Below are 57,671 nucleotides of genomic sequence, written 5' to 3' on the forward strand. Positions count from 1 at the left end.
CCTGTCACGCCGCTGCGCATCGCGCTTTGCCGTGTCAGTGGGAGCGCATTATAGGGAGTTAATTTTTTCTGACAAGGGTTTATTTGAAATTAATTTCCAACCGTTGCTTTTTTATCCACTTTAGCCATCAGCGCGCTTTTCTGTCTGAAAAACAGCCAAAAACTGCGGTTTTTTTCCCAGATTTATCGCGTTTTTTCTGTCATTACTGATGTTCCCCAGTAACGCCTTTGTATTTCATCGTTCCAAAAGATAATAGAGAAGGATATTTCATGGTTCGTTCTGCACGGAGTATGTCCGGTCTGCCCTGGATTGCGGCAATGGCGTTTTTTATGCAAGCTCTGGATGCCACCATACTGAATACCGCACTGCCCGCCATTGCACAGAGCCTTGACCGGCCGCCAGTCGCCATGCAGTCAGCAGTGATTAGCTATACCTTAACCGTTGCCATGCTGATCCCGGTCAGCGGCTGGCTAGCAGACCGTTTTGGCACGCGCAGGGTCTTTATCGCAGCTGTCACACTCTTTGCCCTCGGTTCATTATTCTGCGCGCTATCAGGAAGCCTATCGGCGCTAGTTATCTCACGAATTATTCAAGGTATCGGCGGTGCCATGATGATGCCCGTCGCGAGATTGGCATTATTACGCGCCTATCCACGCAGCGAACTGTTACCGGTGCTCAACTTTGTAACCATGCCCGGCTTGGTCGGCCCGGTTCTAGGTCCAGTTTTAGGGGGAGTGATGGTGACCTATGCCTCGTGGCACTGGATTTTCCTGATTAATATCCCTATCGCCCTGACCGGCATCTTTTTCGCCCGTAAATATATGCCGGACTTCACCACCCCGAAACACAGCTTCGATTTCTTCGGCTTTCTCTTGTTCGGTCTTGGACTGGTGCTGATCTCGGTGGGAATAGAATTACTCGGTGAACAATTGGTCTCTGCTTGGCTCGCATCGGTGGCACTGGTAGGCGGTATAGTGTTACTGCTTATCTATATAAAGCATGCCCACCATCACCGTGCGCCATTAATCGGTCTACCGATGTTCAAGACCCATACTTTCTCTATAGGGATAGCTGGGAATATTGCTACCCGTTTGGGAACCGGCTCAGTCCCTTTTCTTATGCCACTAATGCTACAGGTAGGATTCGGCTATTCGGCACTGCTGGCTGGCTGCATTATGGTGCCCACCGCCATCGGATCCATTCTGGCTAAATCCCTTGTGACCCGTGTCCTGCGTCAGTGTGGTTACCGACGGACCTTGGTGGGCGTGACGTTACTGATCGGCCTATTTGTCGCCAGTTTTGCCTTACAGACCCCGTCTCTACCCTTTATTCTGCTGCTGGTCCCCTTATTTATCATGGGAATGTGTATGTCGATGCAGTTTACCGCTATGAATACCCTCACCCTTGGTGACTTAACCGATGACAATGCCAGTGCCGGCAACAGTGTCCTGGCAGTCACTCAGCAGCTTGCCATTAGCTTTGGTGTCGCAGTCAGTGCGGCAGTGTTACGGCTGTGGCAGAACTTCACGGTAACTCCCCTCAGTGATTTCCATATGACGTTTCTGAGTATGGGAATAATAACACTGCTGTCTGCCGTGATTTTTCTGTTATTACACATCAGCGATGGAAAAAAACTGATTAAACCTGCGCCGAAGAAAGGATAACGGGTAGAAAGAATAGAAAGAAGAAGGGGGCTACTGCCCCCTTCTCTATTAGAACTCGACTTGAGTACCTAATTCGATCACACGGTTGGGTGGAATTTCAAACTGGTCCGGCGCACGCTGAGCATTGCGCTGTAAGGCCATAAACAGTTTTCCACGTAAACGGAGATACCACGGGCGCTTGCCAAGGATCAGTGATTCTCTCGACATAAAGAAAGACGTATCCATCATCCGACAGTTCAGCCCTTCTAGCCCACAACGGTGGAAGATCTCCTCGACATTCGGCGTTTCCCGCCAGCCATAGCTGGCAACCACCCGCCAGAAGGTCGGTGAGAGCTGCTCAATGGTGACACGACGAACATTATGTACATAAGGCACATCTTCGGTGCGCAGGGTCAGTAATACCACCCGTTCATGCAACACTTTATTGTGCTTAAGGTTATGCAGCATCGCGAAGGGGATCACATTCAGCACCCGCGACATAAACACCGCGGTCCCTGTTACTCTGACTGGTGGGTTCTTCTCCAGAGAGGCGATCATGGCTTCCAGGGAATTACCATGTTCATGCATTCGTCGCAGCACCCGGAAGCGCTCACTCTTCCAAGTGGTCATAATGATAAACATCACCAGCGCCAGACACAGTGGCAGCCAGCCACCAGAAAGAATTTTCACTAAGTTAGCACTGAACAGTGGTACATCAATACACAGCAGCACCACAAAAATCAGTCCCACCAGCAGGGTATTCCAGTGCCAGTTCTGTCTAGCCACCGTACAGGAGAGGATCGTCGTCAGTATCATGGTACCGGTTACGGCAATCCCATAGGCTGCCGCTAGGTTACTGGAATGTTTGAAACTGACGATTACTATTAGCACGGCAGCGTACAGCAGCCAGTTAATCACCGGAATATAAATCTGCCCAGACTCATTCTCTGAGGTATGGATAATACGGATCGGCGGTAAATATCCGAGACGTACTGCCTGTCGAGTCAAAGAAAAGACACCGGAAATAACAGCCTGAGAGGCAATGACCGTCGCCAAAGTGGCCAGGATGAGCATCGGGATTAATGCCCAGTCCGGTGCCAGCAGGAAGAAGGGGTTTTTAATGGCCTGTGGGTCAGTGAGTAACAGAGCCCCTTGGCCAAAATAGTTAAGCACCAGCGAAGGCAGTACTACGGTAAACCAAGCTATGCGGATCGGCAGTTTGCCGAAATGGCCCATATCCGCATACAGTGCTTCTACCCCGGTAATTGCCAGTACCACCGCCCCTAACGCAAAGAACGACACGGTTTTATAATGAATAAAGAACTCAATAGCATGCCAAGGGTTCAGCGCCTGCAAGACTGCTGGGTTTTTAAGGATACCGCTCACCCCAAGAACTCCCAGTACCACAAACCAAGCCAGCATTATCGGGGCAAACAGCTTACCCACCAGCCCAGTGCCGTGTTTCTGGATCATAAACAGCAGAGTCAGCACAGCAATCGACAGGGGGATGATATAGCGGTCCAATGACGGTGCTGCAATCTCCAGCCCTTCCATCGCTGACATCACCGACATCGCAGGGGTGATCACCACTTCGCCGTAAAAGAAGCTGCCACCTACCAGTCCGAGGATCAGTAGTACTGCGGTGGCCCTGGCACCGGTATTGCGCCCCGCTAACGACATAAGGGTCAGTATCCCCCCTTCGCCGGCGTTATCAGCCCGCATAACGTAGCTGATGTATTTCAGGGAGACGACCAGGATCAATAACCAGAAAATTAATGACAGAAAACCAAATACGGACTCCTGCTCGATGCCAAAACCAAATTGCCCCGAAAGGCACTCTCGCAAGGTATACAGTGGGCTGGTTCCGATATCTCCATAAACCACACCGATAGCTGCTAGCGTCAATGCGCTGGTCGATTGTTTGTTATTTGAGCTCATATCATTTTATCTTGTAGTTAACCAATCCCATAAAAAGAGTGTCGCTAAAGACAGTGGGGGCCACAGTATGCACTTATTCCTCAAAAAACCTACCCGGAGACCAATAAAAGACCATTAAAATTCATCAATAACAGCGCAGAGAACCCTACACTGTAGCGTTAATCTCAGAGAAAATAGCAGCCAGTTTTCCGTATTTACGGACTATGCCGTTACACTGACCGCAGAGTGATACGGATAGAATAAAAAGGACACCAATAATATTATGGCACTGACACCTCTTTTAGCTGACAGAATTACCCGTCTCAGTGACATGCTGGAGAAAGGCCTGTATGAAAGGCACCATGTGATCCGCCTCTGTCTGCTAGCAGCGTTGGCTGGGGAGAGTGTTTTTTTAATGGGACCGCCGGGGATTGCCAAAAGCCTGATTGCTCGGCGCTTGAAATATGCCTTTCGTGATGCCAGTGCTTTTGAGTACCTGATGACACGTTTTTCTACCCCAGAGGAAGTCTTCGGCCCGCTCTCTATCCAAGCCCTGAAAGATGAAGGTCGCTACCAGCGGCTAACCAAAGGTTATCTACCCGAGGCGGAAATCGTTTTCCTCGATGAGATATGGAAGGCTGGTCCGGCTATCCTGAACACCTTGCTGACTGCCATCAATGAACGCCGTTTCCGTAACGGTGATAACGAATCGCCTATTCCGATGCGCCTGTTGATTGCAGCGTCCAATGAACTGCCAGAAGCTGATAGTGGACTGACTGCCCTGTATGACCGGATGCTGATCCGTTTATGTATTGATAATGTCACCAATAAGCAGAATTTCCGCAATATGCTGACCCCGGCACGGGAGGCAACCTTTACGCCTGCTGAAGAGTCACTGCGTATCAGCCATGATGAATATCAACAATGGCAACGAGAAATTATCAAAGTCAGCTTACCAGATAATGTGTTTGAACTGATTTTCCGGTTACGCCGCCAACTGGAAAACCAACCAGAAGCCCCTTATGTCTCAGACCGCCGCTGGAAAAAGGCAGTACATCTCTTACAGGCCAGCGCGTTCTTCAGTGGCCGCCAGGCAATAGCCCCTATTGACCTTATCCTACTCAAAGACTGCTTGTGGCATGACCACAGTACCCGTGAACAGGTGGAGCGGGAGATAAGGGAACTGATGACCGGTCATGGCTGGCAGCAGCAATCGCTGCAGCTAAAACTGCGCCAGCTTCAGAGCCACCAGATGACCTTACAACAGCAGCGTCACCGGGATCACGCCTTCCGTCTTGAGAAGCAGAACACCTTGTTCAGCCGTAAGCCCCACTATCAGTTACCAGCTAGCGATAACCAAGGGACATTAACCCTGATGCTGCAACAGCCGCTGACTCTGCATGACCACAAAGTGACGTACCTGACGCTACACGCTGAAGCACTGAGCCAATGGTTACAGAAAGGCGGTGAGATCAAAGGCCAACTCAACGGTATCGGCTTTGCTCAATCGCTGGATCTGCATATAGATGAACAGGACTGCTTGGCGCTGCGAGATATCAGCCTGCAGTCCTCACGTCTCAGTACCCTCGATACCGCTCAGGACGATGAGATCCCACCGGAAATTATCAGCGAACTGCACGATCTGCATGAGCAGTTACAAACCCAACGTCAGTTATTCCGTCAGCATCAGCAGTGCCTATTTATTGATCCGGAGTGGCTAGCGTTGATCGAAAATAGCCTGCAGGAAGTGGCTGATCAGATTGAACAGGCCCTACCATGATGTCGGTTGACACGCTGCTCAGTCTGCTTACCTTTGATAATTATGATTCGGTCAGCGAATTTCTGAGCACCCTGTTAGCGGCCCCACAGCTGGTCATGTTTCTTGAAAGAAGCCCCGCCTTAAAACAGGCACTGCTACGCGACCTGCCGAATATTCGTGAAGCCATTTACCAGCAACAGCGTAATACGTCTGTCCCAGGCAGCCTTCGCCGCGAATTTGATCTTTATCGCCAGCAGCAAAACTTGAGCCTGTATCAGTTTAGCCTTGGACTCAATGAGACCTTGAGCACACTGGATGAGCTAGACTCTCCCTTCGCGCCGGATGCTCAGCAACTGGCCTCACAGGTAGAAGATGAAATACTGACAACGGCCCAACACTGCCTGTTCTTTCAACGCTGGAAACTCAGCCTCACCCTGCAGAGTTTGACCCTGAATGAGAGCATCCTCGAACAGCAGCGGGAAAAACTGATCGCTGAATTACAGCAACGCATTACTCTCAGTGATCAGTTGTCCCCGTTACTCAGAGAAGATGAGGAGTCTGCCGCCGGAACGCTATGGGATATGGGACGGGCACCGTTACAAAAGGGCGATGCTGCGTTGATTAAAGAGTACAGTGAGTTCCTACAACATACCCCCGCACTGACAGCCTTGGCGGCACAACTGGGGCGCAGCCGTGAGTCAAAATCTCAACCCACAGACAATGCGCCGCCAGGCATACAGAAGATACAGGTCCGTCAGCCAGACAGCGCGCCGGAAGAAGTCAGTGGCATTCACCAGAGTGACGATATACTACGGTTATTGCCATCGGAACTGGCAGCCCTTAGCCTGTCAGAGACCGAGCTAGAGTTTTACCGGCGGCTGGTGGAGAAGCGGCTGCTTACCTATCAGTTAGCCGGAGGATCGCTACATGATGAGTACCGCCCACGTCCGGTCAGCGAAAAGCACCAGGATCCTCAACCTAAAGGTCCGTTTATTGTCTGTGTCGACACGTCAGGATCGATGGGCGGCTTCAATGAACGTTGTGCAAAAGCGTTCTGTCTGGCGCTATTTAGAATTGCCCTGCAGGAGCAGCGGCGCTGCTATATCATGCTGTTTGCCAGTGAGGTGATCCGCTATGAACTGACCGCTGATAACGGTCTACAGCAGGCAACCCGCTTTTTAAGTCAGCGCTTTCGTGGCGGTACCGACTTGGCATACTGTATGAATGAAGTCTGTAACCTGCTGGAAGGCCCCGCTTGGCATGAAGCGGATGCCGTCATTATCTCTGACTTCATCGCCCAGCGTCTGCCCGTCGAGCTTATCCGCCGTATCGAACAACTGCGCCAGAAGAGTGGACAACGTTACCATGCCGTCACCCTCTCTCAGCACGGTAAACCGGCGATCTTGAAAATCTTCGACCATATATGGAAATTTGATACCCGGCTACGCAGTCGCTTGTTGCAACGCTTTCGAAAGTGACCGTCAGGAAACTCCTTCAATAACTGTACAAGCTGTCTTGCCAGCCATAGGCTGCGGGATTACTGTCACAGTATGGCTTGAGTCAGCAGAAAGGAAAAAATATGGCTGATACCTTACAACTTGATCAACTCGACCGCGATATCCTCAATGCATTACTCAGTAATGCCCGCACCTCTTATGCCGAACTGGCCAAACAGTTCGCCGTCAGTGCCGGAACTATCCACGTCAGGGTAGAGAAAATGCGCCAAGCAGGAATTATTCTCGGGACCCGCATAGAGGTTGATCCCAAAAAGCTCGGCTTTGATGTCTGTTGTTTTATCGGCATTATTTTGAAAAGCGCCCGTGATTACCCCGCAGCGTTGAGCAAACTGGAGGCCTTGGAAGAAGTCGTCGAAGCTTGGTATACCACCGGTCATTACAGTATTTTCATTAAAGTGATGTGTCGATCGATTGATGCGCTGCAACTGGTGCTGATCAATAAGATACAAACCATCGATGAAATACAGTCCACCGAAACACTGATCTCCCTACAGAACCCGATAATGCGCACTATCACGCCCTGATCCTTCAGGGCATTGTGGATAACCTTATTCCTACCGTCACGCCTTTAACCACGGTAATCCTGTCGTAAAAGAAAAATGAATAACCCTGTTGTCCACAGGTGGATCACTGCTTGATCACAGCGTACAATGCTTGCCTTTAATCGAAGGAAGAATAATGGCGGATATTACCTTTATCACCGGCAGTACCCTCGGCAGTGCTGAGTATGTCGCTGAAGATCTGGCTGAGATATCAGAAGAAAACGGTTTATCTGCAGAAGTCCTGCACGGACCGGAATACACTGAAGTGACTCCACAGGGTATCTGGCTGCTGGTCAGTTCTACCCACGGTGCCGGTGAGATCCCTGATAACCTTTTAGCTTTCAGTGAAACCCTGGCCGCTGAAAAACCGGATCTTTCAGAGGTTCGCTACGGTGCTATTGGGCTGGGTAACCACGAATATGATCTGTTCTGTGGTGCGATCCGCACTTTGGATCAACAGCTAGCAGCGTTAGGAGCTAAAAGGATCGGCGACCGTCTAGAAATTGATGTTTTGGTCCACGATGTGCCTGAGGATCCGGCCACTGAATGGTTCCGCCAGTGGATCACCCTGATTTGAGATCCTTTTATACCGGTCATTGATCGCTTATTTCAGTTGATCCGCAGTGAATAGTCCTGTTTTACGATCTTTCTTTTCCGTGGATCTGTGTATAACTACCCCTTAAACATGCGAATAAGTGGTAGTTATCCAATGAATAACCCTTGATGCTTTTTTGTCCTGTGCATAAGTACCCTTTTTGATCTCAGCTTATACGTGGCAGGATCACCGATCATTCACAACAAACGATCCTTTCTATCTAGATGTTTAATAAGACGAAATATCCCTTATCCACAGAAAGGCTCGATCCTAATAAGAGATCTAACAGAAAGATCATACATAAAATAAAGATCTTTCTTTTAAACCCTAATGATCCTGCCACTTTCACCGGTCAGGGAATTTAAGTAGAATCCTTCTCCGGGTTACACCCCCAATCGTTAATCTACCGAGGTATCACTTCATGTTTTATCCAGATCCTTTTGACGTCATCATCATTGGTGGCGGTCATGCGGGGACCGAAGCGGCAATGGCTGCTGCCCGTATGGGTCAGCAAACCCTGCTACTGACCCACAATATCGATACACTGGGACAAATGTCTTGTAACCCGGCGATCGGCGGGATCGGTAAGGGACATCTGGTGAAAGAAGTCGATGCCATGGGCGGTCTGATGGCTCAAGCTATCGATAAAGCCGGCATTCAGTTTAGAATATTAAACAGCAGTAAAGGTCCGGCAGTAAGGGCGACTCGAGCACAGGCAGACCGTGTGCTTTACCGCCAAGCTGTGCGTACGGCGCTAGAAAACCAGCCGAACCTGATGATCTTTCAACAAGCCGTGGATGATTTGATTGTTGAAAACGATCAAGTGGTCGGTGCTGTCACCCAAATGGGATTGAAGTTCCGAGCGAAAGCAGTAGTGTTAACCGTCGGGACTTTCCTGGACGGTAAAATCCATATTGGTATGGATAACTACAGCGGTGGCCGAGCTGGCGATCCCCCTTCTGTACCCTTGGCCCGTCGTTTGCGTGAATTACCGTTACGTGTCAATCGCCTAAAAACGGGTACACCGCCGCGTATTGATGCCAGAACCATCGATTTCTCTGTGCTGACACCGCAACACGGTGACAACCCAGCACCGGTCTTCTCGTTTATGGGTAAAGCGAGTGATCATCCGGCACAGATGGCCTGTTACATGACCTACACCAATGAGAACACTCATGAGGTGATCCGTAATAACTTGGATCGTAGCCCGATGTATGCCGGTGTGATCGAAGGGATCGGTCCACGCTATTGTCCATCGATCGAAGATAAGGTGATGCGTTTTGCGGATCGTAATGCTCATCAGATCTTCCTCGAACCGGAAGGACTGACCAGTAATGAAATTTATCCGAACGGGATCTCTACCAGTCTGCCGTTTGATGTGCAGATGCAGATCGTCCGCTCGATGCAGGGACTCGAAAACGCGAAAATTATCCGTCCGGGTTATGCCATTGAATATGATTTCTTTGATCCTCGGGATCTGAAACCGAGCCTTGAAAGCAAACATATCCGTGGTCTGTTCTTTGCAGGCCAGATCAACGGAACCACGGGCTACGAAGAAGCCGCTGCCCAGGGGATGTTAGCCGGCCTGAATGCTGGGCGTATGGCGAGTGAAAAAGACGCGTGGATCCCACGCCGTGATAACTCCTATCTCGGTGTGCTGGTGGACGACCTCTGTACGCTCGGGACAAAAGAGCCGTACCGCATGTTCACCTCCCGTGCTGAATACCGACTGATGCTGCGTGAAGATAACGCGGATTTACGTCTTACCGCTATCGGTCGTGAGATGGGACTGGTGGATGATGAGCGTTGGGCACACTTTAATCGTAAGTTGGAATCGGTGGAGCGTGAGCGTCAACGTTTGCAGGATATCTGGGTCCATCCAAAATCAGAACACGTGGCGGCCATCAACGCCGAATTGAATGCTGACCTCACCAAAGAAGCCAGCGGTGAAGATCTGCTACGTCGTCCTGAATTGACTTACGCAAAACTTATGACCTTGCCAGGCTTTGGTCCAGCGCTAGAAGATCCTTCTGCTGCCGATCAAGTAGAAGTCCAGGTGAAATACGAAGGCTATATTGCCCGTCAGCGTGAAGAGATTGAACGCCATCAGCGTAATGAGAATACCTTGTTACCGGCAGATATTGATTACCGCAACGTCAGCGGCCTCTCAAATGAAGTGATCGCTAAGCTGAACGACCATAAGCCGTCGTCTATCGGTCAGGCATCTCGGATTTCCGGAGTTACCCCAGCAGCAATTTCAATCCTGCTTATCTATCTAAAAAAACAAGGTCTGCTGCGTAAAAGCGCCTGAGTTTGCTATCACTAAAGGGGAAACCATAGGGATTCCCCCCGACTGGGATTTTTTCGTGATTAATACATTGTCCGTCCTGCTTAACCGTGCCGGTATTTCGCTCTCCGATCAGCAAAAACATCAGTTGGTCAGCTATGTGGGAATGCTGGATAAATGGAATAAAGCCTACAATCTGACCTCTGTCCGTGACCCTCAGCAGATGTTGATCCGTCATATCATGGACAGCATTGTGGTTGCTCCGTATCTGCAAGGCCAAAAGTTTATTGATGTCGGCACTGGACCGGGATTACCTGGCATTCCGTTATCGATTGTCTGCCCCGATGCGCATTTCACTCTGCTGGACAGCCTAGGCAAGCGGGTACGTTTTTTACGCCAAGTTCAGCATGAACTGAAACTGGACAATATTACGCCAGTGCAAAGCCGTGTTGAAACGTTCAGCGACGGTGCTCCGTTCGACGGCGTGATCAGTCGTGCATTCGCCTCACTCCAAGATATGGTCAGTTGGTGTCACCATTTGCCGGCTGCCGGTGAAGGCCGTTTTTATGCACTGAAAGGTCAAGTGCCTGAAGATGAATTGGCGTCATTGCCGGAAAATCTGTCTCTCGAGTCAGTGATTGCGCTGCAGGTGCCGGAGTTGGAAGGGGAGCGCCATTTGGTGGTGCTGCGTCAGAATGCATGTGACTGACCGGTTTTCCCGCTAGACGGAAAATGTTATTCTGCCTCTGTAAAATGAAAGTAAGTACTAACATTACTTCGGTTCCCGGGCTGGGGACGCTTCTCTAAGGGGAGAAGGGCTGGTTTATCGCCTTGGCGCTATTCCGCTGGCATAACCGCTTATTTTTGACATATTCCCCGACAGCTTGAGTTTGGGGAAATATAAAAATAGCGGTAATTTTTTATCATTTATTCTTTTTTTTTAATTCTCACGGAAAAAATACACCTTACGCCGACGGTAGGGATGTAAAATAAATGATAATAAAATGAAATAATAAAAGCAGTAGTAACATCACCAATAGTGAGGGTATCCGTTTTTTTTCACCGCTGATTTTTTTGAGCTGGAGAAAAAGCCGAACTCAGGGGGAAAAAACCAATGGTCGGACGGGAAGAAATGCCAATATTCTGCGATTTTCGGGGAAGATTATTGTCCAAAATTCCTTTTCAGAAAGAATTTTAAATAATTGTTCACCTTTTCACTACTTACAGATTGAAATCGTAGGAGTGCCCCGTATAATTTGCACGGCTTTTGCTGTTCACTCCTTCGGAGTGGTAGCAGCGGTTTGTGTAACACACGATATACCCAACATAAGTAAGGGAGAGTAAGCCGGTCATGTCTCTGTCTCTTTACAGTATGAGATTAGCGCGGACAGTGCTGCTTATTCAACTGGTGACAGTTCTGGTCATCAGTTTTTTCTTTGCTTTGAAAAGCATTCACTGGGGAGCTTCTGCTCTGGCAGGGGGGCTAGCGGCCTGGTTGCCGGCTGTCCTGTTTACGTTTCTGGCCTGGCGCCTGCAAGGGCAACTACCGGCTAAAGGGCGTGTTGCCTGGAGTTTTGCCATTGGTGAGGTCTCTAAGGTCCTTACCACCATCGTATTGCTTGTTGTGGCGTTGGGTGTGTTCGGGGCGGTGTTTTTGCCTCTTGGACTGAGCTGGTTATCGGTGCTGGTGGTGCAAATCATTGCACCGATTGTAATTAACAAAAAAGGGTAAGATGCATCATGGCCGCAGGAGAAATCTCAACCCCACAGGAATACATAAGTCATCACCTGCAACACCTGCAGCTTGATTTACGTACCTTCCAGTTGGTGAATGCGCACGACGCTCCGGCAACTTTCTGGACGTTAAACCTGGATTCCATGTTTTTCTCTGTCGTACTGGGTCTGGTCTTTCTGGTACTGTTCCGCAAAGTGGCAAAACACGTCACCAGCGGTGTGCCGGGGAAACTGCAGGCGGCTATTGAACTGGTTGTTGGTTTCGTCGATAGCAATGTGCGTGATATGTATCACGGCAAAAGCAAACTTATCGCCCCGCTGGCACTGACGATTTTCGTCTGGGTCTTTTTAATGAACCTCATGGATCTGTTACCTATCGATCTGCTCCCTTACTTGGGTGAGCATGTCCTGGGTCTGCCGGCATTGCGTGTTGTGCCGTCTGCTGACGTGAACGTGACATTATCTATGGCGCTGGGCGTATTTATTTTGATTCTGTTCTACAGCATCAAAATGAAAGGCGTAGGTGGTTTTACTAAAGAACTGACTTTACAGCCTTTCAATCACCCGATCTTCATCCCTATCAACCTGATCCTTGAAGGTGTTAGCTTACTGTCCAAACCTGTTTCACTGGGTCTGCGACTGTTCGGTAACATGTATGCGGGTGAACTGATCTTTATCCTGATTGCGGGACTGTTACCGTGGTGGTCACAGTGGGTTCTGAATGTGCCATGGGCCATTTTCCACATCCTGATCATCTCGTTACAGGCTTTCATTTTCATGGTCCTCACGATTGTCTATCTCTCGATGGCATCTGAAGAACATTGATATTTTTATCTCAACACTACTGATTTAATTGAAACAAACTGGAGACTGTCATGGAAAACGTGAGTGTGGATCTGCTGTACATGGCTGCCGCTGTGATGATGGGCCTGGCGGCAATCGGTGCTGCGATCGGTATCGGCATCCTCGGGGGTAAATTTTTGGAAGGTGCTGCACGTCAGCCTGACCTGATCCCTCTGCTGCGCACACAGTTCTTTGTTGTTATGGGTCTGGTGGATGCAATCCCTATGATCGCTGTAGGTCTGGGTCTCTACGTGATGTTTGCTGTCGCCTAGTAATGCCTGGTAATACGGTTGTTTGTTCGGCGAACTTAGGCGAATAAACGAAGTCTGCCGTTTATCTCTCCGGTGATGACGGCAGAAAAAGCTAACTTAATTAGAGGCATTGTGCTGTGAATATTAATGCAACAATCCTCGGCCAGGCCATCGCGTTCATTCTCTTTGTCGCGTTTTGTATGAAGTATGTATGGCCGCCGATTATGGCTGCTATCGAGAAACGTCAGAAAGAAGTTGCTGACAGTCTCGCTTCTGCAGAGCTTGCTAAAAAAGAGCTGGATATCGCCCAGGCTAATGCGTCCGACGAGCTGAAAAAAGCCAAAGAAAGTGCTCAGGCTATCATCGAGCAGGCCAATAAGCGTCGTACACAGATTCTGGAAGAAGCGAAGGCTGAAGCTGAAACTGAACGTGACAAGATCATTGCACAGGGTTACTCCGAAGTTGACGCCGAGCGTCAGCGTGCACGCGAAGATCTGCGTAAGCAGGTTGCGCTGCTGGCAGTTGCGGGTGCCGAGAAGATCATTGAGCGTTCCGTGGATGAAGCTGCTAATAGCGACATCGTTGATAAACTGGTCGCTGAACTGTAAGGAGGGAGGGGCCGATGTCTGAATTTACTACTGTAGCTCGCCCCTACGCCAAAGCAGCTTTTGACTTTGCTGTTGAGCATCAAAGTATTGATCGCTGGCAGAATATGCTGGCATTTACCGCAGACGTTGCCCGCGATAAGCAGGTAGCTCAGATCCTTTCAGGTGCACAGGCTCCGGAAACGGCGGCTGCTGCATTTATTGCACTCTGTGGTGATCAACTGGATGAAAACGGTCAGAACCTGATTAAGGTAATGGCAGGATATAAACGTCTGAAAGCGCTTCCGGCTGTGCTGGAACAGTTCATTCAGTTACGCGACGCGCATGATGCGATCGCTGAGGTAGAAGTCACTTCTGCCACTGAACTGAACCAGGAGCAACTGACTAAAATCAGTGCTGCGATGGAAAAACGTTTATCACGCAAAGTTAAGCTGAATTGCAAAATTGATAAGTCTGTCATTGCAGGCGTAGTCATCCAGGCGGGTGACATGGTGATTGACGGTAGCGTACGCGGCCGTCTTGAGCGTCTGGCAGACGACTTGCAGTCTTAAGGGGACTGGAGCATATGCAACTGAATTCCACCGAAATCAGCGAACTGATCAAGCAGCGCATTGCTCAGTTCAATGTCGTGAGCGAAGCTCACAATGAAGGTACTATTGTTTCTGTAAGTGACGGTATCATCCGCGTAAACGGCCTGGCCGATGTTATGCAGGGTGAGATGATTGCCCTGCCGGGTAACCGTTACGCTATCGCACTGAACCTGGAGCGCGACTCTGTCGGTGCTGTCGTTATGGGCCCATACATGGATCTTGCCGAAGGCATGAAAGTGAAATGTACTGGCCGTATCCTGGAAGTACCAGTTGGTCGTGGTTTACTGGGTCGTGTTGTTAACACCCTGGGTGAGCCTATCGACGGTAAAGGTCCAGTTGAAAACGACGGCTTCTCTCCTGTAGAAGTTATCGCACCGGGTGTTATCGATCGTCAGTCCGTTGACCAGCCTCTGCAGACTGGTTACAAAGCGGTTGATGCGATGATCCCAGTGGGCCGTGGTCAGCGTGAGCTGATTATCGGTGACCGTCAGACCGGTAAAACCGCAATGGCGATTGATGCGATCATCAACCAGCGCGATTCTGGTATCAAGTGTGTCTACGTAGCGATTGGTCAGAAAGCTTCTACCATCTCTAACGTGGTCCGCAAACTGGAAGAGCACGGTGCTCTGGCAAACACCATTGTTGTGGTGGCTTCTGCCTCTGAATCTGCTGCCCTGCAATACCTGGCGCCATATGCCGGTTGTGCAATGGGTGAGTACTTCCGTGACCGTGGTGAAGATGCACTGATCGTATACGATGACCTGTCTAAGCAGGCTGTTGCTTACCGTCAGATTTCACTGCTGCTGCGTCGTCCGCCAGGCCGTGAAGCATTCCCTGGTGATGTGTTCTACCTCCACTCCCGTCTGCTGGAGCGTGCATCTCGCGTAAACGCTGAGTACGTTGAAGCATTCACCAAAGGTGAAGTGAAAGGTAAAACCGGTTCTCTGACAGCGCTGCCTATCATTGAAACTCAGGCAGGTGACGTTTCTGCGTTCGTTCCGACTAACGTAATCTCGATTACCGATGGTCAGATCTTCCTGGAATCTAACCTGTTCAACTCCGGTATCCGTCCTGCCGTTAACCCAGGGATCTCTGTATCTCGTGTGGGTGGTGCAGCACAGACTAAAATCATCAAGAAACTGTCTGGGGGTATTCGTACCGCTCTGGCACAGTACCGTGAACTGGCAGCGTTCTCTCAGTTCGCCTCTGATCTTGATGAAGTGACCCGTAAGCAACTGGACCACGGCCAGAAAGTAACTGAACTGCTGAAGCAGAAACAGTACGCGCCGATGTCTGTTGCACAGCAGGGCCTGGTCCTGTTTGCGGTTGAACGCGGTTACCTGAGTGATGTTGAGGTCGCTAAGATCCTCAGCTTTGAGTCCTCTCTGCTGGCGTTCGCTGATCGCGAACACGCTGAACTGATGCAGGAAATCAACCAAGCGGGTAACTTCAATGGCGAAATCGAAGCGAAGTTAAAAGCTCTGCTCGATTCGTTCAAAGCAACCCAGTCCTGGTAATGTCTAGCGGCTTGCCTGACATGGCAAGCCGTCTGACTTTGAGGAGAAGCTCATGGCCGGCGCAAAAGAAATACGTAGTAAGATTGGAAGCGTAAAAAATACGCAGAAAATCACCAAAGCGATGGAAATGGTTGCCGCCTCCAAAATGCGTAAAACGCAGGAACGCATGGCGGCCAGCCGTCCGTATGCAGATGCTATTCGTAAAGTGATTGGTCACTTAGCGTTAGGCAATCTGGAATACAAGCACCCTTACCTGGAAGAGCGTGACGTTAAGCGCGTCGGCTATCTGGTCGTTTCTACCGACCGCGGGCTTTGTGGTGGTTTGAACATTAACCTGTTCAAAAAATTGCTGGCAGATATGAAAGCATGGTCCGATAAAGGCGTTCAGAGTGATCTGGCAATTATCGGTTCAAAAGGTCTGTCTTTCTTCGGCGCTGCTAAGGCAAATATCGTGGCCCAGGCCAGCGGTTTAGGTGATAAACCTGCCCTGTCTGATCTGATCGGTCCGGTAAAAGTCATGCTGCAAGCGTTCGATGAAGGTCGTATCGACAAGCTGTATGTGGTCAGCAACAAATTTAACAACACCATGTCCCAGACTCCGGTACTCACTCAACTGTTACCCTTACCGGCATCAGAAGAGAATGAAGAGCTGAAGGCAAAAACATGGGATTACCTGTACGAACCCGATCCGAAAGCGCTGCTGGATACTCTGCTGCGTCGTTACGTCGAGTCTCAGGTTTATCAGGGTGTTGTAGAGAACCTGGCCAGCGAGCAGGCAGCACGTATGGTGGCGATGAAAGCGGCAACCGACAACGGTGGCGAGCTTATCAAAGAGCTTCAGTTGGTTTACAACAAAGCCCGCCAGGCCAGCATCACCCAGGAACTTACCGAGATCGTCTCGGGGGCCTCCGCGGTTTAACCAGGTAACGAATTAGGTAGAGGATTCAAGATGGCAGCTGGAAAGATTGTCCAGATTATCGGCGCCGTAGTTGACGTCGAGTTCCCTCAGGACGCTGTACCACAGGTGTACAACGCTCTTGAGGTTGAAAATGGTGATACCCGTCTGGTGCTGGAAGTTCAGCAGCAGTTGGGCGGTGGTGTCGTTCGTGCGATTGCAATGGGTTCTTCTGACGGTCTGAAACGTGGCCTTAAGGTGAACGATCTGCAAAAACCAATTCAGGTACCCGTCGGTAAAGCGACCCTGGGCCGTATCATGAACGTCTTGGGTCAGCCAATCGATATGAAAGGCGACCTGCAGAACGAAGATGGTAGCACTGTTGAGGTGAACTCTATTCACCGTGCAGCGCCAAGCTATGAAGAACTGGCGAGCTCTACTGAACTGCTGGAAACTGGCATCAAGGTTATTGACCTGATCTGTCCGTTTGCGAAAGGTGGTAAAGTAGGTCTGTTCGGTGGTGCGGGTGTTGGTAAGACCGTTAACATGATGGAGCTTATCCGTAACATCGCTATCGAACACTCTGGTTACTCAGTATTCGCCGGTGTAGGTGAGCGTACCCGTGAAGGTAACGACTTCTACCACGAAATGACCGAATCTAACGTTCTGGATAAAGTTGCACTGGTTTATGGCCAGATGAACGAGCCACCAGGGAACCGTCTGCGTGTTGCGCTGACCGGTCTGACCATGGCTGAAAAATTCCGTGACGAAGGTCGTGACGTATTGCTGTTCGTCGATAACATTTACCGTTATACCCTGGCAGGTACTGAAGTTTCAGCACTGTTAGGCCGTATGCCTTCTGCGGTAGGTTATCAGCCAACACTGGCTGAAGAGATGGGTGTCCTGCAGGAACGTATCACTTCAACCAAAACCGGTTCTATCACTTCCGTACAGGCCGTTTACGTCCCTGCGGATGACTTGACTGACCCGTCTCCGGCAACCACCTTTGCTCACTTGGATTCCACGGTGACTCTGAGCCGTCAGATCGCCTCTCTGGGTATCTACCCAGCCGTTGACCCGCTGGATTCCACCAGCCGTCAGCTGGATCCAATGATCGTGGGTCAGGAGCACTATGATGTGGCTCGTGGCGTTCAGTCCCTGTTACAGCGTTACCAGGAACTGAAAGACATCATCGCGATCCTGGGTATGGACGAACTGTCTGAGGAAGACAAACTGCTGGTATCACGTGCGCGTAAAATCCAGCGTTTCTTGTCTCAGCCATTCTTCGTGGCAGAGATCTTTACCGGTGCACCAGGTAAATACGTTTCTCTGAAAGAAACCATCCGAGGCTTCAAAGGTATTATGGAAGGTGAATTCGACCATATGCCAGAGCAGGCGTTCTACATGGTAGGTACCATCGACGAAGCGGTTGAAAAGGCGAAGAAACTGTAATTTCAGTTTCCCTGGAGGATTGATATGGCTAAGAGTTATCACCTGGATGTTGTCAGCGCTGAACAGCAGATGTTCACCGGTAACGTACAGCATGTCCAGGTGTCAGGTAGTGAAGGTGAGCTGGGTATTTTTCCTGGCCACGCCCCGCTTCTGACTGCCATCAAACCTGGTATGGTTCGTATCGTCAAAGAGAATAACAGCGAAGAGTATATTTATCTCTCCGGTGGCATTCTGGAAGTTCAGCCAACCGCAGTCACTGTGATGGCAGATACTGCTATCCGTGGTGAGGATCTGGACGAAGCGCGTGCTCTGGAAGCAAAACGCAAAGCAGAAGATCACATGAACAAAAGCCATGGCGACGTGGACTATGCTCAGGCTTCTGCAGAGCTGGCGAAAGCCATTGCTAAACTGCGCGTTATCGAACTGACCAGGAAAGCGATGTAAGCAGTGTCAGTGTAACCACTACAGTGCTAAAAAGCCGGTAAGTGAAAACTTACCGGCTTTTTTACGTTCAGAGTCTGGGGACATACCGCTTTGGGATTCGCCCTGTATCCGTCAGCCTGCCTGAGTCGCTAAGCTCTTTTATGCGTTTATCCGCAAACTTACCCGCCGTGAAGATCGCAGCGGCAAATCAGCCGTTGTCAGGATCACAATTGGCGAGATTACCGGTAAATTAGCGCCCTGTGACGGTGGATAATGACGTCTCCTATGATTATCCTATTGCGGTATACTGTGTGTTTCCTAGAATTCAAGAAAAGCGATGGCTGATGATGGCAGAGAATGAAATGAGTGTGGTGATCCTAGCGGCCGGTAAGGGCACCCGTATGTATTCGGATCTTCCGAAGGTCCTTCATCAGCTGGCCGGAAAGCCTATGGTGCAGCATGTGATCGATGCGGCCAATACCCTCGGTGCCGGCAAGATTCATCTGGTCTATGGCCACGGTGGCGATACGTTGAAATCAGTACTGACTGACCCGTCATTGCATTGGGTCGAGCAGGCGCAGCAACTGGGGACCGGCCACGCGATGCAGCAGGCCGCGCCGTGGTTCGGCGATGATGAAGCCATTCTGATGCTGTATGGTGATGTTCCGCTGATTTCGGCGAGCACCCTGCAGCAGTTACGTCAGCAAACACCGGAAGGTGGGATCGGTTTACTGACTGTGGTGCTGGACAATCCTTTCGGCTACGGTCGTATTGCCCGTGAGCAGGGAGAGATTACAGGTATCATTGAGCAAAAAGATGCCAGCCCAGAGCAGTTGGCTATTCAGGAAGTGAACACTGGCATTCTGATGGCCACTGGCCGTGATCTGAAACGCTGGTTAGCACTGCTTGATAACAATAATGCGCAAAAAGAGTATTACATCACTGATATCATTGGGATGGCGCACCGTGAGGGACGTCCCATTGTCGCCGTACATCCCAAGCACAGCAGTGAGACCGAAGGGGTGAATAACCGCCAGCAACTGGCAACCCTGGAACGTGTTTATCAGCGTAACGCGGCGGAAAGATTGCTACTGGCGGGTGTTAGCCTGCGGGATCCACAGCGCTTTGATCTGCGCGGTGAACTTGAGCATGGCCGTGATGTGGATATCGATATCAATGTGATTATCGAAGGGAAAGTCTCCCTCGGTAACGGCGTTCGTATCGGTGCCGGTTGTGTGATTAAAGACAGTGTTATTGGTGACGGCTGTGAGATCAGCCCTTATTCAGTGATTGAAAATGCCCGTCTGGAAAGCTCCTGTACGGTTGGACCTTTTGCTAGACTGCGTCCCGGCTCCCTCCTTGGTGAGGCTGTGCATGTCGGTAACTTTGTCGAAGTGAAAAAAGCGACGCTGGGCCAAGGTACCAAAGCGGGTCATCTCAGCTATCTCGGCGATGCTACCATTGGAGCAGGCGTCAATATCGGTGCCGGGACAATTACCTGTAATTACGATGGTAAAAATAAATCGCAGACAGTGATCGGAGATAACGTGTTTGTGGGATCTGATACTCAATTTATTGCCCCAGTCAGCGTGGCTGATAACACGACCATCGCGGCAGGCACTACTGTGATGAAAGACGTCGCTCAGGAAGCTTTGGTGTATAACCCGAAGCAACAGACTGAAAAAACCGGCTGGTCACGCCCAGTAAAAAAATAACATCTTTGTCCGGATGATGGCGAATGGCCGTCATCCGCTACTAAGCCTGATCGCTTCCCAAACTTTGGCAGGGGCTTCCTGCGGTGGAACATCAGGTCAGAAACCATTTCTTCTGTGGCTTGCGGGCCATAATGTCAGGAAAAAAATATGTGTGGAATAGTGGGTGCAGTTGCACAACGTGATATTGCGGAAATTCTACTGGAAGGCTTACGTCGTCTTGAATACCGTGGTTATGACTCTGCTGGATTGGCCGTGGTTGATAATCAGGGACAGATGATCCGGCTGCGCCGGGTTGGTAAAGTTCAAGCGCTGGTGGATGCTGCAGAACAACAGCCACTGCCGGGCGGTACTGGTATCGCTCATACCCGTTGGGCAACCCACGGTGAACCTTCAGAAGCGAATGCGCATCCCCATGTCTCCGGTAACATTGTTCTGGTGCATAACGGCATCATTGAGAATCATGAAGAATTACGGGTGTTTGTCCGTGAGTTGGGTTACACCTTTACCTCAGAAACCGATACCGAAGTGGTTGCTCACTTAATCAACCATGAGCAGAAACAGGGCGGCTCCCTGCGCGAAGTCGTGCAGCGTGTCATTAAACAACTGCGCGGTGCCTACGGTATGGTCATCATGGACAGCAGTGATCCTTCGGTACTGGTTGCGGCGCGGTCCGGTAGCCCACTGGTGATTGGCTGCGGTGTCGGCGAGAATTTTATTGCCTCTGATCAGCTGGCACTGCTGCCGGTGACCCGTCGCTTTATCTACTTAGAAGAAGGGGATGTGGCAGAAGTCACTCGTCGTTCGGTCTCGGTATTTGCTGACGGTGAACTGGTGATCCGTCCGGAAATTGAATCCTCTGCCCGCTATGATGCTGGCGATAAAGGCACTTATCGTCACTATATGCAGAAAGAGATTTACGAACAGCCGATGGCGGTCAAAAGCACCTTACAGGGGCGCTTCCATGATGGGATCATTGACCTAAAGGAACTGGGACCGGAAGCGGAAGGACTACTCAGCCGTGCAGAACATATCCAGATTGTGGCCTGTGGAACCTCCTATAACTCGGGACTGGTATCTCGCTACTGGTTTGAGTCTCTGGCCGGCATTCCCTGTGATGTCGAAATTGCTTCCGAATTCCGCTACCGTAAATCGGTGGTCCGTAAAAACAGCCTGCTGATCACCTTGTCACAGTCCGGTGAAACGGCTGATACGCTGGGAGCCTTACGTCTGTCAAAACAACTCGGCTATTTGGGGTCACTGGCAATCTGTAACGTTGCAGGTTCATCACTGGTACGCGAATCTGATCTCGCGCTGATGACTAAAGCGGGTGTTGAAATTGGCGTAGCGTCTACCAAAGCCTTTACCACCCAGCTGACAGTGCTGTTAATGCTGGTGGCGCAGATGGCACGACTGAAAGGGCAGCCGGAACAGGTTGAGCATGACATTGTCCACGCCCTACAGGCGCTGCCAAGCCGTATTGAGCAGATCCTCGCGCAAGATAAGCAGATTGAAGCCCTGGCGGAAGGATTCTCTGATAAGCATCATGCACTGTTCCTTGGCCGTGGTGATCAGTACCCGATCGCCATGGAAGGGGCACTGAAGCTAAAAGAGATCTCCTATATTCATGCCGAAGCCTATGCCGCGGGTGAACTTAAACACGGTCCACTGGCACTGATTGATGCGGATATGCCGGTCATCATTATTGCGCCGAATAATGAGTTACTGGAAAAGCTGAAATCAAACATTGAGGAAGTCCGTGCCCGTGGCGGTCAGTTGTATGTCTTTGCGGATCAGGATGCCGGTTTCCGCGATAGCGAAAATATGAAAATCATTCCCTTGCCGCATGTTGAAGAGGTGCTGGCACCGATTTTCTACACCATTCCGTTACAGCTGCTCTCCTACCATATCGCCCTGATCAAAGGGACCGATGTCGACCAGCCACGTAATTTGGCGAAATCGGTCACTGTTGAGTAATACACGCTGACCCCAAGGTCAGTAGGTCATATTTAATCCGGTCCTCCTTTGCGGGAGGTACCGGATTTTTTATTTAGGCTTAGTGAACCGTAACCGGCCCTGACACCGAGCCCAATATTCCGACATTTCGACTGACTGCGACGTACACGTGGCAGCCCGCTTGAACGCGTTATTTTCCTGCTATTATTCTGTACAGTCTCTATTTTTGCTGATCAGGAGCAAACTATGTTTACCGGCCTCAGTGCTTTCCCCCTTACCCCTGTCAGTGCTGACAAAATTGATGAACGGGGATTTATCCGTCTGCTTGAACGTTTGACAGAAGCCGAGGTCGACAGTATCGGCGTATTAGGCTCTACGGGGTGTTATGCGTACCTCTCCATGGAACAGCGCAAAAAAGTGACCGCTCTGGCCTGCTCCCATGCCAGTCATATTCCCGTTATGGCCTGCGTTGGTGCAATGAGTACCCATGATGTCCTCCAATTAGCTGAGGATGCTCAAACGGTAGGGGCTAGCGCATTGTTGATGCCTGTACTTCGTTATCAACCATTGCGGGATGATGAAATATTCGGCCTATTCGAGACATTAACTCAGAATAGCGATCTGCCCGTGTGTATTTATGATAATCCGCGGACCACGAGCTCCTCGTTTTCTGATGATCTGCTGGCGAGCCTTGGCAGACTCACTGGCATTGCGTCGATTAAAATTCCTGGCCTAGGGATCTCTACGCAACAGTTAACGGCACGTATCGAACATCTTCGTAAGTTGTTACCCACCAGCATGACCATCGGTATCAGTGGTGATGAACGTGGGGTAGCAGGTTTACAGGCGGGTTGTGATCTCTGGTACTCCGCCCTGGCGGGCCTGTTTCCCCATGCTGCTAAACAGCTTACTGCCGCTGTTGCTACTGGTGAACCTGCCTGCGGGGCATTTCTGGAGCCTGTCTGGGAGCTGTTTCGCCGTTATGGTGGCAGTGTCCGAGTATTGGCGGCAGCCGCCGGTATCCTCGGGATCACACAAACAGACTGTCTGCCTCGACCATTACGCCCACTGGTCCGCGATGAGATTGAGAAGGTGTCGAGGGTGATAAAACTCCTTGGACTTGAGTGAAAAAAGGTGTTCAGGTTTTTTGCTCAACGGATAAAGATGTGGAGATTATTAGGCTAAGCAAACCAAAATGCCCGCTGAAGATTCAGCGGGCGTTTTACTCTCAATGACTCATTATTTGAGATGAGTACCATCCGTAATCACCGGCGGTGGCTGCTGTAACCACTGGGATAATTCTGTCATCTGATTTTCAAGACCAGAATGATGTGCAGATAACCAGTTATAGGGGCGTTGTACTAGTAAGTCATCCGGTGTTTCCATTCCAGTCATTAAGTAAGACCGACAACGACATAAATCCGGCGGAAGGGGTCGTAGCCGCAGCCATGGGTAGACGTTGTCTAGCCTCGGTAACAAACCAAAAACCGGTGAGTGAAGCGGATAGGTTGATAGTATTAGTTAAACCATCGTGGACAATAAAGAGGACTCTCATAACAGCGAGCAGGGATAGTATTAAGAAGTAACCTACTATGTAGAAGTTTGTAACCATTCATCCCCAACGGTAACTATACCGGAGTCGGAATAATGATTGGTCTTGCTTAATATAAGGGGGAGAAACTGTCTGTAGCGGGTAGCTGGCGACCATTAAGGATGAGAGGGACAAGATGAGGCGATTACTCAGAGGATTAGGCAATCCGACACTGATCATTGTTTGTCTAGTATTGCTGGTGGCCCATAACGGCTATCTGATGTTAAGCCCCGTATTGTTCCGAATCTTGCATCATGCTCCTCAGCAGATAGATAATTTCCATTCTTGGCAAGGCGCACTCAGTTTTCTTGAGGCAATGGATATCCCACGCTTTATGGTGGGTATCGCGCTCATCTGTATGGCGCTGACGTTATTGATGCGTTCCCGCCTCGCTTGGTTCAGTTCGGTTATGCTGTTGCTGTGTATTGTTTTAGTTAATCTGTTTCTGGTTAAAGGTCATCAGTCTCAGGTGATCTATGCCCTCATCACGCTAGCAGCCTTATTGTATCACCGTCGGCACTTCTACAAGCACAGTCTGGGCAGCACCAGTTTATTTGCCATTATCAGTATTGTGTCGTTAATCGCCTATGGCATGCTGGGGACACTGTACCTCGGGGATCAGTTTACGCCGCCGGTGAAAGATTTACCGACGGCCTTCTATTTTGTGATGGTCTGTATGTCAACGGTCGGCTTCGGGGATATTTCGCCTCATACCACCGTGGCCAGGATGTTCACCTTGACGGTGATTTCACTCGGTATCACTATTTTTGCTGCCTCAGTAGCCTCTATCGCCGGCTCGCTAATTAGCCATAATCTTCAGAGTCTGATCAAAGGAAGGTTTTCACACGTGACACGTAAAAATCACTATATTATTGCTGGCTCATCGGCACTGGCACAGAGCGTCACTCAGGGACTGACCAGTACGGGGGGAATTGTGACCGTAGTCTGTAAGGTTGGTAATGCCGGTCTCTATCCTTCAGCCCAAGATGTGATCGAAGGAGATCCGTCCTCGACATCAACATTGGAAGCAGCCGGAGCTGGTGATGCCCGCTACATCGTTGCACTGATGGACAATGATGCCGACAATGCCTTTGTGGTATTGGCTGCGAAAGAAGTTGGCGGTAAAGACACCAAAACTATCGCCCTAGTGAATGACAGCCAGAATATGAGTAAGATCAAGCGGGTTCACCCAGATGGCGTGCTTTCCTTGCAACAACTGGGCAGTGACATCTTAGTACGCACCCTGAATGGTGATTCTGTTGATTGCAGTCTGAGCCCGGAGATCTTTTTTAACCATGTCCAGCCGCCGTCAGGGAATAATGCCTGACCCCGCCCATCGATGATGATCCGTTCCGAGAGAGGTATCCTGAAACTACGGGTATCTCTTGGTCAAGCTTGCTACTGACCTGCCAGTAGGGCCTCTTTCCCCATTTTCAGAACTGAGGACTTTCCTCATCATACGGACCATGGCAGGGTAGCCCCCTGTATGCCGGGATCACCGGAACTTTTTGATGCCTGATAGGAAATACCCGTTTAATGAAAATGATGTTATGGCCGTTGGCCATCGCCCTTAGCAGTCCGTTATTGGCACATGCCACCCTACCCCAGATTGAAAGTGGGTTCTCCCCAGAAGGGAGTGCCAGAACCTTAGTACTCAAAACCATTAATAATGCGCATCACAGTATCCGTATGCTTTCATACTCCTTTACCGCCCCGGATATAATGAAAGCTCTGGTAGACGCACACCGTCGCGGGGTGGATGTTCGTATTGTGGTAGATGAAAGGGGGAATCGTAATAAGTCCAGCTTAGCGGCTATGAACTATATCGTTAATAACGGTATCGCGCTGAGAACCGATCACCATTACCCGATCCAGCATGATAAAAGCATGATTATTGACGGAGAAACCGTTGAAACAGGGTCATTCAACTACACCGCCAGCGCTGAGCGGCGTAATTCGGAAAATGTGGTGGTGATCCATAATGCTCCAGCACTGGCCGCTGACTACCTAGGTCACTGGCAGACACGTTGGGAGTATGGTGAGGATTATTGTTCGGCGTATTGACGCGTTAGAATTAGGTAAATACTGGTGATAGGAGGCATGGAGTATCGGTATTTCTGCTGTTTGACGTACTCTACACGGTGGCAAATAGATTAAGTTCCAATACAACATATAGGTTATTGCTATCGTATTTGATATTTTAATTGGTAATAACGATTGAAAGCATTCATATATTTAATCATTTGATTTTATCAATATGCTTTTTCACCCTTATTTTCTATTGATTTTGATTTTTATTGAGTCTATACCTATCAAAAAAAATAGTGCTTTAAGCTTATTTAGCAATACCGATTTGTTTTTTTTATCGAAAATGCCTGTTTAAAGGCTTTTTTTATGATATTTCCCAATGGAAATGAAAAATTTTTATCAATCTTTCCTGGAGGGTGGGGTAGAGTAAATTCATAAGATACCTTTAATTATTAAGTTGGTCTTTGGTTGAGAATTGTCCTATGATTAAAACCGTCCGGGAGTGCAGAGATAAATACTGGTGTCCTAGACAGGTGGTCACAGATGAGCGTCTGATGTTATTGCAGAAAGTTAAATACAGACCGCCAATATTTTTGTAATCCCAACCAAATAACTTCGGATAAAAAGGCATATATTATGAAAATCAAAGCACTTGTAATTGGCGTTGTTTCTGCTCTGTCTCTGACGGCATCTTTTGCGCATGCTGCTACAACTGTTGTCAACGGTGGTACTGTTCACTTTAAGGGTGAAGTTGTTGATGCGGCATGCGCCGTAGACGCTGGTTCAGTAGACCAGACTGTACAGTTGGGTCAGGTCAGAGAAGCTACACTGAATACTAATAAATACAGCAGTGCTGTTGGTTTCAATATCCAGTTAGATGATTGTTCTACTACTGTCGCGCAAACTGCAGCGATCTCATTCACTGGTGTTGCTGCGTCTTTTGCTGGTACTGGTTCCACTTCTACCGCCACTACTGATAATACTGCACTGGCTCTTCAGAGCTCTTCAGCTGGTGCGGCTACCAATGTTGGTATCCAGATCCTGGACGTTAGTGGTGCTGCACTGGCACTGGATGGTTCAACATTCAGCACTGCAACAACCTTAAGCAATGGGACTAACTCGCTGCCATTCCAGGCACGTTACTACTCTCCTAACGGCAATGCTACTGCAGGTACTGCCGATGCAGATGCTACTTTTAAAGTTGAATACCAGTAATTACTGATAGGGAATGTTCACCTAAGCCCAAGGACGGGCTATTTTCACCCTAAAGAGTAGAGTATATGTGGAAAAAAGGGGCACTCTTATTTCTTCTGTTGATCAATTACTCTTACGCGCAACTTGCTTTTCCGGTCATTCTGCCGGGAGGGCTAACGAAGTTTAGAGGGCAAGTTGTTGCGGGTACCTGTACTATAGATAGTGGCGATCGTTTCCTGACAGTGGATATGGGAAGGATTAGCAGCAATCGTCTTCTACAAGTCGGTGAATACGCTGACCCTATTCCTTTCACTTTACATTTCAGAAACTGTAACTCTGAGACGGGTCATCATCTCAGCCTTGTTTTTCGAGGTGTAGCTGATGATCAGGATAAAGATTTGTTAGCAATCACTCAGGAGCTTAACAGTGCTCGTGGTGTCGGCATTGCTCTTTTTGATTCTCAAGGTAGTATTATCCCGCTCAATAGTGTCTTCATTCCTATCAGTGATGGTACCTCTGTGGGAATCTCTGGACCGTTAGCCCTAAAGCTAATCGCAAAATACCGTGCGACATCAGAGAACATCAGTGGTGGTAAAGTCGATGCACAGGCATGGTTCCTGATAACCTATCAATAGGCCACTATAATTTATAAGAATAATTGATTAATCTAATTGTGGTCTTTTAATGGAGGTAACGATTGTGATTCAGTTTCGAGCTAAGAAGTATTTTTCCGCCGCATTGTTAGTTTTTGCTGCACTGGGCGTGGTGAAACACGCTGAAGCCGGGGTTGCGCTAGGCGCTACCAGGGTTATCTACCCTTCAGACCAAAAGCAGGTCACATTGGGTGTGAGCAACAATGATGCTCAAAGCACTTTTCTGATTCAGTCATGGATCGATAATGCAGCAGGCACTAAAGAAAATCGTTTTGTGATCACTCCTCCGCTATTTGTAATGCAAGGGAAAAAAGAAAATAGCCTGCGAATTATTGATGGTACCAATCAATCTTTACCTAAAGATCGTGAAACCCTGTTTTGGGTAAATGTAAAAGCGATTCCGTCGATGAAAAAACAGCAGGAATCACAAAATACCTTACAGTTTGCGATTATCAGCCGGATCAAGTTGTTCTATCGTCCTGTTGGTCTAAGTATGCCCCCTGAAGATGCTCCTAAACATCTGCGTTTCCATAAAGAGGGTAGCAATTTAGAGCTGATCAACCCGACTCCCTATTTTTTGACAATAACTTCTTTGAAAGCTGGCGCTAAAGCATTGAGTAATGTGATGGTTCCGCCGATGGGGAATGCCTCAGTACCAATGAATGGTGGTTCAGAAAATGATATTACCTACCAAACTATTAATGACTTTGGTGCACTAACACCAGTCACTAAAGGTATTTTCCAGTAAGTATATTTACACATCTAATGTGCCCGATGATAGCATCATTGTTATCGTCGGGATATTATAGGCAGACGTTATAGGGTTGACTGATGGTACTTTCAGGTAAAAATATGATACCAAGGAGATTATTAATTAGTCCCCTTGCGGCTTTCCTGACACTTATCTGCCAGTCTCCAGCCCATGCTGAGGTCTACTTCAACCCTCGATTTTTATCTGATGACCCGGGGGCTGTTGCTGATTTATCACAATTTGAAAATGGCCTTGAGGCACCTCCGGGTAAATACCGTGTCGATATTTATCTGAATAACGGATTTATGGCAACCCGAGAAGTCGATCTCCGTTTAAATCAAAATAAAACATCACTCGATCCCTGCATGAGTTTGTCTCAATTGTCAGAGATGGGCGTCAATATTCTTTCTTTTCCTGGTGCGGCTGCGCAGCTCCGCGAACAATGCGTACCGTTCAGTTCGTTGAGCAAACAGGTATCCAGCCATTTTGATGCTGGTAAACAGCGATTGGATTTAACGGTACCTCAGGCCATGATGCGTAATAGCGCACAAGGTTATATTCCCCCTGAACTTTGGGATAATGGTATTACTGCTGGTTTACTGAACTATTCGTTATCCGGTAGCCGTGCGAGGTTATCGCAAGGGGGCACTAGTAACTATGCATATTTAAGCCTGCAGAGTGGGTTTAACTTAGGTGCTTGGCGTTTTCGGGATAATAGCAATTGGAGCTACAGCGAAAGTCAGAACTACCATCAAAATCAATGGAAGCACACAAATACCTATCTTGAGAGAAGCATCATTCCTCTGCGCAGCCGCCTGACCCTCGGTGATGGATATACGACCGGCGATGTATTTGACAGCCTGAATTTCCGAGGAGCACAACTGGCGTCAGATGATACTATGTTGCCTGACAGCCTGCGGGGTTTTGCGCCGGTCATTCATGGTATTGCGCGTAGTTCGGCGAAAATCAGTGTCCGCCAGAATGGCTATACTATTTATCAGACTACTGTCCCTCCGGGACCTTTCACAATCAATGATATAAATGCTAACGGTAATAGTGGTGATTTGCATGTCACCATCACTGAAGCCGATGGTTCTACCCGCACTTCAGTTATTCCTTATGCCACCGTCCCTGTATTACAGCGTGAGGGGCACCTGAAATATGCCGTGACTGCTGGTGAATATCGCAGTGGTACCGCAGGACGGGATAGTCCCAAATTTGCGCAGGGTACAATGCTGTGGGGATTATCGGATGGTATTACGGCTTATGGTGGCACCCAGCAATCAGATAACTACCATGCCTATGATCTCGGGATGGGCAAAAACCTGGGAGATTTCGGGGCAGTTTCATTTGATGTCATGAATGCGAACTCGGTACTGACTGATGGCAGTAGCCATCAAGGGCAATCGTACCGTTTCCAGTATAATAAATCCCTGCCTTTTACTGGCACTAACTTTCAGTTAGTCGGATATCGTTATTCGACAAAAGGGTTCTACTCTTTTGCTGATACGACTTGGCAAAGGATGAGTGGTTATAGCGTTCTGACTCAGGATGGCGTATTACAGGTAAAACCAACCTATACCGACTTCTATAATTTAGAGTATACGAAACGTGGTCAAATACAGGCGTCGGTGACTCAGCAAATTGCCAAGTCATCAACACTCTACTTTACTGGAAGTCAGCAAAGCTACTGGGGAACCTCTCGTAAAGATACGACTCTACAGGCAGGATATTCCAGCAACTACAAAGATATCAGCTACAGCTTTAACTACAGCTTAAATAAGAGTGCTTGGCAGCAGGGTAACGATCAGATCTTGTCTTTTGATGTCAGCATTCCGTTCAGTCACTGGATGAAGTCGAATGATCAAAATGCGCTGCAACAGGCAAATATCTCTTACAGCTCTTCAAGTAATCTGAAAGGTGAAAGCACTAATCAGGTCGGTGTTTATGGCACACTGCTGAAAGATAATAATCTCAGTTATAGCGCGCAGACTGGTTATACCGCAGGTAGCCAAGGTGATAATGGTGCTGCAAACAATGCCTCACTTTATTACCGTGGCGGTTATGGTAATGCCAATATTGGTTACAGTAACAGCGATGGCTATAACCAAGTTTACTATGGCACAAGTGGCGGTATTGTCGCCCATGCCAATGGCATCACGCTTAGTCAGCCATTGTCAGATACCTCAGTATTGATAAAAGCACCAGGCGCGGGCAATGTGTCACTACAAAACCAGACCGGTGTTCATACTGACTGGCGGGGATACGCGGTACAGCCTTATGCTATGAGCTATCGTGAGAACAGAATAGCCTTAGATCCTAATACCTTAGGAAATAATGTTGATGTTGATGACTCTGTAGTCACTGTCATCCCTACTTATGGGGCAATTGTACGTGCTGATTTCCACACTCATGTGGGGCTTAAGGTATTAATGACATTAACACACAACGGTAAACCAGTACCTTTTGGTGCCACAGCTACTTTAGCGGGTTCAGCTTCACATAATATTGTCGGAGACAGTGGGCAGGTCTATATGACGGGTCTACCACTGGAAGGGAAAATTAACGTGAACTGGGGTGACGATGCCTCCGAGCAATGTTCAGTCAGCTATCACCTACCGGCGTCAGCTAAAAATGCGGTGCTCAGCTATGCCTCTGCGGACTGTCAGTAGACATGGGAGTTGAAGTATGAAAATAACCGAATCTCTGTTACTTTCCGCACTCACTTTGGGAGGGAGCTCATTTGCATATGCTGCGGACAGTACGATCTCAATTACTGGTCAAGTCCAAGATAATACCTGTGTGTTATCAACCGCCTCGCAAGATTTGACGGTCAACCTCATGAATTATCCACAAAGCCAGTTTTCTGAAAAAGGCGCTGGAGGGGCATTGGTCCCGTTCACTCTTATCTTCTCTCAGTGCGGCAGTGCGGCAACGGCAGTACGGATTGGTTTTACTGGGACCTCGGACACTAATAATACTTCATTACTTAAAATCGATTCCGGGGCTAGCAGCTATGCGGCTGGTATTGGTATTGAAATTCTTGATTCCAGTGAAACTATAATTCCGATTAATCAAAGTCAGGATAGTCTAAACTGGATAACGATTACAGGTGGACAGCAGAATACGGTCAGTTTTTATGCAAGAATGGTGGCCACGGCCTTGCCAGTGACGGCCGGAACAGTGAGTGCATCGGCCACTATCACGCTAGAATTTGAGTAGGATGCGGAGAAATTATGCGAAAACTGATCGTCGGACTCAGTACCGCTCTGGCTCTACTGGGAAGTGTCCCTGCAGTAATTGCTGCTGATGTAACCATTACGGTGACTGGTCAGGTTGTGGCCAAGCCGTGTGATATTGAAACCACTAATGCGAATGTTGACTTAGGGGGGATCCCGACCTTTTCATTGGCATCGGCAGGGGCAGCATCAGACTGGAAAACAGTGACCTTGAATTTGAACAATTGCCCTATCGGCACCAGTAAAGTAACGGCGACGTTTGCCGGAACATCTGACTCGACAGGGAGTTATTTTCTTAATCAAGGTACTGCAACGAATGTCGCAGTGCAATTGGCCAATAGCAGCGGTACAAATCTATCTAATGGTGGATCTTTAACTAGCCAGGTGGATGATTCATCGTTATCCACTGCATTCAACCTTGAAGTTAGGGCAATCACTCCCTCCGGAAGTGCAACACAAGGTTCAATTACATCCACAATAAATGTAACTTATACATGGCAATAGGATAGACATTTATGAAAGGTCTCTATAAAAAAAAAATCAGCTTCTATGGTCTGTTAGCCCTCAGTTTTTTCTATTCAATAGCTGCGCAGGCTTTTACCTGTCAGGCTAATGGCAGCACTATCAGCGGAAGCGGAAGTATCACGGTACCAGTCACCCTGACACCCAGTGTTGGGGCTAATGAAAACCTTGTTGTGAATCTTGCTAATAGTATCAGTTGTAAAAATGATGCGCCCAAGCAGTATACCGATCCTATACGAGTAGGGACTGCCTCTGCATATTCAGGAGCATTGACAAATTTCACGGGTTCATTGAGTTATCACTCTACTTCGTATGATTTCCCATTATCTTCACCAACAGCCTGGGTACCAACACCCAATGCTAATTATGTTGCATGGCCAACTGTACTTTATTTAACTCCGACAGGAGCAGCTTCCGGCGTGGTGATAACTGCAGGACAAATTTTCGCGAGCCTCAGTCTACAAAAAGAAAACACGTCTACGGGGGGAGTATCACAAACGATTATCTGGAATTTAAAAGCCTTAAACACAGTGACTGTGCCCACCGGTGGATGTGATGTATCGGCTAGGAATGTGACGGTCTCATTGCCGAACTACCCAGGAACTGTATCAGTACCATTGACGGTTTCATGTGGGAGTAGTAAGTCTTTGGACTATTACTTGACTGGAACTACGACGGATACTGCTGCAAGTATATTCACTAATACATCGACTGACTCGCCAGCCGAAGGTGTGGGCATTCAGTTATCTAATACTAGTGGTATTTTATCAACCAATAAAAATATTTCTCTTGGTACTGTCGGTACTAGTGCAGTGAGCCTGGGACTCACTGCTAGCTATGCGCGAACCAGTGGGCAGGTTACCGCAGGTAATGTTAAATCGATAATTGGTGTCACCTTTGTTTATCCATAATTTATGGAAAATAATTACATACATATGTTCTTAACAAACTTACGTTATAGATACAGTTAAACTGCACCATCCTTTTATTGACTCCGACAATCATGTCGGAGTCAACTGTAAGAATCCCTGCGTTAGTTCCACGCACTTTTTGAGAACCCTGGTTCTCTGACCCCGTCCCAATATCCGTACCAGGCTAAATCAGAGATCCGGACCTTTTTGATGACTTCGGGCAAATTCTGCCGGAGTCAGGTTATTTAACGAAGAATGCGGACGAAAATGATTATATTCCTGCCGCCAGTGTTCTGAACAGATAAAAATCCAGTATTTCGGTCCGGTATGTTCGGTTAAAACTTTCTATAAATGCGTTCTGTGTTGATTTACCCAGCTTAATAAATTCCAGCATCACACCATGCTCTTCTGCCCACTGCGCCAGAGTCAATGATGTCAGTTCTGGTCCGTTATTCATCCGTAACTTCAGTGCATATCCAGGGTTTTCCACGACTCTATCCAGCACCCGAACGACACGCTGGGATATTCAGATCTATTTCGATAGCCAAAGCTTCAAGGTTAAAATCATTAACGACATTAAAAGTCCGAAAACATCGGCCACTGACCAGAGCATCGTGCATAAAATCAACCGACCAGCTCTGGTTTATTGCCTTCGGGGTAGCCAATGGTGTCGGATTGCGCACCGGCAGAGGCTGCTTTCCCTTACGACGAAAATTCAGTTTTAACAGACATTAAATTCGATGAATACGTTTATGGTCCCAGACATCCCCTGCCTACGAATGACCTGAAAAAGCGTCTTAAAGCCGTATCGAGGATAGCGCTCAGCTGAGATTACTGCCAGCGGCTATCCCCCGGAAATAGCCATTTTGCCTGTCGGGTAAGCGCTGTCGCTTTGGCCTCATCTCCCTGTATTAGGGCGATACGGATACGGATGGCATATAACGTTGCTTCCGGCCGTATCCGCACAGATTCCCCAGCCCAGCGTTCAAAGTTCATTAAGAGCTGTGGATCGCCACTGCGATTGAATGTCAGTAATTGACCCATCTGATAATCGTACTGATAACGCGCATTAAGATAGGCTGTCTCCTGGACCGTCCGTTTAACCAGTTCGGCTTGTCTGCCTGATCGTTCAATAAACGTCAGCTGCCGCTGTAAAAAGAAGGTCTGTGCTAGCAGTGCAGCAAAACAAATAAGGACCGTGGCCAGCAATATCCGTTCTTTACGAGACTTACTGTTTCGATAACTTCTGACTGGAGGTTCAGCGCAGCGCAGTACAACGATCAGTAAGATCATATGCAGGGCAGACTGATAAAGGGGATACTCGGTCAGGGTATGCAGTAAAACGGGGAGGGCGACGATAAGCATCATCCGCTGATGTTTTCCCCCTTTCAGGTATAACCGGACGATTGCAGATATCCATAACAGTGCGGCAGCCAGCCCTGCACTGCCCGCCTCAACGGCCCAGAGTATAATTTCGTTATGGGGATGGCCGACAGTTCTGGCCCCTGCTCCGGTAGTTTGTCCGCCGAATTGCTCCAGAAAGACAGGTTCGAAATTACCAATCCCCCATCCTAGCCATGGACGGGAAAGGAATAGCTCAAAACAATACTTCCACAATATCAGCCGTGTGGCGCTGGTGGACTGATGATTGATGAAGGTCATTTCAGTGAGCTGGTAGATCCCAATTCCCAGCAGGATCCCTGCCGACAGGCATAATAGCGGCAGCCAGAGTTTTTTACGATCGATGGCAGGCCTGTTCAGCAGCAACAGAATAATGACGAGCAGTGCGCCCAGCCAGCCGGTTTGTGACTGACTCAGAAATAACATCAACGCCATCAGTATCAGACTGAAATAGAAAAAAATGGTCAGTCTCCGTTTTTGCCACGAATGTAGGCAAAGACAGAGAGTGGCGGCAACGCCGGAAGCAAGGAAACTGGCGTAAACGTTGACCTGCTGAAAAATACCGTAGGGGCGCAACTGTTGAACCGGGAACTCCCATAGCAAGGCTGCGGGCAGATGAAAAAACTGCACTAAGCCAATCACGGCCTGACTCAATGCCGTCAGTGCAATAATTCCTAATACCGTTTTTTTTATTTGCCGTGTGAAGACTAACTGCATCAGTAGCCGGTAACTGATCAGCATACCAGCGATAGTAGACAGGGTAATGATAAGGTCATTAATACTACGACTATCCCCTACCAGTCCACGCAGCAGCAGGATAAGTGCGCCGCCGTACAGCCAAGGAAGCGCTACAGAAGGTGACGACTGACGCCATAAGCGGGGAATACTCAGCAGTAAAATGCCGTAAACCGTCCAGATGAAAAATATCAAAATATTGGAGGGTAACGACAGGCCGCTGCCTCCCATGTTTTCCTGATAAATACTACCAGCAATCACACTGATAAATAGTCCACAAAGTAACAGGCAGCGTGAGTGCAGGCGAAAGGCGACAATAGGTTTCATGGAGAAGGTGACAGTTACTGATAGCTTAAAATATAGTAAGCAATAGCGGTAAATTCTCCTGGCTCTATCGTCTTCTGATCAATTGCCGTTGGTTCACCGACAATAGCTGCCTGAAAATTCAGGGACATTGCCCCTTCACTGATCGCCGTAACAACGGTTTCTTTATTCAGCTCGATAAGATTACCTTTCTCATTTTCAAGGGCAACCGCTACACCGGAAGTCGTCGCCGGTGCTGCCGGAGATATGGCAATATGATTGGGTAACTCACCGCTCTCAATACCACTAAAGGTAATACTCACTGTTTTATAGGTACCGGTACTACAGTTCTCCAAGGGAATTGAAAATGGGACTGCCACCGTTTTTTGTGCCGAATAAAGGGTCTTAATCGAGACTTTACCGAAGTCTATCATCAGTTTATCCCCTCCGGGGCCGACGCTACACGGTAATGCCACCACCACTCCGTGAAAGTTAACTTCCCCTCCTATCAGCTCAGTGTCTGCATAGGAGGGTGTAACCAGAGTAAAAATAAGTGTGAGAAGAAATTTTTTATAATACGTTAACTTCATGTGACACCTCATGACGTTATTGGAACTCTGCAACGACAGAGGCTGAAGCCTCGAATTCACCTTCGGTTATCGTAGTACCGCTTTTAGCAATTGGCGCGGCAGTCAGATTCCAAGTCCCCTGGTTATTATCGAACCCGGGTAGGTTATAGAATTTATTCGGTACCACAACAGACCCATTAGAATCCTTGATAACAATTCCCAGATTACTGCGATCAACTTGGCCACTGGTACCCAGATAATCGCTATTAAAGCTGGCCGTTCCAGATGCGGCAGACTGAATGCCGAGTTTGATATGTAGCGCACCGGTATCAAAGCTGCCACCTTTGCAATTGACCCGAATAGGGATACTTTGCGTATAGTTGGATCCGTTAAGTTTTTCGCTAGTATTTGATACAGCGCCAAACTCAACGCTAATCGGTGTACCTTCATTAATGATGCATTTATCCGGCACGGTAATAATTCCGGAGTTAATATTAATGGTTGAAAGCGCTTCACTGGAGAGCATACCGGCAGAGATAGTGCCTCTACGGCCAAATACACGTACCAGCTCGTGGTTTGACAGTACAACCCCATTAATAATAGGCTTGGTGACCATAAAGGTGACTTTTCCTTTCCCTCCAGAAGCAACATTACTGAAGCGAGTGGAGGGGGGTTTACAGGTTTCATTTCTCTTATTTGTCTGATCAATAAATGGAGAGGTCACATATTTATTGACTTTGCCTGCAATCCAGACCTCTACTTTTACATCCAGATAATCATTAAGAATATAGTAACCAGTATTTGAAGAGGGCTTCATGGTGGATGTTGATGAGTAATAGCGTGCGTCTTTTATTTTTGAGGTGCAGTATTCTGTCACACTGTAATATCCCCCCAAGTTCCAAGAGCTGCTGATGGTGGCACCGACTTTGTTATCCTTAATCTGGACCGTGTCGATGTTAAAGTTATATTCATGTGTCCCGTTCACCGGGAGCGCTTCTCCCTCTATTGCATAAGCAGGAAGCGTGAATAACAGTGCAAGGAGATTTATATTTCTTAATATCATGTTCTTTTTCATAGCGTGACTCACTTATGTCTGCACGGACTCAGACCTGCTTTTCATGGCGAAGGTTTAAACGCTAATAACGTTAGCGTGGCTGCTGATCCTGGGGTAATGCTCGGCAGACCGCGTTCTGACAACTGAACTTCAGTTCAGGGTGGCCGCCATAATCATTGACATACATAATCGAGAATTCGTTGAGTTTATTATCGGACACCGTAATCTCTGTGGAGGATTTTGGTGCGATCATCATTCCCGGGAAGCTGGTTAATGAGCCGCCACCTTCTTTCTGCAGTTTTTTGGATAAGCCCAAGACCGTTACATAATAAGGGGTTGGATTCTCCAGTTTAAATCCGGAAGTCCCCTTTTTGGTAAAAACCAACTGATCTTGCCAAATCACAGATTTATTTTTAGGGATAACCGCTTTAGGCCGATAAAAGACTTTAATCCTAGACTGCATTGCCAGCTGTAAGGTGTTCTCTTTTTTAGGTTTGGGTGGGATCTCTCTGACGTTCAGATAGAACAAACTCTCTCTGTCCTGAGGTAGGTTGAGTGAGCCAGCCGTTTTATTTATCTTGGCGATCCCTTTCTGCCCGCCATTAATACGTTGCAGAGGAGGTAACACTACCAGAGGTGACGTAATTTTTTTACCCTCGCTATCTTCTAACCAAGATTGCGCTAGAAAAGGAATATCAGGGCTGGTGTTCGACAGTGTTGCACTGACTGAGCGGTCATTTTCGGTAATGACCATGCGTGTGCGGTCCAGAGAGATCCCTGCGTAAGCATGAGCGGTGAATAATCCGGCGATAGCAATGCCGCTGATTAGGTGACGTACTTTCATATCAATAACCTTACTTATTTTTTCACAGCCCCCGCAGTCGAGGGCACGGTTTTTTACTGGCACTTAAGCGATAACGTGGTATTACTGTCATCAAGTTGTGGCGGTAGCGTGATCTCACACTGACGTTTTCCCTGCCATGTTGCACTGAGCTTTTCCTGAGGATTAACCCCGGCAAGCCAGGTCAGGCCCTGCTCCATAACCATCGCGACACTGACTCCGTCCTTGTTGAGAATTTCCGCTCCGAAAGGAGGGAAGCTGCCGTCAGGACGGGTAATTGTCGTCATTAACTTCTGGCCGCGGACAACACTGAACCGCTGAAAGCCAATAGCACCTTCCGTCAGGGTATCGGTAGAGATAGCTTTGCTCGCTTCGATATCATCGCCCAGGGCATCGACATCCACACGGGTATCAAAACTGTTGTAGCTCACCACATCAGGTACCACAGCAATCCCGAACCGGTTACTCCAGGCCTGTTTACCGTTCAATGGCACATTTGCGATCCCAGCGGTATCCACAACCACCCGGGCGGTATCTAAAGTGGCGGAACTGTTGTGTGCGGCTGCACCATACTGTGTGGCCGTCACGCCTCCACGCACGCTTCCGCCGGCGGAGATAAAGTTACCGGCCTGATAATTGACACTGCCGGTGATATCACTCACTCCTGAACGGTGCTGGTAATAGCCATCGAAGGCTGCTTTCTCGTTCTGCCCCATCCCGGCGCGTACCCGCCAGAGATTATTCATATCTTGGCTGTTGCTGTATGACGCCAAATTGGTGGTCCGGTTACCGGTATGCTGCATATCCCAGCCTATCCAGCGGCTTTCCCCCAACGGCACAGAAACAGAGAGAGCGATGGTGTCATTACGATTACCGTTATACATGGAACGCCACAGTGACAGGTTACTGCTGATACCACGGATATTGCCGATACGGAAAGGGCGGCCTATCGTGATGCCATAGCGTTGTTGTGCTTTTCGGTCCCAGTAATTCTGGTGGGTATAGGTGAGGAACATACTGGTGATCCAGTCCGGATCATCAGCCCAGAAGGTTTTATTCGCGGTGATGGTATACATCTCTTTTTCACGGCCAATACTGTCATATTGTTGATAGCGCTCGTCTAGATACTGAGAAAAGGTGCGGAAGGTTTTCTGCGAGAAGCGATATCCAGCGAACGTAATAGAGCTCTGGTACTGATCAAACGTTTTCGCATAGCTAAGTTTGAAGGAGTAGCCTTGCTTCGCTGACTCATCGGCTACTTTACTGCGTGACTGAGTGATGTCAGTAGCCAGGGTTCCAAAACTGTTTAAATCGCGTCCGACGCCCAATGACCAAGCCTGATAAGGCTCGCCCGCTAGGAACACTCCACCGTACAGTGACCAAGCATTGGAAATCCCTCGCGAAAAATCGCCCACATAAAACGCTGGACCCTGCAGCTTATGATCATTACGTGAAGCGATCCCTACAGAGGTGTTATAACGGGTATAGCCCGGCCGCGTAAGATACGGCAGGTTTGCGGTATCGACCTGAAACTCGGACACGGATCCGTCCTGTTCCTCTACCCTGACATCCAGTGTCCCGCGGACGGAGCTGCGCAGATCCTGAATAGTAAATGGGCCTGCTGGTACCGTGGTTTGGTAGATAATGCGCTGATTCTGGCTGACCGTAACTTTGGCATTACCTTTCGCAATCCCGCGGATCTCCGGAGCATAGCCTTGTAGAGCTGGCGGTAGCATCCTTTCATCGCTTTTCAGGTTAACCCCAGTAAATCGGACGCTGTCAAAGACCTGAGAATCGAGATAGATCTCACCGACGGTTGCTTTGGCTGCCAAGGAGGGGAGCGGCCGGTATGCATAAAACTGATTCCAGTCGAGATCACTGCGCTGTTCAGCGTAATTAGCCTGGTATTCACTTCTGAAGCGCCATGCCCCCAAGTTAAATCCGGCCTGACCATAACCTGACAGTGAGTTAGTATTTTCATTACTTCTGAACGAATGTACGCTTTGTCCGGTCAGGCTGTAGTCGAGCAGTAAACCGGAAATACCATTATTCCAGCGTTCAGGCGGTACCCAATCTGGGTCATTATACTTCATCCAAGCTTGGGGCACGGTAATATCCAGAATACCCTCGTGATTATTTATTTCCACACCGGGGATCGTGGAGATATCTAGGCAGCTTTCTGAAATGATGTTTATTTTTTCCCGAGCCAGATCCTTAAGCGCTAATTTTTTGATCTGATCTTCCGTCAGGCAGGCAATAGTGTTTTTAGGGTTCTTCGGTGACTCAATATAAGTCACACTCTGTTCGGACACTGACTGGTTATTAATTCTTAAATTCAATAGATAATTGCCGGGAGTGACGTAGTTGACAGTGGAGAACCGGTTTAAATCGACATTTTTACGATCTGTGGCATCAAGTACATCACTGTTAAACTCTACAAAGGTATCGTTGGCCAGACTTCCGGTCGGAGAAAAAATAATGGTCAGAATGGGCAATAAGCGGATTTTATTTTTTGATAAACAAAGCATAATTTAACTGTATGACCTATTTTCTGATGATATTTGGCGTCCGGCCGAAGACTCTACCTCACTTAAAAATCAGTCATTACTGGTAGTTAAGGGTGAATCGCGCCGTAGCATAAAACTGGCCGGTATAAACCAGAGGTTTTTTGACAACTACATTTGCCGTGAAATATAAAAAGCCGTTACTGTTATTCAGGATGTAGTAGGGCGTCGCTTCCCCCAGTACTATCTGTTTTCCGTCATTATCATTCAGGCTTATCGATATGCCTTTATTCTTCTCATCGACCGGGATCAACAGATCGCCTTTATCCACGGCATCGCCTGAAAAGGTCACGCTGGCACTGTACTTCCTGAATTCAGATTTCTCTTTATTCGAAAAAAAACATCCCATTAGTTTTACTTTTATATTTTTTGATAAAACTTCTGGCGATTTAACGTTTATCTCATCGAGATTGAGATCACTAAAATCAATCGATTCTGTTCCTGAATCTGGGGCAACAAAACAGGCTGACTCAAATATCTCTCCTTGAACATCAACCGATCCCGGAATCATTCCCGGTCCCTGAGCACAACTCAGTGACGGTACAAGTAGAGTGCTGAGTACGATTATCACTCGAAAATAAATCATATCTCCTGCCATAAGTTCGCGGGTATATGAAAAACTGCAGGCACAGGTCTGCTGTGACTGCAGTAGACATGATTACTGGTAATCAACCTGGAAGTTAATGGTTGACTGGAATGCACCCGGCGTCACAGTACTGGAGGCATTGTCAGCTTTCAGGTAAGCAACAAATGGAATTTTATTGGTACCATCAACCAGGTTAACCTGAGCCATTTTTTTCCCCCAGACTACATCGGCATTAGCGCTGTCACGTAAACCGATACCTGCACCATCAGCACTTCCTGAAGTGAAGGCTGCCAGAGAGGAGTCATTAGGGTTAACGGAAGTTGGGGTATAAGTCACGGTCGCTGTTTTTGCGACAGTGGTATCACAATCCTGCAGTTCAATGTTCTGCTGAACATTACCCGCTCTCTGGCCATTTGCTAATGCGGACACTGGGATCTGACCGAAATCAACCTGTACAGGGCTGGAGTTCGGAGACAAACCACATGCTGAGTTAACTAACTCACCCTTCAGTTGGATCTCTCCCTGAGTCGGCGTGCCGTCATAAGCGGCGAAAGAAGAGAAAGAGGTCATGACTGAAAATGCGAGAGTAGATAAGATAATTTTATTTAATTTCACAGTGAAGTTTCCTGGTGTTAGCTACTTGTAATGTAACTTTAAGAGAAGACGCTAATTTCCATTAGCTAATAATCAGAGTAGAAATACCTACTCCGCTTTTCCATTTGTTAACTCAAAGAGGATAACAAATTAATTTTCATAGAAGACCCAACCGGTGAACCAGATTAGGTGATGACGAGTATATTCATGAATTACTATTTTACAACAAATAAAATGGAAAAATCTCACAAATAGTCATAAGCCACTGATGTGATATGTTAATTTTGTTTGTTGTGCACTTAGGTTTAATAATTTTATTTATTAAGTTGTATTTTATAAAAATAAAAAGATAATTTTATATATAGGCTTATTTTTAAATAGTTTTTTCTGTTTTTTTATTACTAACTTATTAATTTCAAAAGCTATAGTGGGGGGGCGTGTTTAGTGAAGTTTTTTTTATGATTAAATAATACCGTCAGGAATTATTTATGAAGTTGGAATGGTTGACTATAAGTCATGTTTTGTTATCACTATTAGTGATGGTCCAATAAAGCATTTATTTTTTTATCAGCTTTATTATTTTACCAAAATAACATTGATCAGGATCTATTAAAAGGCAAATAATAAGATTTTATACACGTTTTTTTACTGTTCAGAAAACCTGTGAATGACAGGGGATTCACTGGAGGGTAAGGATAATCCACGATAGTACGATGTTTAGATCAAGGGTGATGAGTGATGGGTGTGCCTCTCCTGTCTGCATAGCAGGAGAGGCCTAGAGTTATTGAGTGACCCAGAAGGTACCGCTTGTTTTCAATCCCATAAAGCTTTGATGGATCCTGTCCATGTCCGCCTGCGGATCGAGGTCTTTAAATAACTGCGGGTGGAGAAATTTCGCAATAGCTTCCACCGCGACGACATTCGAAGGAAGATCATAGAACTGGTGGTAGATGGCCATGACATGATGTTTCTGCGTGGCTTGTAAAACATTAAATCCGGTGCGTGACATCAGCGCCGCCAGCTTCTGTTTTGCGGGGGCTTCTTGTAACTGATAGCCTAACGGTACCGAGGCTGAAGCTTTTGGATTTCCCTGCCAGTCTGCGCCGGTCAGCAGATAATAGTCCGGATTCAAGGTAATGATCTTCTCTAAGGTGACATCACCGCCCATTCCCTGGAACAGTTGTCCACCGAGGTTAATGCCTCCCGCAGCTTCGGTAAATTCGCCCATACTCCCCTGGCCGAACGTGCTGCAACAGAAGTCACCGACAATGCCAGCACTGCGCTCAATAAACACCGTTGGCCGCTGCTGAGTGCTGAGGGTGGCGACCCGTTCTTTAATCAGCTCTAGACGCTGCTGGTAGAAGTCCAGGAACTGCTGGGCATTTTTCTGCTGGTTAAAGATTTGGCCCAATAGCGCCATACTTTTTGCGGTGTTCTGCAGAGGCTTCTGCCGTAGGTCGATAAAAATATAAGGGATGTGCAGGCTGTTCAGTTTATCCATGACCCCTTCGTCGCGTAATTTGCTCACCAAACCGATATCAAAAATGACCAAGTCAGTATGGCGTGCGACAGCGTTTTCCACATCAAAGGTGGTGGTGTAGGGGTTCGCAAAGGTGGGGATGGTCTTCAGAGTGGGAAAATTCTCCGCGAAAGCCCGCATAATATCCGGAGACTTCTTCTTCAGCGAGTCATCCCAGGCGGCAATGCTGGCAGAAGGATCGCCATGAAAAATGATACTCATCGCTTCAATGGCCCGCGCATCTGCCAGCATCACCCGATGGGGCGTTTCAGGGATCTCGACGTGACGATTCATGAGGTCTGTCACGGTCTGAGCCAGTGCTTGGGTGAACGGCATCATTATTATTGCGAACAGAAAAACAACTTTTTGGGTGATTTTCATAACACTTTGTGGCCTGTATAAGGAAGTGATATTGCCCAACAGCAGGGTTAGGTCTGCCGAAGCATTGAGGTAAAAAGGCAGGTTAACATATTGAGACGGTGGTTGCTGCGGGGATGCTCTGTGCTGGCGGGAGGCTCCATAGCGTAATGGAAATTCCGCACTCCGGAGCGATAGGCTCACCAGAGTGCGGGAGGATCGTTACTTACCGTTCAGTGTTCTAGTCAGCTGTTCTTCATCCAACTCACCCACACGTTTGGCGACAAAAATAGTCGCCACGCCATTACCTATCAAATTAGTGAGGGCACGAGCTTCCGACATAAAACGGTCAATGCCCAGGATCAGCGCCAGTCCTGCAACCGGTAAGGTACCGACCGCTGATAGCGTGGCAGCCAAGACAATAAATCCGCTACCCGTAACTCCGGCGGCCCCTTTTGAGGACAGCAGCAGGATCACTAGCAGGGTGATCTGATGGAAAATATCCATATGGGTATTGGTCGCCTGAGCGATAAACACCGCGGCCATCGTCAGGTAGATAGAGGTACCGTCAAGGTTAAAGGAGTAGCCGGTCGGGATCACCAAGCCAACTACTGACTTCTTACAGCCCAGTGTTTCCATCTTGTTCAGCATCCGTGGCAGTACTGACTCAGAGGAGGACGTTCCCAGCACGATCAACAATTCATCTTTGATGTAGTTGATAAATTTAAAGATGCTGAACCCGGTCAGGCGTGCAATGACCCCGAGTACGATCACCACGAACAGTACACAGGTAATGTAGAAGCAGACGATCAACTGACCCAGTTGTAGCAGTGAACCTACTCCGTATTTACCGATAGTGAAAGCCATGGCACCAAAGGCCCCAATTGGCGCCAAGCGCATTATCATATTAATGACGCCAAACACCACCTGAGAGAAGTTCTCCACTACGCTGAACACCAACTGGCCGGTTTTCCCCAGACGGTGCAGGGCAAAACCAAACAGGATAGAGAACAGCAGGATCTGCAGGATGTTGCCGCTGGAAAAAGCCCCGATCACGCTGTCAGGAATAATATCTAGCAGGAAAGGAATTACCCCTTGGCTTTTGGCCTGCGCTGCATAAGTCGCAACCGCGGAGGCATCTAGGCTCGCGGGATTGATATTCATGCCTGCACCCGGCTGAGCAATATTGACCACGATCAGACCGATAATCAGTGCCAAGGTACTGACGATCTCAAAATAGAGCAGGGCAATTGCACCGGTACGACCCACAGCTTTCATACTTTCCATACCGGCAATACCGGTCACCACGGTACAGAAAATGACCGGGGCGATAACCATTTTAATCAGCTTGATAAACCCGTCACCGAAGGGTTTCATCTGGGTGCCGATCTCCGGATAAAAGTGACCAAGGGAGATGCCGATAACAATAGCGATGATGACCTGAATGTAGAGGCTGCCGAACAGCGTTTTTTTCATAGGAGTCTCTGTCTGCGTAAGAGGTGTTTATTTTTATAGTTTCTGTCAACTACAGGTAAAAAAGTAACAGTATGTTAAGTAAAACCAAATTGCATCACAGTCCTGCATAAAAAAATGCATATTTTTATGAACTGACTCGTTTCTTTTACCTTATTTATCCGTCATGAGAGGTTTTTTTTATCAAATTCGCGACAGAATTCTCATTGGTTACGCGTAAAACCTCCGTTAATGGCTTAACCCTCAGTGCCTTGTTACTAAAAAATCATTGAAGGATCTAAAAGTCACTTTAAGCTGGTTGGCTATAACCAGAGGTTACGGCTTGTCCGTGGGACGTCTTCACGGACAGGAAAACCATTTTTACGTTTAGATATCGGAGCAGGAAATTATGAGCCAGGTTCAATCCAAAAAAATCACCTATCAGGCTGGGACTATCGAAGCGGAAGGTGTACTGGTGTTTGACGCCAGCCGCAAACAGGCCGCTCCGGGGTTAGTGATGGCACCTAATTGGATGGGCGTCACGGATGCGTCTGTTGCACTGGCTGAAAAAGCGGCTGAACAGGGATATGTGGTACTGATTGTAGATTTGTACGGTAAAGGTGTTCGTCCAACCAATGCCGATGAAGCGGGTGCGGTGATGATGACCGTAAAAAACAAGCCGGAAGAAGTTGAGCGTATGGCTAAAGCTATCAGTGCGCTGAAAGCACAAACTGATGCGCCGGTTGATGCCAGCAAAATCGCCGCTTACGGTTTCTGTTTTGGCGGCCATAACGCCTTAGAACTGGCCCGCAGCGGTGAAGATCTAAAAGCGGCCATCTCCTTCCACGGCGGACTTGATACCAGTGGTGCCTATGATGCAAAAAATATCAAAGGTTCAGTATTAGTCCTAGACGGTGCCAGTGATCCACTGGTTCCCCGCGATCAGCTACCGGCATTTGCCGAAGAAATGTTGTCAGCAGAGGTTGACTGGAAACTGCACAGCTATAAAGGTGCAGTCCACTCCTTTACCGATGTAAATGCCAACATTGCTGGGACTGCAGAATACAATGCCGATGTCAGCGATCGTGCGTTTAAAGCGATGTTTGCGTTGTTAGCAGAAGTGTTCTAAGTCTAGCCAACACGTTTGTTGACGCCCCGCTCGGTTGAGCCGTGCGGGGCGTTTTGCGTTTTATGGCCGATCAGCGCAGTTGATAGTCGTTAAAAATCAGTGGGCTATCGCTTCCGTCTATGATTTCTGTCTGGCCGGGAGAGGTCAGCATTGCATCCCCTTTGTGCACCCACAGCTCACGGGTATGGTTAGGTTTACCGTGCTCGCTGATCAGCACCCGTCCTTCGGTGAAAAAGACTCGGACTCCGGGGCCTTTCTGCTGATAGGCAGTGGTACTTTCCCCCGGATTAAGGGTCACTTTCCAACCTTTTACCGTCGGTGTATCCAGTATTTCATTGAAGACCGGTAAATCCGGGCGGACTGGATCGCCAAAATTCAGCGGTCCGTGCTGGCGTATCTCAAACGCGACCTGCTGATTGACACTGTTGCCAGTGTTGGTCACTTTATCAATTTCTGATTTCCCCTGATGTGCGCCGAACTTTACATTGCCACTTTTCATTTCGGAATGAACCGCAGGCTTATCCAGATAGGCGATGGTCACCGGACTGCCATCAATATGGGTATTTACATAATCCAGATGCTGTTCATGATAGAGGGTGGTTGCCCCGGGCGGGATCATCACCCGCATTACGGTTACATACTGATTTTCAAGGATCACATGGTGCATCGGTTCCAGACGTGTCGGCACCACCTGGTCCGCGGCCTGGCTGATGCTGGGCACTAACAGGCTGGCAAGCGTCAGGCTCAGGGCTCGTGACTTCATCTTTTTTATCATACTCACTCGCTCCTTCGGAATAATTAACGTTCAACCATGGTGACCCAGTTCGCACCGGCCCCTGAGGGGTAACGGGATAGCAACGATAACTCACCGTTCTGCTGATTGATGCGGTACAGCGAGAACTGATCTGACTGTAACCCGGTCTCAATCAGATACTGACCACTGTTATCAATAGCGAAGCCCCGCGGCAGTTTCTCGGTGGCATAACTTTTAATCAGCGTCAGACTGCCATCCTGTGGAGAAACACGGAAAGCGGTGAGGTGACTACTGGTTCGCTCGGTGGAATAAAGAAACTTGCCATTGGGGGTGATATGAATATCGGCCTGCCAGATACGAGGTTTCGCTGATGCGGGCAGATCGAAATCTCCGGTCAGCGGGCGTGCCTCACCTTTTTGCATTCCGGCCGCAATATCCGGTGCTAGGGAGGGAGTGACGGCTCCCGGTGTGACGGTACCGTCAGCATTGATTTTCAGTTGTTGGATGTTACCGGCCATTTCAGTCAGCAGATAGATATAGCGTTCACCGTTAGCGCTTTTATGGGGTGCGAACACAAAGTGGCGTGGCCCGATACCGGCCTCATGCTGAATATTCACCGCCGGTGGGGTATTTGGAGTTACCTTGCCGCTATTCGGATCAAAGTGGAACTGTAATAACTGATCGGCCCCCAGCAGGGAGACATACAGGTAATGGTTGGTCGGGTCAGTCTGAATACAGTGTGCACGCTTACCGGTATGGACAATTTGTACCGGTGGTGTTTCAACCTCGCCTTTGGCGTTGATCCGGTTAATGGTGAACAGGTCACCGCCGTAGGACGCCGCTAACAGATAATGGCCGGTTTTATCTACGGACAGATAAGCCATACTCTCCTGCAGTGGCGCGTCACCGGCGGCGGTGAGTTTCCCGTCATCACCGATATGCCAACTCATTACGCGATATGGCTGACTACGGATCGCCGCATACAGGATCTTTTTATCCGGTGACACCACAGATGCCATCACTTTTTTTGCGGCTGGATAGGTCGCTATCGGTGTCATTTTTCCCACAGATTTATCCAACGTCCAGGCAGAGACGGTGCCGCTTTCCGCATTGGAGATATACACATAACTGTCTGCGGCGTGGGCAACGTTACCTGCTGAACCGGCAATCATGCCCAGTAGTGTCAGAGAAAGTGCTAATTTTTTCATTTGTCAGAGACCTTGTGACCGTTAAGAAGAACACCGGTAGTGACGATAATGCTGTATCACACGGACAAACATGGTCTCCCCGAGCCCTTAGGGTTACTCTCTGGGCGAGGGGAAAGAATGTTATCCGTGTGAGCGTTGTGCACCGACTATCGGGCCGCTTTTGGTGTTCTGTGACCCATCAAGCGTAATGGGTTCAACCTTGCCCATAATGAACATAAAGGTGAGTGCCCCAAACAGACAGATGCACCCAGCGACCACTAGCGGTACCACAAATGATCCATGACTGATACTCAGCATAACGCCGGTAAAAGAGGCTGTAACGATACCGGCCAAGTTGCCAGCAAAGTTCTGAATACCGCCAAGAGTCGCCACATAGCCAGAGGCTGGGGCCACGTCAGCAGGCAGCGTCCAGATATTGGCCGCGGTAAAGGCCAGTCCAGCATAGGTTAGAGAGAACAGGGTCAGGATCACGGTAATATTGGAGGTGAAGGCGGCAAAGGCAATCACAGAGGAGAGCAGCATACCGGCAATCAGACAGGTTTTGCGTGCAGCAGTCAGGCTGAACCCTTTATTGTATAACCAGTCGGAGGTAATGCCGCCGAGTAAGCTGCCGGGAATCCCCATCAATGCTGGAATCGCCCCCAGTGTCCCCAGTTCTTTCAGTGAGAATCCTTGAGAAAGTGTCAGATAGGTCGGGAACCAGGTCACAAAGAAATAGGTGGCAAAGTTCATACAGAAAAAACCAATCATCATTCCCCAGACAGTGCGGTGACGGAATAGGATACGGAACTGGATTTTTTCGTTGTGAGCGGAAACCACCATTTTACGGTCTTCGAGCAAATTCTGGCGCTGTTGTTCATCCAGGCCGGCTTTATGTTCTGGTTCACGGTAAAACACCAGCCACACCACTACCCACACCAGTCCCAACGCGCCAGTCACCACAAAGGAGGTTTCCCAGCCCCAAGTACTGATAAGCCAAGCAACCAGTGGCAGTGCCAATGCGCTACCTGCGCGCGGACCAGCATCAAAGATACCACTGGCGGTGGCGCGTTCTTTTTTGGCAAACCAAGAAGCCACCACCTTGGCGCAACCGGGGTTACCGCCGGATTCTCCCACCCCCAGCAACAACCGTGAAATAAACAGTGAGGTAAATCCACGGCCGAATGCGGTGAACACCGTAAACAACGACCACCAGCCAACCGCGACTGCGAGGCCAATACGGGTACCTAATTTATCGATAATGCGTCCCGCGGGGATCTGCATCAGAGCATAGGTCCAGAAGAAGGCGCCCAGAATTAACCCCATAGCGGTATCATCCAAACCGAGGTCTTCTTTGATATGTGGGGCAGCAATAGCCAGATTAATTCTGTCTATGTAGTTGATTGCGATAGCAAAAAAACAGAAAAGTATCATCAGCCAGCGTATTTTCGGGTACTTGCGCATGAGATTTTCCTTTAGAATTATCCCCCGTCACAGTCTCTCGGCCGGCGGGAGGTATTATGTACTGGAGATCCACCGTTATAACGAACATTTTTGATTAACAATGTTAGACTTTAAGTAACCTTGAGTTATTAAATAGTCCGCATTGTTAACTATTTGTAAAAGTAAGCGATTACAGATTGCAGTCAAGGCAAAAGTAAGCGCTTTCAGAGGCGGGTCCAATTTCTGTTCTCATTTTGTGGAGAACATCACTTTTAAGAGGAAAAGCCATGGCAGGGAGGATCACGACGGCGCGGGTATCGCTGGAAGATGTTGCACGGCTCGCAGGTGTCTCAACGGCGACGGTTTCACGGGTGCTCAACGGCAGCGCAGCGGTTCGGGAGTCGCGCCGTGAAGCGGTGGAAAAAGCCTGCCATGAACTGGGGTATGTGATTAACCGCGCAGCCAGAACCTTGGCATCACGTAAAAGTATGACCATCGGTGCAGTGGTACCGACCTTGGCCATTGAAACCTTTTCCCGCTCCATAGACGCCTTTCAGACTGTGATCCACCAACAAGGTTATACCCTGTTGTTGGCGAACTCTGGCTTTGATATGGATGTTGAGTTCAAAGAGGTCAACAAGCTGCTGGAGTACGGTATTGATGCTCTGCTGCTGGTGGGGCATACTCATCATCCGCAATTGCGTGAGCGCATTGAACAGCAGGGCATCCCTTGTATACAGGCATTCTCCACTCATCCGCAATCGCCTGGAATTGGTTATGACAGTGCCCAAGCCTCAGCGCAGTTACTGGACCACCTATTATCCCTCGGGCATCAAAAATTTGCCGTGATTTCCGGTCATCCGCCCTCCAATGACCGACTGTCTGAGCGGCTGGAAGGGATACGTCGGGGATTGCAGGCCGCAGGGCTGACCTTGTCTCCAGAGAACTGTATCGATAATGCCTTTACCATTAATGAGGCTAGGCAGGCGATGTTCCGTTTGTTGGACGGACCACAGCCCCCGACGGCAGTGATGTGTGGCAATGATTTGCTCGCATTTGGTGCCCTGCGGGCAGCCAGGGAACGCTATCTGCGGATCCCTAATGATATCTCAGTGACCGGTTTTAACGATTATGAGTATGCGGAGCACCTCGAATATCCGCTGACCACGGTACGGGTTGACCTAGCGGAAATAGGGCGCTTATGCGCGGATTATTTGCTATCGGCTCTAGCAGGCGTTCCGGCAGAGGGGCCACGACAGATCGCCACCCGCCTTATTATCCGCAGCAGTACTGGCTCGGCCCCGCAACCTTGAAGAGCCGAGCCGTAGGGGCAAACTGTCCCGCGGTTAAAGATCTTGCTCAAACCAAGGCCCGCGCCGCAGATAACCTTTATCCAGATCCTGCGGTCGAGTCACTCCGGTCAGAGCCATATCGCGGTCGATTTCATCCCGTAATATCCCCATTGCATGCTGCACACACTCACTGCCACCGATCACCGTGGCATACAGGAAAGGGCGGCCGAGAAACACAAAGTCTGCCCCTAATGCCATGGCTTTTAAAATATCGGTCCCGCGACGGATACCGCTATCAATGATTACTTTCATATCACCTTTGGCGGCAGCAATTTCCGGTAAGGTGTGTAACGGCGGGACGGTATAATCCAGCTGGCGGCCACCGTGGTTGGAAAGGATCACTGCATCGGCGCCCAAGTCACGGGCGATGAACGCATCCGCAGGTGTCATCAGCCCTTTAATCACCAGGTTACCCTTCCAACGGCGCCGGATGGCCTCGACATGCCGCCAGTTCAGTTTGTCCCGAGCCTGTGTATTACGCACTTTGGACGACATCATCGGCGGCCCGCGTTCTGCATCGGTGTTTTCAAAATGCGGTGCTCCATGACGCAAATAGGTTTGTGCCACTGTACCCAGTAGCCAACGTGGGCTGGTGATACTCTGCCACATGACTTTCGGCGTTACTTTAATCGGCATACTGAAACCACTGCGGGTATTGTGCTCACGGTTACCTAACATCGGGGTATCACCTGTTACCACCAGAGTGCGGTATCCCGCCTGTTGGGCACGATCCACCAGTCGGTCAATACGTGGCTGGTCTCCAGCGAGATACGCTTGGAACCAGGCATCAGGGTTTTCAGCGATCACATCCTCCAGTCGTATCAATGAGGAGGCACTGAGGATCATCGGGACATTCATCGCTCGCGCTGCCTGCGCAAGACGGATGTCTGCTCGATAAGAAACAAACGAGGCACCACCTAGAGGAGCGATGCCGAACGGATGGCTCCACTGTTTACCCAGTAAAGTGATCTGTTGATCGCGACCAGACACATCGCGGAACATCCGTGGCAGAAAGGCATATTGTTGATAAGCCTCATAGTTGGCGGCAATACCACGACCGGTCTCAACCCCTCCGGCAACATATTGATAGATCATTTGTGGCAACCGCTTTCTCGCATGGCGTTCGAAATCCTCCAGCGCCAACAAATCACGAAAGGCCCGTGGTGTGTGACGGGCTGGCTGCGGCTGGCTAGCGGGTGTCACTGTCGATGTTTCCCGTGGATCGGGGGTCAGAGAGATTGTCATAAGCCATTATCCTTACTTCACCACCAGACGGCGGCTCAGAAATGTAAGCGATTACAAGTCAACCCAAATAATCTCTTATCTTTGCCTCTTAATTAACATCCTGTTAATAATTTTTTGTGACAAATCTCACTATAATAACTATTTTGTAAGCTATTACATTACGTCTTTACAGTAAGCTATCCGGCAGGGTCTAAGACCTGACTCCTATTTTTCATCTACCCGGAGGCATTTTTATGTCGCAAAGGATCGTACTTCTCCATGCCACACCGGTAGCGATGGCTCCGGTTCACCAGGCTTTTAAAGAACTTTGGCCAGAGGCGGAGCTGGTCAATCTACTTGATGATGGTCTTACTATCGATCGCGCTAAAGATACTGAACTGACGGCATCACTATGTGAACGTTTTGTTAATTTTGGTCGGTATGCTTACCACAGTGGTGCAGACGCTATCCTCGCCACCTGTTCAGCCTTTGGCCCCGCCATTGAACAGATGGCAGAAACGTTACCGGTCCCTGTTCTGAAACCGAATGAAGCGATGTTTTCAGAAGCTCTACGGCTTGGAAAGCGCATCGGCATGCTGGCGACCTTTGCCCCGTCAGTGGTCACCATGGAGGCTGAATTCGCTGAATTTGCCCAGCAGCAGCAGAGTGAAGCAACATTAAAAACCTTGGTTGTAGAGGGAGCGATTGAGCAGTTACGTCAGGGGAATGCACAGCAGCATAACCGTTTGGTCGCAGAGCGGGCGCCGGAGCTGGAAGACTGTGATGTGATTATGTTGGCTCATTTCTCGACGTCCGGTGCCTTGCAAGCAGTCAGTGAAACCGTCCGGAATCGGGTCCTAACGGCCCCCCATTCGGCAGTAACAGCCCTGAAGCAGCGGATGACTTAAGGTCGGCTTGCCGTGGTGTTTACCTATTCGGACAGGAGCCCGACCCCATGAATACTCTGCTGCCTTATCTGTTATTGCTGTTAATCGGTGTCCTGGGAATGGTCGGTCATAACATGGCTGTGGTGTATGCGGTGGCCGTATTACTGATTGTGAAGATCACACCACTGGCCAAGCTGTTTCCGGTCATCGAAAGTCAGGGGGTCAATCTTGGCATCATCATCTTAACCATTGGGGTGATTGCTCCGCTGGCCAGTGGTGAAATGTCGCCACGCACCCTATTCAGAACCTTGGCGGACTGGAAATCGATCTCCGCCATCGTAGTGGGAATATTCGTTTCTTGGCTCGGCGGGCGCGGTGTCTCTTTCCTCTCTGCGCAGCCGGGCATTGTGACCGGATTACTGGTCGGCACCATTATTGGGGTGGCCTTTTTCAAAGGAGTCCCCGTCGGCCCCCTGATTGCCGCGGGGCTAGTATCGCTAATGTTTTTTAAATAATAACCGTCACCTGTTGAGTGACAGCAGGCCCGTAGGGCTTTCCTTTCCGTAACCGACAGCCGGTTTCTGTGTCGCAGTGCGGGTGTACTGTTTGAGCTTAAGTCATAAGCAGGAGTGAAAAGTGAGACGATCGAGTCTGGCTTTAATTATCGGTCTGTCACTGCTGTCGGGAAAAGCTGCGCAGGCTGCAGATACCCCGTCGGGTGCCTCGATAATTGAGCAAGGAAAATACCTGTCGGTTGCGGCCGACTGCGGAGCCTGTCATAACTCTCCGGGGGGATCCGGGGCGCCCATGGCCGGGGGATACGCCATTTCTTCACCGATGGGTAATATTATTGCCAGTAACATTACCCCGTCGAAAACCTCTGGTATCGGTAACTATAGTGAGGCGCAGTTTGCCCGGGCGGTGCGCGAAGGCGTGAACGCTCAGGGCCAGCACCTCTATCCGGCGATGCCCTATACCTCGTACAGCAAAATTACGGACAGTGATATCCATGCGCTCTATGAGTATTTCATGCATGATGTCAAACCTGTCGATAAAGCGCCTCCGGCGACCCGTTTACCTTTCCCGTTCTCACTACGCAGTACCATGGCGGTATGGAACCTACTGTTCGCCGATAATCAGCGCTTTACCCCAGACAGCCAGCAGTCTGCACAGCTCAATCGTGGCAATTACTTGGTCAGTGCCCTGGAGCACTGTGATACCTGCCATACCCCCCGTAATTTTCTGATGGGGCAGAACAACAGTGCGGCGCTGTCTGGTGGGCAAGTCGGCAGTTGGTATGCGCCAAACATTACCTCAGATAAGACCGCGGGTATTGGCAGCTGGAGCGATGAACAGTTGTATCGCTACCTGAAAACCGGTCATGTCAACGGTAAAGCTCAAGCCGCAGGACCGATGGCGGAAGCCATAGAACATAGCCTGCAATATCTAAGCGATGACGACTTACATGCCATTGTTGCCTGGTTACGTCAGGTACCCCCTTCTTCAGCCGGTGAGACTCAATCACGGTTTGATCAGGGCAAACCTTCAGATAATGAAGAGGCCTTACGTTCTGTTGCACACCCAGATGCTGGCTGGCAGATCTACAGCAGCAGTTGTGCCAACTGCCATCAGGCCAACGGTGAGGGCAGTCAGTACTACCCTTCACTGTTCCATAACAGTGCCACCGGGGCTGCGACGCCAGATAATCTGATCTCTGCCATTTTATTCGGTGTTCATCGCCATACTGACGGTCAGTATATCGCCATGCCGGCCTTTGGCCCAGCAGGCAGTTTCTCTGAGCGTCTCAACGATCAGCAGGTGGCTGATGTCGCCAACTATGTATTGAAAAACTATGGTAATGCCTCGCTGACGGTGACCGCCGATCAGGTCAAAACGGTCCGTCAAGGGGGGCCGAAACCTGCCATTGCCCGACTGGCAAATCCAGCAGTCATGGCGGTGATTGGAGTGGTGGTACTGCTGATCATTATTTTGATCGTGAATGTGCTGCGTAAAAGGAGAACCCATGTCCGTAAATAATCAGCCTCCCTTAGGGATTTCTCGCCGCCGATTACTGCAGGGGGTCGGCATACTTTCGCTGGCTGGGTTATGCAGTTCGCTGTTTCCGGCTTACCGTGCCGCTGCTGCCAGTCTGCGTGACAGTGGTTTTATTCCACTGTCACAATTCCTCGTGAATCGGCCGGTGAACCCAATATTGGCACAGCGTTACTTTGATGCCCTGCATCGTCATGATGAAACGTTTGACCAGAAACTGGCTCTGTTGCAGCAGGATATTCAGCCGGGAAAATATCAGAATATCGATGATTTCCTGCAAAAGCATCCGGACGGATCCGACCTTCGGCAGGCTGCCTCACAGGTGATTTCGGCTTGGTATCGCGGTGTCGTCGGGGAGGGTAACAAACTGGAACTTATCGCTTACGCAGAAGCGATGATGTACCTGCCCACGCGGGGCATTCTTATTGTTCCAACCTATGGCAGTGGCCCGCTTTCTTGGGCGGCTGTGGATAATAAACCCGCACATCAGGGGCCGGCAGTATGAGTCAGACTACTACAGATGCAGATGTCATTATTATCGGATCCGGGGTGATGGGAGGGTTGTTGGCCACCCGTCTACGTAAAGCTGGAAAATCCGTGATCATTGTTGAAGCCGGGCCAAGGGTCACCCGCCAGGAAATTGTCGAACGTTTCCGTAACTCACCGTTTAAAATGTCCCTGACCAATATGAAATTGCAGGGCGTGGGCTCACCGTTCCCGGATCTGCCGTATGTACCCTCCACCTATGGTGATTATCTGCAACAGGTTGGACCGATAAAATACCCGACCAAGTACCTCAGAGTCGTGGGGGGGACTACCTGGCATTTCGGTTCGGCGCTTTGGCGGATGATCCCGAACGACTTTAAATTACAGAGCCTTTATGGCCAGGGTCGTGACTGGCCTATCGGTTATGACGATTTAGAGTCGTGGTATTGCGAGGCCGAATATGAACTCGGGGTATCCGGGGTTGATGGTCAGGATGAGAGCGGACACGGTGGCAAAGCCTGGCCGCCACGTTCCCGACCTTTCCCGATGCCGGGCCTGCCGACCAGCTATCTGTTTGACCGCCTCAGTGAGTTATTAGGCAAAGGTGGCTACCATCCAGTGCTGGAACCCAATGGTCGTGCGACCCGTCCGTGGGGCAATCGCCCCGTTTGTGCAGGAAACAACAACTGTAACCCCGTTTGTCCAATCGGTGCCAAGTACGATGGGACTCGGCATATTGATGAAGCAGAACGCCTTGGGGCGAAGCTGCTGGATAACTCAGTGGTGTATAAAATTGAGGCCGATGATAGCGGTAAAATCACCCGTATCTGGTATAAAAAGCCAGACCGCTCCGAGCATTCACTGACGGCGAACGTATTTATTGTGGCTGCTTACGGTATTGAATCACCGAAATTGCTGCTGATGTCGACCTCAGAGAAATACCCTAACGGTATTGCTAACTCCTCGGATCAAGTTGGCCGCAACCTCATGGGCCATACCGGCATCAGTATGAATTTTATGATGGACGAGGATGTCTGGCCGGGACAAGGACCCACCGAGTTGCTGGTGTATTTGAATAATCGTGATGGCGAATTTAGGAAGCGTTTTCCTAGCTATAAAATCAAGGTGCGCAATACGGTCCCAACCGCCGATTATGCTGCGGCTCTGATTAACAAAGGGGTGCTCGGCTCTGAACTGGATGCAGAACTCCGCAGACAGTCTGCCCGCTCACTGAACTTCGCTATCGATTTTGAAACCGTGCCGTTACCTGAAAACCGTATAGTGCCGAGTAAAACTAAAACAGATGCGATAGGGATCCCGCTGCCGGAGCTTTCCTATAGCGTCACGGATTACTGGCAGGCAGGAAAAGAAGAAGGGCTTAAAGACTTTGCTAACTTCGCAAAACTGCTCGGTGGACAGGTGCTGAAAATCGATACCAGTTATCAGGACCGACAGCATATTATGGGGACCACTATCATGGGGGATGACCCTAACAACTCGGTGGTAGATGCGGACTGCAAGACGCACGATCATCCGAACCTGTATATTGCCGGGACCAGTGTCATGCCGTCGACATCCTGTATGAATCCGACCCTCACTGGTGCGGCATTAACCCTAAGGTTGGCGGACCATCTGATTAAAAACAATCTGGTATAAGTCATAGAGAGCGGGCCTTCTGGCCCGTCCTCTGATCACACGGATAACGGCATCAGCTGATTCAGCGCGGCATACTGCAGCAACATAATGGTTTTAGCATCTTGGATCTCACCGCGCTGCATTGCCTGAAAAGCCTGCCCAAAGGGGATTTCCAGCACTTCCAAGTCTTCCCCTTCCTCTTCCAGCCCACCACCGGAAGACTGCTTATCCTCATCCTGATATTCTGCGACAAAAAGATGTAATTTCTCGGTGACACAGCCTGGGCTCATCCAAGCTTCAAACACTTTTTTGACATGGCTGATGCGATAACCGGTTTCTTCTTCGGCCTCTTTACATACCCGGCGGGCCGGATCTTCCCCGTCCAGTAAACCGGCGGCGACCTCAGTTAGTACGCCGTCA

At 49.0% G+C, this 57,671-nt stretch carries 51 protein-coding genes and 1 pseudogene (1 of these 52 running past the window's edge); 35 read left to right on the top strand and 17 right to left on the bottom strand.

Going from position 1 to position 57,671, the window contains the following annotated elements:
• Nucleotides 1-269: 269 nt before the first annotated feature.
• Entirely contained in the window at nt 270-1,664 is a 1,395-nt protein-coding gene (locus tag DW47_RS0104230; RefSeq protein ID WP_029685113.1) for a DHA2 family efflux MFS transporter permease subunit, read from the top strand.
• A gap of 48 nt (nt 1,665-1,712) precedes the next feature.
• On the opposite strand, the gene kup is transcribed toward DW47_RS0104230, so the two are convergent.
• The gene (gene kup / locus DW47_RS0104235) at nt 1,713-3,581 is read right to left on the bottom strand and encodes a low affinity potassium transporter Kup (RefSeq protein ID WP_029685115.1); all 1,869 of its coding nucleotides are present in this window, start codon (nt 3,579-3,581) and stop codon (nt 1,713-1,715) included.
• Between the two features lie 262 nt (nt 3,582-3,843).
• Here kup and ravA point away from each other — a divergent pair, with 262 nt between their 5' ends.
• From ravA to DW47_RS0104325, 18 genes are all read left to right on the top strand, one after another.
• Nucleotides 3,844-5,340 (top strand): ATPase RavA, encoded by a 1,497-nt coding sequence (ravA, locus tag DW47_RS0104240; RefSeq protein WP_029685116.1) that lies wholly within the window; start codon nt 3,844-3,846, stop codon nt 5,338-5,340.
• The gene (gene viaA / locus DW47_RS0104245) at nt 5,337-6,797 is read left to right on the top strand and encodes an ATPase RavA stimulator ViaA (protein ID WP_029685118.1); all 1,461 of its coding nucleotides are present in this window, start codon (nt 5,337-5,339) and stop codon (nt 6,795-6,797) included. The genes ravA and viaA overlap by 4 nt, the downstream gene beginning before the upstream one ends.
• 101 nt (nt 6,798-6,898) lie before the next feature.
• Nucleotides 6,899-7,360, top strand: a complete 462-nt coding sequence (gene asnC, locus DW47_RS0104250) for a transcriptional regulator AsnC (protein WP_029685119.1) — start codon at nt 6,899-6,901, stop codon at nt 7,358-7,360.
• Nucleotides 7,361-7,514: 154 nt separating this feature from the next.
• Nucleotides 7,515-7,955, top strand: a complete 441-nt coding sequence (gene mioC / locus DW47_RS0104255) for an FMN-binding protein MioC (RefSeq protein ID WP_029685121.1) — start codon at nt 7,515-7,517, stop codon at nt 7,953-7,955.
• 439 nt (nt 7,956-8,394) lie between these two features.
• On the top strand, nt 8,395-10,284 hold the full coding sequence (gene mnmG / locus DW47_RS0104260; RefSeq protein ID WP_029685122.1) for a tRNA uridine-5-carboxymethylaminomethyl(34) synthesis enzyme MnmG: 1,890 nt from the start codon (nt 8,395-8,397) through the stop codon (nt 10,282-10,284).
• Between the two features lie 55 nt (nt 10,285-10,339).
• Complete coding sequence (rsmG, locus tag DW47_RS0104265; protein ID WP_029685123.1) at nt 10,340-10,969, top strand: 16S rRNA (guanine(527)-N(7))-methyltransferase RsmG; 630 nt, start codon at nt 10,340-10,342, stop codon at nt 10,967-10,969.
• 642 nt (nt 10,970-11,611) lie between these two features.
• Nucleotides 11,612-11,992: a F0F1 ATP synthase subunit I gene (gene atpI / locus DW47_RS0104270; protein WP_029685124.1), complete on the top strand. Its 381-nt coding sequence runs from the start codon at nt 11,612-11,614 to the stop codon at nt 11,990-11,992.
• 8 nt (nt 11,993-12,000) lie between these two features.
• Nucleotides 12,001-12,819, top strand: a complete 819-nt coding sequence (gene atpB / locus DW47_RS0104275; RefSeq protein ID WP_029685126.1) for a F0F1 ATP synthase subunit A — start codon at nt 12,001-12,003, stop codon at nt 12,817-12,819.
• Nucleotides 12,820-12,869: 50 nt separating this feature from the next.
• Nucleotides 12,870-13,109 (top strand): F0F1 ATP synthase subunit C, encoded by a 240-nt coding sequence (gene atpE / locus DW47_RS0104280; RefSeq protein WP_025901630.1) that lies wholly within the window; start codon nt 12,870-12,872, stop codon nt 13,107-13,109.
• Nucleotides 13,110-13,225: 116 nt separating this feature from the next.
• Nucleotides 13,226-13,696 (top strand): F0F1 ATP synthase subunit B, encoded by a 471-nt coding sequence (atpF, locus tag DW47_RS0104285; protein WP_029685128.1) that lies wholly within the window; start codon nt 13,226-13,228, stop codon nt 13,694-13,696.
• Between the two features lie 14 nt (nt 13,697-13,710).
• On the top strand, nt 13,711-14,244 hold the full coding sequence (atpH, locus tag DW47_RS0104290) for a F0F1 ATP synthase subunit delta (RefSeq protein WP_029685129.1): 534 nt from the start codon (nt 13,711-13,713) through the stop codon (nt 14,242-14,244).
• Between the two features lie 14 nt (nt 14,245-14,258).
• Complete coding sequence (gene atpA / locus DW47_RS0104295; protein ID WP_029685130.1) at nt 14,259-15,800, top strand: F0F1 ATP synthase subunit alpha; 1,542 nt, start codon at nt 14,259-14,261, stop codon at nt 15,798-15,800.
• A 52-nt stretch (nt 15,801-15,852) separates the two neighbouring features.
• Nucleotides 15,853-16,719 (top strand): F0F1 ATP synthase subunit gamma, encoded by an 867-nt coding sequence (gene atpG, locus DW47_RS0104300; RefSeq protein ID WP_029685131.1) that lies wholly within the window; start codon nt 15,853-15,855, stop codon nt 16,717-16,719.
• A 30-nt stretch (nt 16,720-16,749) separates the two neighbouring features.
• Nucleotides 16,750-18,147, top strand: a complete 1,398-nt coding sequence (gene atpD, locus DW47_RS0104305) for a F0F1 ATP synthase subunit beta (protein WP_029685132.1) — start codon at nt 16,750-16,752, stop codon at nt 18,145-18,147.
• Nucleotides 18,148-18,171: 24 nt separating this feature from the next.
• A complete protein-coding gene (locus DW47_RS0104310) occupies nt 18,172-18,591 on the top strand; it encodes a F0F1 ATP synthase subunit epsilon (protein ID WP_029685133.1) in 420 nt (139 codons plus the stop codon).
• 326 nt (nt 18,592-18,917) lie between these two features.
• Nucleotides 18,918-20,285: a bifunctional UDP-N-acetylglucosamine diphosphorylase/glucosamine-1-phosphate N-acetyltransferase GlmU gene (gene glmU / locus DW47_RS0104315; RefSeq protein ID WP_029685134.1), complete on the top strand. Its 1,368-nt coding sequence runs from the start codon at nt 18,918-18,920 to the stop codon at nt 20,283-20,285.
• Between the two features lie 147 nt (nt 20,286-20,432).
• The gene (gene glmS / locus DW47_RS0104320) at nt 20,433-22,259 is read left to right on the top strand and encodes a glutamine--fructose-6-phosphate transaminase (isomerizing) (RefSeq protein WP_029685135.1); all 1,827 of its coding nucleotides are present in this window, start codon (nt 20,433-20,435) and stop codon (nt 22,257-22,259) included.
• Nucleotides 22,260-22,484: 225 nt separating this feature from the next.
• Nucleotides 22,485-23,366, top strand: coding sequence for a dihydrodipicolinate synthase family protein (locus DW47_RS0104325; protein ID WP_029685136.1), 882 nt, complete (start codon nt 22,485-22,487; stop codon nt 23,364-23,366).
• 111 nt (nt 23,367-23,477) lie between these two features.
• Here DW47_RS0104325 and DW47_RS17460 read toward each other — a convergent pair whose 3' ends face one another.
• Nucleotides 23,478-23,624 carry a hypothetical protein gene (locus DW47_RS17460; RefSeq protein WP_161606688.1) on the bottom strand — a complete coding sequence of 49 codons (147 nt, stop codon included), beginning with the start codon at nt 23,622-23,624 and terminating at the stop codon, nt 23,478-23,480.
• Between the two features lie 341 nt (nt 23,625-23,965).
• Here DW47_RS17460 and kch point away from each other — a divergent pair, with 341 nt between their 5' ends.
• The 9 genes from kch (at nt 23,966) to DW47_RS16855 (ending at nt 33,127) form a co-directional block, all read left to right on the top strand.
• Nucleotides 23,966-25,156: a voltage-gated potassium channel protein gene (gene kch / locus DW47_RS0104335; protein ID WP_051150827.1), complete on the top strand. Its 1,191-nt coding sequence runs from the start codon at nt 23,966-23,968 to the stop codon at nt 25,154-25,156.
• Nucleotides 25,157-25,365: 209 nt separating this feature from the next.
• Nucleotides 25,366-25,893, top strand: a complete 528-nt coding sequence (locus DW47_RS0104340) for a phospholipase D family nuclease (protein WP_029685138.1) — start codon at nt 25,366-25,368, stop codon at nt 25,891-25,893.
• Between the two features lie 600 nt (nt 25,894-26,493).
• Nucleotides 26,494-27,072 (top strand): fimbrial protein, encoded by a 579-nt coding sequence (locus tag DW47_RS0104345; RefSeq protein ID WP_029685139.1) that lies wholly within the window; start codon nt 26,494-26,496, stop codon nt 27,070-27,072.
• Nucleotides 27,073-27,137: 65 nt separating this feature from the next.
• Nucleotides 27,138-27,686, top strand: coding sequence for a fimbrial protein (locus DW47_RS0104350; RefSeq protein WP_029685140.1), 549 nt, complete (start codon nt 27,138-27,140; stop codon nt 27,684-27,686).
• Nucleotides 27,687-27,735: 49 nt separating this feature from the next.
• Complete coding sequence (locus tag DW47_RS0104355; protein ID WP_038027150.1) at nt 27,736-28,452, top strand: fimbria/pilus periplasmic chaperone; 717 nt, start codon at nt 27,736-27,738, stop codon at nt 28,450-28,452.
• A 104-nt stretch (nt 28,453-28,556) separates the two neighbouring features.
• Nucleotides 28,557-31,127 (top strand): fimbrial biogenesis usher protein, encoded by a 2,571-nt coding sequence (locus DW47_RS0104360; RefSeq protein WP_241430685.1) that lies wholly within the window; start codon nt 28,557-28,559, stop codon nt 31,125-31,127.
• Between the two features lie 16 nt (nt 31,128-31,143).
• A complete protein-coding gene (gene fimF / locus DW47_RS0104365; RefSeq protein ID WP_029685143.1) occupies nt 31,144-31,677 on the top strand; it encodes a type 1 fimbrial adaptor subunit FimF in 534 nt (177 codons plus the stop codon).
• 14 nt (nt 31,678-31,691) lie between these two features.
• Entirely contained in the window at nt 31,692-32,198 is a 507-nt protein-coding gene (fimG, locus tag DW47_RS0104370) for a type 1 fimbrial minor subunit FimG (protein ID WP_029685144.1), read from the top strand.
• Between the two features lie 11 nt (nt 32,199-32,209).
• Nucleotides 32,210-33,127 carry a fimbrial protein gene (locus tag DW47_RS16855; RefSeq protein ID WP_071846607.1) on the top strand — a complete coding sequence of 306 codons (918 nt, stop codon included), beginning with the start codon at nt 32,210-32,212 and terminating at the stop codon, nt 33,125-33,127.
• Between the two features lie 189 nt (nt 33,128-33,316).
• On the opposite strand, the pseudogene DW47_RS16245 reads toward DW47_RS16855, so the two are convergent.
• From DW47_RS16245 to DW47_RS0104420, 10 genes and pseudogenes are all read right to left on the bottom strand, one after another.
• Nucleotides 33,317-33,956, bottom strand: a pseudogene (locus tag DW47_RS16245) (integrase core domain-containing protein); the annotation flags it as partial.
• A 2-nt stretch (nt 33,957-33,958) separates the two neighbouring features.
• Entirely contained in the window at nt 33,959-35,590 is a 1,632-nt protein-coding gene (locus tag DW47_RS0104380; RefSeq protein ID WP_029685146.1) for a PglL family O-oligosaccharyltransferase, read from the bottom strand.
• 14 nt (nt 35,591-35,604) lie between these two features.
• Nucleotides 35,605-36,168, bottom strand: a complete 564-nt coding sequence (locus DW47_RS0104385) for a fimbrial protein (protein WP_338151547.1) — start codon at nt 36,166-36,168, stop codon at nt 35,605-35,607.
• A 4-nt stretch (nt 36,169-36,172) separates the two neighbouring features.
• Nucleotides 36,173-37,210 (bottom strand): fimbrial protein, encoded by a 1,038-nt coding sequence (locus DW47_RS0104390; protein ID WP_029685148.1) that lies wholly within the window; start codon nt 37,208-37,210, stop codon nt 36,173-36,175.
• Nucleotides 37,211-37,280: 70 nt separating this feature from the next.
• Entirely contained in the window at nt 37,281-38,033 is a 753-nt protein-coding gene (locus DW47_RS0104395) for a fimbrial biogenesis chaperone (protein WP_029685149.1), read from the bottom strand.
• 53 nt (nt 38,034-38,086) lie between these two features.
• Entirely contained in the window at nt 38,087-40,558 is a 2,472-nt protein-coding gene (locus tag DW47_RS0104400; RefSeq protein ID WP_029685151.1) for a fimbria/pilus outer membrane usher protein, read from the bottom strand.
• A 76-nt stretch (nt 40,559-40,634) separates the two neighbouring features.
• Nucleotides 40,635-41,105 carry a fimbrial protein gene (locus DW47_RS0104405; RefSeq protein ID WP_029685153.1) on the bottom strand — a complete coding sequence of 157 codons (471 nt, stop codon included), beginning with the start codon at nt 41,103-41,105 and terminating at the stop codon, nt 40,635-40,637.
• A 147-nt stretch (nt 41,106-41,252) separates the two neighbouring features.
• Nucleotides 41,253-41,795 carry a fimbrial protein gene (locus DW47_RS0104410; RefSeq protein WP_029685157.1) on the bottom strand — a complete coding sequence of 181 codons (543 nt, stop codon included), beginning with the start codon at nt 41,793-41,795 and terminating at the stop codon, nt 41,253-41,255.
• A gap of 760 nt (nt 41,796-42,555) precedes the next feature.
• Complete coding sequence (locus DW47_RS0104415; RefSeq protein WP_029685158.1) at nt 42,556-43,674, bottom strand: ABC transporter substrate-binding protein; 1,119 nt, start codon at nt 43,672-43,674, stop codon at nt 42,556-42,558.
• Nucleotides 43,675-43,872: 198 nt separating this feature from the next.
• Nucleotides 43,873-45,126, bottom strand: a complete 1,254-nt coding sequence (locus DW47_RS0104420; protein WP_029685159.1) for a dicarboxylate/amino acid:cation symporter — start codon at nt 45,124-45,126, stop codon at nt 43,873-43,875.
• Between the two features lie 385 nt (nt 45,127-45,511).
• On the opposite strand from DW47_RS0104420, the gene DW47_RS0104425 reads away from it, so the two are divergent.
• Nucleotides 45,512-46,231 (top strand): dienelactone hydrolase family protein, encoded by a 720-nt coding sequence (locus DW47_RS0104425; protein ID WP_029685160.1) that lies wholly within the window; start codon nt 45,512-45,514, stop codon nt 46,229-46,231.
• Nucleotides 46,232-46,301: 70 nt separating this feature from the next.
• Here DW47_RS0104425 and DW47_RS0104430 read toward each other — a convergent pair whose 3' ends face one another.
• From DW47_RS0104430 to DW47_RS0104440, 3 genes are all read right to left on the bottom strand, one after another.
• Nucleotides 46,302-47,006 (bottom strand): hypothetical protein, encoded by a 705-nt coding sequence (locus DW47_RS0104430; RefSeq protein ID WP_241430687.1) that lies wholly within the window; start codon nt 47,004-47,006, stop codon nt 46,302-46,304.
• Nucleotides 47,007-47,029: 23 nt separating this feature from the next.
• Nucleotides 47,030-48,193, bottom strand: a complete 1,164-nt coding sequence (locus DW47_RS0104435) for a lactonase family protein (protein WP_029685163.1) — start codon at nt 48,191-48,193, stop codon at nt 47,030-47,032.
• Nucleotides 48,194-48,313: 120 nt separating this feature from the next.
• Complete coding sequence (locus tag DW47_RS0104440) at nt 48,314-49,636, bottom strand: MFS transporter (protein WP_029685164.1); 1,323 nt, start codon at nt 49,634-49,636, stop codon at nt 48,314-48,316.
• Nucleotides 49,637-49,902: 266 nt separating this feature from the next.
• On the opposite strand from DW47_RS0104440, the gene DW47_RS0104445 reads away from it, so the two are divergent.
• A complete protein-coding gene (locus DW47_RS0104445; protein ID WP_029685166.1) occupies nt 49,903-50,928 on the top strand; it encodes a LacI family DNA-binding transcriptional regulator in 1,026 nt (341 codons plus the stop codon).
• Nucleotides 50,929-50,961: 33 nt separating this feature from the next.
• On the opposite strand, the gene DW47_RS0104450 is transcribed toward DW47_RS0104445, so the two are convergent.
• A complete protein-coding gene (locus tag DW47_RS0104450) occupies nt 50,962-52,212 on the bottom strand; it encodes an alpha-hydroxy acid oxidase (protein WP_029685168.1) in 1,251 nt (416 codons plus the stop codon).
• Nucleotides 52,213-52,445: 233 nt separating this feature from the next.
• On the opposite strand from DW47_RS0104450, the gene DW47_RS0104455 reads away from it, so the two are divergent.
• From DW47_RS0104455 to DW47_RS0104475, 5 genes are all read left to right on the top strand, one after another.
• Nucleotides 52,446-53,099, top strand: a complete 654-nt coding sequence (locus tag DW47_RS0104455) for an aspartate/glutamate racemase family protein (protein WP_029685169.1) — start codon at nt 52,446-52,448, stop codon at nt 53,097-53,099.
• A gap of 47 nt (nt 53,100-53,146) precedes the next feature.
• Nucleotides 53,147-53,593 (top strand): DUF441 domain-containing protein, encoded by a 447-nt coding sequence (locus DW47_RS0104460; RefSeq protein ID WP_029685171.1) that lies wholly within the window; start codon nt 53,147-53,149, stop codon nt 53,591-53,593.
• 121 nt (nt 53,594-53,714) lie between these two features.
• Entirely contained in the window at nt 53,715-55,115 is a 1,401-nt protein-coding gene (locus tag DW47_RS0104465; protein WP_029685172.1) for a c-type cytochrome, read from the top strand.
• Nucleotides 55,102-55,635 carry a sugar dehydrogenase complex small subunit gene (locus DW47_RS0104470; protein ID WP_038027155.1) on the top strand — a complete coding sequence of 178 codons (534 nt, stop codon included), beginning with the start codon at nt 55,102-55,104 and terminating at the stop codon, nt 55,633-55,635. Before DW47_RS0104465 ends, DW47_RS0104470 begins: the two co-directional genes overlap by 14 nt.
• The gene (locus DW47_RS0104475; RefSeq protein WP_029685176.1) at nt 55,632-57,272 is read left to right on the top strand and encodes a GMC family oxidoreductase; all 1,641 of its coding nucleotides are present in this window, start codon (nt 55,632-55,634) and stop codon (nt 57,270-57,272) included. The genes DW47_RS0104470 and DW47_RS0104475 overlap by 4 nt, the downstream gene beginning before the upstream one ends.
• Before the next feature lie 35 nt (nt 57,273-57,307).
• Here DW47_RS0104475 and DW47_RS0104480 read toward each other — a convergent pair whose 3' ends face one another.
• A protein-coding gene (locus DW47_RS0104480) for an NUDIX domain-containing protein (RefSeq protein WP_029685178.1) crosses the window boundary here: on the bottom strand, nt 57,308-57,671 show its 3' portion. Its footprint extends 233 nt past the window's final position; 364 of the gene's 597 nt are visible here — the last part of the coding sequence; its start codon lies off the right edge, out of view; it ends in the stop codon at nt 57,308-57,310.

It is taken from the genome of Tatumella saanichensis, assembly GCF_000439375.1.
GTDB classification, from domain to species: domain Bacteria; phylum Pseudomonadota; class Gammaproteobacteria; order Enterobacterales; family Enterobacteriaceae; genus Tatumella; species Tatumella saanichensis.

Excerpts from the sequence above, each read along its gene's own strand:
- DW47_RS0104230 (WP_029685113.1), top strand. The coding sequence starts at position 270 with ATGGTTCGTTCTGCACGGAGTATGTCCGGTCTGCCCTGGATTGCGGCA.
- kup (WP_029685115.1), bottom strand. The coding sequence starts at position 3,581 with ATGAGCTCAAATAACAAACAATCGACCAGCGCATTGACGCTAGCAGCT.
- ravA (WP_029685116.1), top strand. The coding sequence starts at position 3,844 with ATGGCACTGACACCTCTTTTAGCTGACAGAATTACCCGTCTCAGTGAC.
- viaA (WP_029685118.1), top strand. The coding sequence starts at position 5,337 with ATGATGTCGGTTGACACGCTGCTCAGTCTGCTTACCTTTGATAATTAT.
- asnC (WP_029685119.1), top strand. The coding sequence starts at position 6,899 with ATGGCTGATACCTTACAACTTGATCAACTCGACCGCGATATCCTCAAT.
- mioC (WP_029685121.1), top strand. The coding sequence starts at position 7,515 with ATGGCGGATATTACCTTTATCACCGGCAGTACCCTCGGCAGTGCTGAG.
- mnmG (WP_029685122.1), top strand. The coding sequence starts at position 8,395 with ATGTTTTATCCAGATCCTTTTGACGTCATCATCATTGGTGGCGGTCAT.
- atpI (WP_029685124.1), top strand. The coding sequence starts at position 11,612 with ATGTCTCTGTCTCTTTACAGTATGAGATTAGCGCGGACAGTGCTGCTT.
- atpB (WP_029685126.1), top strand. The coding sequence starts at position 12,001 with ATGGCCGCAGGAGAAATCTCAACCCCACAGGAATACATAAGTCATCAC.
- atpE (WP_025901630.1), top strand. The coding sequence starts at position 12,870 with ATGGAAAACGTGAGTGTGGATCTGCTGTACATGGCTGCCGCTGTGATG.
- atpH (WP_029685129.1), top strand. The coding sequence starts at position 13,711 with ATGTCTGAATTTACTACTGTAGCTCGCCCCTACGCCAAAGCAGCTTTT.
- atpA (WP_029685130.1), top strand. The coding sequence starts at position 14,259 with ATGCAACTGAATTCCACCGAAATCAGCGAACTGATCAAGCAGCGCATT.
- atpG (WP_029685131.1), top strand. The coding sequence starts at position 15,853 with ATGGCCGGCGCAAAAGAAATACGTAGTAAGATTGGAAGCGTAAAAAAT.
- atpD (WP_029685132.1), top strand. The coding sequence starts at position 16,750 with ATGGCAGCTGGAAAGATTGTCCAGATTATCGGCGCCGTAGTTGACGTC.
- DW47_RS0104310 (WP_029685133.1), top strand. The coding sequence starts at position 18,172 with ATGGCTAAGAGTTATCACCTGGATGTTGTCAGCGCTGAACAGCAGATG.
- glmU (WP_029685134.1), top strand. The coding sequence starts at position 18,918 with ATGGCAGAGAATGAAATGAGTGTGGTGATCCTAGCGGCCGGTAAGGGC.
- glmS (WP_029685135.1), top strand. The coding sequence starts at position 20,433 with ATGTGTGGAATAGTGGGTGCAGTTGCACAACGTGATATTGCGGAAATT.
- DW47_RS0104325 (WP_029685136.1), top strand. The coding sequence starts at position 22,485 with ATGTTTACCGGCCTCAGTGCTTTCCCCCTTACCCCTGTCAGTGCTGAC.
- DW47_RS17460 (WP_161606688.1), bottom strand. The coding sequence starts at position 23,624 with ATGGAAACACCGGATGACTTACTAGTACAACGCCCCTATAACTGGTTA.
- kch (WP_051150827.1), top strand. The coding sequence starts at position 23,966 with ATGAGGCGATTACTCAGAGGATTAGGCAATCCGACACTGATCATTGTT.
- DW47_RS0104340 (WP_029685138.1), top strand. The coding sequence starts at position 25,366 with ATGAAAATGATGTTATGGCCGTTGGCCATCGCCCTTAGCAGTCCGTTA.
- DW47_RS0104345 (WP_029685139.1), top strand. The coding sequence starts at position 26,494 with ATGAAAATCAAAGCACTTGTAATTGGCGTTGTTTCTGCTCTGTCTCTG.
- DW47_RS0104350 (WP_029685140.1), top strand. The coding sequence starts at position 27,138 with ATGTGGAAAAAAGGGGCACTCTTATTTCTTCTGTTGATCAATTACTCT.
- DW47_RS0104355 (WP_038027150.1), top strand. The coding sequence starts at position 27,736 with ATGGAGGTAACGATTGTGATTCAGTTTCGAGCTAAGAAGTATTTTTCC.
- DW47_RS0104360 (WP_241430685.1), top strand. The coding sequence starts at position 28,557 with ATGATACCAAGGAGATTATTAATTAGTCCCCTTGCGGCTTTCCTGACA.
- fimF (WP_029685143.1), top strand. The coding sequence starts at position 31,144 with ATGAAAATAACCGAATCTCTGTTACTTTCCGCACTCACTTTGGGAGGG.
- fimG (WP_029685144.1), top strand. The coding sequence starts at position 31,692 with ATGCGAAAACTGATCGTCGGACTCAGTACCGCTCTGGCTCTACTGGGA.
- DW47_RS16855 (WP_071846607.1), top strand. The coding sequence starts at position 32,210 with ATGAAAGGTCTCTATAAAAAAAAAATCAGCTTCTATGGTCTGTTAGCC.
- DW47_RS0104380 (WP_029685146.1), bottom strand. The coding sequence starts at position 35,590 with ATGAAACCTATTGTCGCCTTTCGCCTGCACTCACGCTGCCTGTTACTT.
- DW47_RS0104385 (WP_338151547.1), bottom strand. The coding sequence starts at position 36,168 with ATGAGGTGTCACATGAAGTTAACGTATTATAAAAAATTTCTTCTCACA.
- DW47_RS0104390 (WP_029685148.1), bottom strand. The coding sequence starts at position 37,210 with ATGAAAAAGAACATGATATTAAGAAATATAAATCTCCTTGCACTGTTA.
- DW47_RS0104395 (WP_029685149.1), bottom strand. The coding sequence starts at position 38,033 with ATGAAAGTACGTCACCTAATCAGCGGCATTGCTATCGCCGGATTATTC.
- DW47_RS0104400 (WP_029685151.1), bottom strand. The coding sequence starts at position 40,558 with ATGCTTTGTTTATCAAAAAATAAAATCCGCTTATTGCCCATTCTGACC.
- DW47_RS0104405 (WP_029685153.1), bottom strand. The coding sequence starts at position 41,105 with ATGATTCCGGGATCGGTTGATGTTCAAGGAGAGATATTTGAGTCAGCC.
- DW47_RS0104415 (WP_029685158.1), bottom strand. The coding sequence starts at position 43,674 with ATGAAAATCACCCAAAAAGTTGTTTTTCTGTTCGCAATAATAATGATG.
- DW47_RS0104420 (WP_029685159.1), bottom strand. The coding sequence starts at position 45,126 with ATGAAAAAAACGCTGTTCGGCAGCCTCTACATTCAGGTCATCATCGCT.
- DW47_RS0104425 (WP_029685160.1), top strand. The coding sequence starts at position 45,512 with ATGAGCCAGGTTCAATCCAAAAAAATCACCTATCAGGCTGGGACTATC.
- DW47_RS0104430 (WP_241430687.1), bottom strand. The coding sequence starts at position 47,006 with ATGATAAAAAAGATGAAGTCACGAGCCCTGAGCCTGACGCTTGCCAGC.
- DW47_RS0104435 (WP_029685163.1), bottom strand. The coding sequence starts at position 48,193 with ATGAAAAAATTAGCACTTTCTCTGACACTACTGGGCATGATTGCCGGT.
- DW47_RS0104440 (WP_029685164.1), bottom strand. The coding sequence starts at position 49,636 with ATGCGCAAGTACCCGAAAATACGCTGGCTGATGATACTTTTCTGTTTT.
- DW47_RS0104445 (WP_029685166.1), top strand. The coding sequence starts at position 49,903 with ATGGCAGGGAGGATCACGACGGCGCGGGTATCGCTGGAAGATGTTGCA.
- DW47_RS0104450 (WP_029685168.1), bottom strand. The coding sequence starts at position 52,212 with ATGACAATCTCTCTGACCCCCGATCCACGGGAAACATCGACAGTGACA.
- DW47_RS0104455 (WP_029685169.1), top strand. The coding sequence starts at position 52,446 with ATGTCGCAAAGGATCGTACTTCTCCATGCCACACCGGTAGCGATGGCT.
- DW47_RS0104460 (WP_029685171.1), top strand. The coding sequence starts at position 53,147 with ATGAATACTCTGCTGCCTTATCTGTTATTGCTGTTAATCGGTGTCCTG.
- DW47_RS0104470 (WP_038027155.1), top strand. The coding sequence starts at position 55,102 with ATGTCCGTAAATAATCAGCCTCCCTTAGGGATTTCTCGCCGCCGATTA.
- DW47_RS0104475 (WP_029685176.1), top strand. The coding sequence starts at position 55,632 with ATGAGTCAGACTACTACAGATGCAGATGTCATTATTATCGGATCCGGG.